54 protein-coding genes, 1 pseudogene and 1 riboswitch (1 of these 56 running past the window's edge) are annotated in these 57,671 nt (G+C 48.4%); of the genes and pseudogenes, 10 read left to right on the top strand and 45 right to left on the bottom strand.

Annotated elements, in window-relative coordinates:
* On the top strand, positions 1–895 hold the 3' portion of the coding sequence (locus WMO65_RS06925; RefSeq protein WP_148392986.1) for an aldo/keto reductase. The gene continues 101 nt to the left of window position 1, outside the view; the window shows 895 of its 996 coding nt (coding positions 102–996); its start codon lies beyond the left edge, outside the window; the stop codon is at positions 893–895.
* A gap of 203 nt (positions 896–1,098) precedes the next feature.
* Here WMO65_RS06925 and WMO65_RS06920 read toward each other — a convergent pair whose 3' ends face one another.
* The 8 genes from WMO65_RS06920 to WMO65_RS06885 form a co-directional block, all read right to left on the bottom strand.
* Positions 1,099–1,695 (bottom strand): 4'-phosphopantetheinyl transferase family protein, encoded by a 597-nt coding sequence (locus WMO65_RS06920; RefSeq protein ID WP_187370625.1) that lies wholly within the window; start codon positions 1,693–1,695, stop codon positions 1,099–1,101.
* A 5-nt stretch (positions 1,696–1,700) separates the two neighbouring features.
* Entirely contained in the window at positions 1,701–3,560 is a 1,860-nt protein-coding gene (locus tag WMO65_RS06915) for an ATP-dependent helicase (RefSeq protein WP_148392988.1), read from the bottom strand.
* A 26-nt stretch (positions 3,561–3,586) separates the two neighbouring features.
* Positions 3,587–5,047 carry a glutamate--tRNA ligase gene (gene gltX, locus WMO65_RS06910; protein ID WP_148392989.1) on the bottom strand — a complete coding sequence of 487 codons (1,461 nt, stop codon included), beginning with the start codon at positions 5,045–5,047 and terminating at the stop codon, positions 3,587–3,589.
* Positions 5,048–5,160: 113 nt separating this feature from the next.
* Complete coding sequence (locus WMO65_RS06905) at positions 5,161–7,053, bottom strand: beta-L-arabinofuranosidase domain-containing protein (RefSeq protein WP_148392990.1); 1,893 nt, start codon at positions 7,051–7,053, stop codon at positions 5,161–5,163.
* 23 nt (positions 7,054–7,076) lie between these two features.
* Complete coding sequence (locus WMO65_RS06900; RefSeq protein WP_148392991.1) at positions 7,077–7,709, bottom strand: YesL family protein; 633 nt, start codon at positions 7,707–7,709, stop codon at positions 7,077–7,079.
* 25 nt (positions 7,710–7,734) lie between these two features.
* Positions 7,735–8,568: a carbohydrate ABC transporter permease gene (locus WMO65_RS06895; protein WP_148392992.1), complete on the bottom strand. Its 834-nt coding sequence runs from the start codon at positions 8,566–8,568 to the stop codon at positions 7,735–7,737.
* 15 nt (positions 8,569–8,583) lie between these two features.
* Positions 8,584–9,477 (bottom strand): carbohydrate ABC transporter permease, encoded by an 894-nt coding sequence (locus WMO65_RS06890; RefSeq protein WP_148392993.1) that lies wholly within the window; start codon positions 9,475–9,477, stop codon positions 8,584–8,586.
* Between the two features lie 91 nt (positions 9,478–9,568).
* Positions 9,569–10,927 carry an ABC transporter substrate-binding protein gene (locus WMO65_RS06885; RefSeq protein WP_148392994.1) on the bottom strand — a complete coding sequence of 453 codons (1,359 nt, stop codon included), beginning with the start codon at positions 10,925–10,927 and terminating at the stop codon, positions 9,569–9,571.
* A gap of 281 nt (positions 10,928–11,208) precedes the next feature.
* Between WMO65_RS06885 and WMO65_RS06880 the strand changes: the two genes are divergently transcribed.
* Positions 11,209–12,111: an AraC family transcriptional regulator gene (locus tag WMO65_RS06880; protein ID WP_187370626.1), complete on the top strand. Its 903-nt coding sequence runs from the start codon at positions 11,209–11,211 to the stop codon at positions 12,109–12,111.
* An 84-nt stretch (positions 12,112–12,195) separates the two neighbouring features.
* On the opposite strand, the gene xdhC is transcribed toward WMO65_RS06880, so the two are convergent.
* The 6 genes from xdhC to WMO65_RS06850 form a co-directional block, all read right to left on the bottom strand.
* Positions 12,196–12,684, bottom strand: coding sequence for a xanthine dehydrogenase subunit XdhC (xdhC, locus tag WMO65_RS06875; RefSeq protein WP_148392996.1), 489 nt, complete (start codon positions 12,682–12,684; stop codon positions 12,196–12,198).
* On the bottom strand, positions 12,677–13,570 hold the full coding sequence (gene xdhB, locus WMO65_RS06870) for a xanthine dehydrogenase subunit XdhB (RefSeq protein ID WP_033141214.1): 894 nt from the start codon (positions 13,568–13,570) through the stop codon (positions 12,677–12,679). The genes xdhC and xdhB overlap by 8 nt, the downstream gene beginning before the upstream one ends.
* The gene (gene xdhA, locus WMO65_RS06865; RefSeq protein WP_349063899.1) at positions 13,563–15,986 is read right to left on the bottom strand and encodes a xanthine dehydrogenase subunit XdhA; all 2,424 of its coding nucleotides are present in this window, start codon (positions 15,984–15,986) and stop codon (positions 13,563–13,565) included. Before xdhA ends, xdhB begins: the two co-directional genes overlap by 8 nt.
* Before the next feature lie 81 nt (positions 15,987–16,067).
* Positions 16,068–17,369 carry an amidohydrolase family protein gene (locus WMO65_RS06860; RefSeq protein ID WP_148392998.1) on the bottom strand — a complete coding sequence of 434 codons (1,302 nt, stop codon included), beginning with the start codon at positions 17,367–17,369 and terminating at the stop codon, positions 16,068–16,070.
* A gap of 103 nt (positions 17,370–17,472) precedes the next feature.
* A riboswitch (purine riboswitch) is annotated at positions 17,473–17,570 on the bottom strand.
* A 178-nt stretch (positions 17,571–17,748) separates the two neighbouring features.
* Positions 17,749–18,315: a chromate transporter gene (locus tag WMO65_RS06855; RefSeq protein WP_033141217.1), complete on the bottom strand. Its 567-nt coding sequence runs from the start codon at positions 18,313–18,315 to the stop codon at positions 17,749–17,751.
* Positions 18,312–18,884 (bottom strand): chromate transporter, encoded by a 573-nt coding sequence (locus WMO65_RS06850; protein WP_148392999.1) that lies wholly within the window; start codon positions 18,882–18,884, stop codon positions 18,312–18,314. Before WMO65_RS06850 ends, WMO65_RS06855 begins: the two co-directional genes overlap by 4 nt.
* 259 nt (positions 18,885–19,143) lie before the next feature.
* On the opposite strand from WMO65_RS06850, the gene WMO65_RS06845 reads away from it, so the two are divergent.
* Together WMO65_RS06845 and WMO65_RS06840 are read left to right on the top strand one after the other, a co-directional pair.
* On the top strand, positions 19,144–21,030 hold the full coding sequence (locus tag WMO65_RS06845; protein WP_148393000.1) for a beta-N-acetylhexosaminidase: 1,887 nt from the start codon (positions 19,144–19,146) through the stop codon (positions 21,028–21,030).
* A 130-nt stretch (positions 21,031–21,160) separates the two neighbouring features.
* Complete coding sequence (locus WMO65_RS06840) at positions 21,161–21,490, top strand: hypothetical protein (RefSeq protein WP_033141218.1); 330 nt, start codon at positions 21,161–21,163, stop codon at positions 21,488–21,490.
* Between the two features lie 149 nt (positions 21,491–21,639).
* On the opposite strand, the gene WMO65_RS06835 is transcribed toward WMO65_RS06840, so the two are convergent.
* The 11 genes from WMO65_RS06835 to WMO65_RS06785 all read right to left on the bottom strand — a co-directional run bounded on the left by WMO65_RS06835 (position 21,640) and on the right by WMO65_RS06785 (position 33,499).
* A complete protein-coding gene (locus tag WMO65_RS06835) occupies positions 21,640–22,689 on the bottom strand; it encodes an NAD(P)H-dependent flavin oxidoreductase (protein WP_148393001.1) in 1,050 nt (349 codons plus the stop codon).
* An 18-nt stretch (positions 22,690–22,707) separates the two neighbouring features.
* The gene (locus WMO65_RS06830; protein WP_187370627.1) at positions 22,708–24,465 is read right to left on the bottom strand and encodes an acetyl-CoA carboxylase carboxyltransferase subunit alpha; all 1,758 of its coding nucleotides are present in this window, start codon (positions 24,463–24,465) and stop codon (positions 22,708–22,710) included.
* A gap of 49 nt (positions 24,466–24,514) precedes the next feature.
* Positions 24,515–25,855, bottom strand: a complete 1,341-nt coding sequence (locus WMO65_RS06825; RefSeq protein WP_033142219.1) for an acetyl-CoA carboxylase biotin carboxylase subunit — start codon at positions 25,853–25,855, stop codon at positions 24,515–24,517.
* A 10-nt stretch (positions 25,856–25,865) separates the two neighbouring features.
* On the bottom strand, positions 25,866–26,294 hold the full coding sequence (fabZ, locus tag WMO65_RS06820) for a 3-hydroxyacyl-ACP dehydratase FabZ (protein ID WP_033142220.1): 429 nt from the start codon (positions 26,292–26,294) through the stop codon (positions 25,866–25,868).
* 11 nt (positions 26,295–26,305) lie between these two features.
* Positions 26,306–26,803 (bottom strand): acetyl-CoA carboxylase biotin carboxyl carrier protein, encoded by a 498-nt coding sequence (gene accB, locus WMO65_RS06815; RefSeq protein ID WP_033142221.1) that lies wholly within the window; start codon positions 26,801–26,803, stop codon positions 26,306–26,308.
* 10 nt (positions 26,804–26,813) lie between these two features.
* Entirely contained in the window at positions 26,814–28,049 is a 1,236-nt protein-coding gene (fabF, locus tag WMO65_RS06810) for a beta-ketoacyl-ACP synthase II (protein WP_148393002.1), read from the bottom strand.
* 9 nt (positions 28,050–28,058) lie between these two features.
* A complete protein-coding gene (gene fabG / locus WMO65_RS06805; RefSeq protein ID WP_148393003.1) occupies positions 28,059–28,799 on the bottom strand; it encodes a 3-oxoacyl-[acyl-carrier-protein] reductase in 741 nt (246 codons plus the stop codon).
* A gap of 38 nt (positions 28,800–28,837) precedes the next feature.
* Positions 28,838–29,776 (bottom strand): ACP S-malonyltransferase, encoded by a 939-nt coding sequence (fabD, locus tag WMO65_RS06800; RefSeq protein ID WP_148393004.1) that lies wholly within the window; start codon positions 29,774–29,776, stop codon positions 28,838–28,840.
* Between the two features lie 218 nt (positions 29,777–29,994).
* Complete coding sequence (gene acpP / locus WMO65_RS06795; protein WP_033142225.1) at positions 29,995–30,228, bottom strand: acyl carrier protein; 234 nt, start codon at positions 30,226–30,228, stop codon at positions 29,995–29,997.
* A 212-nt stretch (positions 30,229–30,440) separates the two neighbouring features.
* Entirely contained in the window at positions 30,441–31,655 is a 1,215-nt protein-coding gene (locus tag WMO65_RS06790) for an FtsW/RodA/SpoVE family cell cycle protein (RefSeq protein WP_181014481.1), read from the bottom strand.
* A 23-nt stretch (positions 31,656–31,678) separates the two neighbouring features.
* Entirely contained in the window at positions 31,679–33,499 is a 1,821-nt protein-coding gene (locus WMO65_RS06785; RefSeq protein ID WP_148393005.1) for a glycerophosphodiester phosphodiesterase, read from the bottom strand.
* Between the two features lie 182 nt (positions 33,500–33,681).
* On the opposite strand from WMO65_RS06785, the gene WMO65_RS06780 reads away from it, so the two are divergent.
* Positions 33,682–34,206 (top strand): hypothetical protein, encoded by a 525-nt coding sequence (locus WMO65_RS06780; protein ID WP_033142227.1) that lies wholly within the window; start codon positions 33,682–33,684, stop codon positions 34,204–34,206.
* 97 nt (positions 34,207–34,303) lie between these two features.
* Here WMO65_RS06780 and WMO65_RS06775 read toward each other — a convergent pair whose 3' ends face one another.
* Positions 34,304–34,741: an ACT domain-containing protein gene (locus tag WMO65_RS06775; protein ID WP_033142228.1), complete on the bottom strand. Its 438-nt coding sequence runs from the start codon at positions 34,739–34,741 to the stop codon at positions 34,304–34,306.
* A 17-nt stretch (positions 34,742–34,758) separates the two neighbouring features.
* Positions 34,759–36,060 (bottom strand): phenylacetate--CoA ligase family protein, encoded by a 1,302-nt coding sequence (locus tag WMO65_RS06770; protein ID WP_033142251.1) that lies wholly within the window; start codon positions 36,058–36,060, stop codon positions 34,759–34,761.
* Positions 36,061–36,273: 213 nt separating this feature from the next.
* Here WMO65_RS06770 and WMO65_RS06765 point away from each other — a divergent pair, with 213 nt between their 5' ends.
* From WMO65_RS06765 to WMO65_RS06755, 3 genes and pseudogenes are all read left to right on the top strand, one after another.
* Complete coding sequence (locus WMO65_RS06765; RefSeq protein ID WP_225305288.1) at positions 36,274–36,561, top strand: spore coat associated protein CotJA; 288 nt, start codon at positions 36,274–36,276, stop codon at positions 36,559–36,561.
* Positions 36,558–36,818, top strand: coding sequence for a spore coat protein CotJB (locus tag WMO65_RS06760; RefSeq protein ID WP_033142230.1), 261 nt, complete (start codon positions 36,558–36,560; stop codon positions 36,816–36,818). Before WMO65_RS06765 ends, WMO65_RS06760 begins: the two co-directional genes overlap by 4 nt.
* Positions 36,819–36,836: 18 nt before the next feature.
* Positions 36,837–37,022 (top strand): annotated as a pseudogene (locus tag WMO65_RS06755) (manganese catalase family protein); the annotation flags it as partial.
* A 59-nt stretch (positions 37,023–37,081) separates the two neighbouring features.
* Here the strand turns inward: WMO65_RS06755 and WMO65_RS06750 are convergent.
* From WMO65_RS06750 to WMO65_RS06695, 12 genes are all read right to left on the bottom strand, one after another.
* Complete coding sequence (locus WMO65_RS06750; protein ID WP_187370695.1) at positions 37,082–38,692, bottom strand: recombinase family protein; 1,611 nt, start codon at positions 38,690–38,692, stop codon at positions 37,082–37,084.
* A 111-nt stretch (positions 38,693–38,803) separates the two neighbouring features.
* Positions 38,804–38,989, bottom strand: coding sequence for a hypothetical protein (locus tag WMO65_RS06745; RefSeq protein ID WP_148393722.1), 186 nt, complete (start codon positions 38,987–38,989; stop codon positions 38,804–38,806).
* Between the two features lie 140 nt (positions 38,990–39,129).
* Positions 39,130–39,324, bottom strand: coding sequence for a hypothetical protein (locus WMO65_RS06740; RefSeq protein WP_033142252.1), 195 nt, complete (start codon positions 39,322–39,324; stop codon positions 39,130–39,132).
* 180 nt (positions 39,325–39,504) lie between these two features.
* Positions 39,505–40,275 carry an SDR family oxidoreductase gene (locus WMO65_RS06735; protein ID WP_103732174.1) on the bottom strand — a complete coding sequence of 257 codons (771 nt, stop codon included), beginning with the start codon at positions 40,273–40,275 and terminating at the stop codon, positions 39,505–39,507.
* Between the two features lie 60 nt (positions 40,276–40,335).
* Positions 40,336–41,370, bottom strand: coding sequence for an alcohol dehydrogenase catalytic domain-containing protein (locus WMO65_RS06730; RefSeq protein ID WP_148393723.1), 1,035 nt, complete (start codon positions 41,368–41,370; stop codon positions 40,336–40,338).
* A gap of 90 nt (positions 41,371–41,460) precedes the next feature.
* Positions 41,461–42,744 (bottom strand): TRAP transporter large permease, encoded by a 1,284-nt coding sequence (locus tag WMO65_RS06725; RefSeq protein ID WP_033142236.1) that lies wholly within the window; start codon positions 42,742–42,744, stop codon positions 41,461–41,463.
* Positions 42,744–43,244 (bottom strand): TRAP transporter small permease, encoded by a 501-nt coding sequence (locus tag WMO65_RS06720; protein WP_148393724.1) that lies wholly within the window; start codon positions 43,242–43,244, stop codon positions 42,744–42,746. Before WMO65_RS06720 ends, WMO65_RS06725 begins: the two co-directional genes overlap by 1 nt.
* Before the next feature lie 15 nt (positions 43,245–43,259).
* Positions 43,260–44,261, bottom strand: coding sequence for a TRAP transporter substrate-binding protein (locus tag WMO65_RS06715; protein WP_033142238.1), 1,002 nt, complete (start codon positions 44,259–44,261; stop codon positions 43,260–43,262).
* A gap of 12 nt (positions 44,262–44,273) precedes the next feature.
* Positions 44,274–45,521, bottom strand: a complete 1,248-nt coding sequence (locus WMO65_RS06710; protein ID WP_148393725.1) for an enolase C-terminal domain-like protein — start codon at positions 45,519–45,521, stop codon at positions 44,274–44,276.
* A 114-nt stretch (positions 45,522–45,635) separates the two neighbouring features.
* Positions 45,636–46,304, bottom strand: coding sequence for a FadR/GntR family transcriptional regulator (locus WMO65_RS06705; RefSeq protein WP_033142240.1), 669 nt, complete (start codon positions 46,302–46,304; stop codon positions 45,636–45,638).
* 151 nt (positions 46,305–46,455) lie between these two features.
* A complete protein-coding gene (locus tag WMO65_RS06700; RefSeq protein ID WP_148393726.1) occupies positions 46,456–48,351 on the bottom strand; it encodes a heavy metal translocating P-type ATPase in 1,896 nt (631 codons plus the stop codon).
* 56 nt (positions 48,352–48,407) lie between these two features.
* Entirely contained in the window at positions 48,408–48,629 is a 222-nt protein-coding gene (locus tag WMO65_RS06695) for a cation transporter (RefSeq protein ID WP_033142242.1), read from the bottom strand.
* A gap of 188 nt (positions 48,630–48,817) precedes the next feature.
* Here WMO65_RS06695 and WMO65_RS06690 point away from each other — a divergent pair, with 188 nt between their 5' ends.
* Positions 48,818–50,203 (top strand): MATE family efflux transporter, encoded by a 1,386-nt coding sequence (locus tag WMO65_RS06690; RefSeq protein WP_148393727.1) that lies wholly within the window; start codon positions 48,818–48,820, stop codon positions 50,201–50,203.
* A gap of 47 nt (positions 50,204–50,250) precedes the next feature.
* Here WMO65_RS06690 and WMO65_RS06685 read toward each other — a convergent pair whose 3' ends face one another.
* Positions 50,251–51,183: an AraC family transcriptional regulator gene (locus WMO65_RS06685; protein WP_033142244.1), complete on the bottom strand. Its 933-nt coding sequence runs from the start codon at positions 51,181–51,183 to the stop codon at positions 50,251–50,253.
* A 193-nt stretch (positions 51,184–51,376) separates the two neighbouring features.
* Between WMO65_RS06685 and WMO65_RS06680 the strand changes: the two genes are divergently transcribed.
* On the top strand, positions 51,377–53,386 hold the full coding sequence (locus WMO65_RS06680) for a right-handed parallel beta-helix repeat-containing protein (RefSeq protein ID WP_148393728.1): 2,010 nt from the start codon (positions 51,377–51,379) through the stop codon (positions 53,384–53,386).
* A 33-nt stretch (positions 53,387–53,419) separates the two neighbouring features.
* Here WMO65_RS06680 and WMO65_RS06675 read toward each other — a convergent pair whose 3' ends face one another.
* From WMO65_RS06675 to WMO65_RS06655, 5 genes are all read right to left on the bottom strand, one after another.
* Complete coding sequence (locus tag WMO65_RS06675; RefSeq protein ID WP_148393729.1) at positions 53,420–54,319, bottom strand: PHP domain-containing protein; 900 nt, start codon at positions 54,317–54,319, stop codon at positions 53,420–53,422.
* The gene (locus WMO65_RS06670) at positions 54,306–54,848 is read right to left on the bottom strand and encodes an MFS transporter (RefSeq protein WP_243128861.1); all 543 of its coding nucleotides are present in this window, start codon (positions 54,846–54,848) and stop codon (positions 54,306–54,308) included. The genes WMO65_RS06675 and WMO65_RS06670 overlap by 14 nt, the downstream gene beginning before the upstream one ends.
* Positions 54,849–54,893: 45 nt before the next feature.
* The gene (locus tag WMO65_RS06665; RefSeq protein WP_243128862.1) at positions 54,894–55,589 is read right to left on the bottom strand and encodes a hypothetical protein; all 696 of its coding nucleotides are present in this window, start codon (positions 55,587–55,589) and stop codon (positions 54,894–54,896) included.
* Positions 55,586–56,638 (bottom strand): ROK family protein, encoded by a 1,053-nt coding sequence (locus WMO65_RS06660; RefSeq protein WP_103732404.1) that lies wholly within the window; start codon positions 56,636–56,638, stop codon positions 55,586–55,588. Before WMO65_RS06660 ends, WMO65_RS06665 begins: the two co-directional genes overlap by 4 nt.
* A 104-nt stretch (positions 56,639–56,742) precedes the next feature.
* Positions 56,743–57,294, bottom strand: a complete 552-nt coding sequence (locus WMO65_RS06655; protein ID WP_033142249.1) for a DUF2284 domain-containing protein — start codon at positions 57,292–57,294, stop codon at positions 56,743–56,745.
* Positions 57,295–57,671: the final 377 nt, after the last annotated feature.

Raw genomic sequence — 57,671 nt, 5'->3', positions numbered from 1 at the left:
TTTTGGTGACACCGCAGTCTATGACAACATGAAAAAGCTGTGCTTTACTGCCTTTGACAACGGCATCACCCACTTTGACCTGGCAAACAATTACGGTCCCGAACCGGGAAGCGCGGAGAAAAATTTCGGCAGGATCGTAAAAGAAAATCTATCCGCCTACAGGGATGAGATAATCGTCAGCACCAAGGCCGGCTATGATATGTGGCCGGGTCCTTACGGGGACTGGGGCAGCAGAAAATATCTGACTGCCAGCCTGGACCAGAGTCTTATGCGCATGGGCCTTGCATATGTGGATATTTTCTACCATCACAGAATGGACCCTGAAACTCCCCTTGAGGAAACCATGGGTGCCCTGGATCAGGCAGTGAGAAGCGGAAAAGCCCTGTATGTGGGACTGTCCAACTACGACGGGGAGACTATGAAGAGGGCGGCTGCTATTTTAAAGGAACTGAAATGCCCCTTTGTCATTAACCAGAACTCCTACAACATCTTCAACCGCACCATAGAGAACAACGGTCTGAAGAAAGCCTGCGCGGAGGAGAAAAAAGGGATCATCTCCTTCAGCCCGCTGGCCCAGGGCATGCTGACGGACCGCTATCTAAAAGAAATCCCTTCGGACAGCCGGGTAGTCACAGACGGACGTTTCCTAAACGCAGAACAGCTCACAGACAGCCGTCTTGACTGCATCCGGGGTCTGAACCGGATTGCATCCGAAAGAGGAGAAAGTCTTGCGCAGATGGCGCTGAAATGGGTATTGAAAGATGACGTAGTGACCAGTGTACTTGTAGGTGCCTCCAAGGCAGAACAGATTCTTGATAACCTGAAAGTACTCAAAAGTGCTCCGTTTACGGAAGAAGAGCTGAAAAAGATCGACGAGCTTTCTATGGCACTTTAAGCTGTTTCAATCCATCCCCTGTACTTTCACAAAGTATGGCCATATTTGAAAAAAGTCCTGCCGGCCGGGGTTCTGCGTCGAAACGCAGCCGTCTTCTGCCCGCAGGACTTTTTCATACAGTAATTCAGGATTCCACGCCGCAGTCTTCCTGCACCGAAGCGTGCCGCCTGCTGCTGTCTTTTGCTGAACGGACTTTCCTTTCTTCAAAGCTGTAACGGTAATTCTATTTTTTCAAAGGAAAACGGAACTGCCGTACATACCTGACAGACGTATCCCTCTTCCACCGGAATTTCCTCCATGACAGCATCTTCCATGGACAGTTTTGAAAGGTCCCTGGTGATTCCCTCCCCGCTCCATTTGAGATAACTCTCCTTCCTGGCCCAGAAAAACGCAAATGCCATTTCCGGGTCTTTGGCGTTTTGGATCACTTCCTGTTCCAGGGCATTCATAGTCCGCTCCAGAAGCCTTTTTCCTCTCACCGGCTGACGGATCTGAATGTCAATCCCTACCGGAATCCCTGCCAGAGCGCAGACCGCATATGCGCCGGAATGGCTGATATTAAAATGGATCTCAGGATATCCGTGGAGATATGGCTTTCCGTTTTCTCCTTTTGCAAGCATCTTTTCAAGCTGGGCTGCCCCTTCCTCTCCATCCGGAACGGACAGTCCGTACAGCTTTTTTAAGGCATGGGCAAGAAGAACACGTCCGGCCCGTGTTTCCAGCCTTCCTTTTTCACCTTTTTCTTCTGCTCTGCCTGTCAGTCTCTCTGTTTTTCCGTAAAAAACCCAAACCTTTTCCACAGCCGTTACTCCTTCTTTTCCGGTATAAGCCCGCTTTCCTTGAGAAATCTTGACACTTCCAAATCCTTGTCGTGCCTGCATTTTGCATAAAGTATGTAAAGCTCTTTTCTGGCCCTTGTCATGCCCACATAGAAGAGCCGCCGCTCCTCCTCTATGCTGCTGTCTGAAACAGCTTTATGGTAGGGAATAGTCCCTTCATTCACATCCATGAGAAACACCCGGTCAAATTCCAGGCCTTTGATGCTGTGCAGAGTGGACACTGTGACGCCTTTCTTCTCAATATCCTGTTTCTTTGCCTGTTCCTTTAACTTGTCCGTGTAGTCGGAAATATGCGCAAACCATTCACCGAAGCTTTTATATCCTTTGGCACTCTCTGCCAGCTCCTCCATGACTTCGTACAGGTCATCCACTTTGATCTTCCGGTAAGAGGCGTAATCCTTCAGATACTCTTCATACCCGATGCCATACCGGATATAATTGATTGCCCCATAGGGTGTCATGCGCTTCAGTGTTGTCAGGTCTTCCTCCAGCTTGTCGATTCTGTCGCACATCCAGTCCTTTCCCTCATAAAACCAGCGCAGCCCCTCAAAGGACACTGTGGCATCGTCCAGCGCGTCCCTGGATATATAACGGTTTGGACGGTTCATAACCTGCAGAAATTCCCGGCGGCTTCTGTCGCCCTGGGCCAACTTTATATAGGAAATGATATTTCTGGATATCCAGTGCTCATACAGATTCGGCAGGGCATCCCGCATCTGAAAGGGAATCTGGTATTCCATCAATGTCTCCACCAGGAACCTGGCCCCCAGATTCGTGCGGTAGAGAATAGCTGTCTCCTCGTAGGCTTCCCCCTCCTGCACTGCCTTTTTTATACATTCCTTTACGAAAAGCTCCTCCTCCTTGCCATCCTCAAACGAACGCACCACCACCGGTTTTCCCTCTCCGTTTTCTGTAAAAAACTCCTTGGGATAGCGGTTCTTGTTTCTCCCGATCACACGTTTGGAGGCCTCCACGATCTGCTTTGTGGAGCGGTAATTACAGGCCAGCAGTTCTGTCTCTGCATCCGGAAAATCCTTTGGGAAATGGAGCATGATCTCCGGCTTTGCACCTCTGAACGCATAGATGGACTGGTCATCATCCCCCACGATAAAGAGGTTATTCTGGGGCGCTGCCAGCAGCTTTATAATGTCATACTGAAGCTGATTGATGTCCTGGAACTCATCCACAAGCACATACCGGAACTTATTCTGCCAACCGGCCAGGATATCTTTTCTTCCTGTCAGAAGGTCATAACAGTACAGCAGCATGTCATCGAAATCCAGAAGCCTGGACTGTCTGCAGGCGTCCACATAGGAGCGGTAAATCTTTCTGAATGTGTCATCCGGGCAGTTGGCGGAATAATAATGCTCTATGGGCATCCTGCCATTTTTTACAATGGAGATTTCCTGTACCAGCCCCTCAAAAAACTCCTTCTCGTCGTCAATCCGCATTCTCTGGCGGTAGACGATTTCCTTTAAAATATCGTATTTCCGCTCTTCCCCAAGAATGTTCTTTGCGGACAGACGATAGGCATGGCGCAGGATTCCGTAAAAAATGCCATGAAACGTACCAAAGGTCACCTCCCTGTAAGGGCCTGTCATACCTTCCTTATCACACAGGCGTAAAAAACGCTCCTTCATCTCCCTGGCAGCCGCTTTTGTAAACGTCACCACCAGAATGGATGAAGGAGTTACCTGGTATTCCTTTATTAAGTTAGCCACCCTCATGGTGATGGTGGTTGTTTTCCCGGAACCGGGGCCTGCAAGAAGCATCATGGGGCCCCGGTTGTGGGATACTGCTCGTTCCTGTGAGGAATTTTTCTGCATATATGGGTTACTCCAATAGTATTTGTTTATGCTTGCTCCAGTTTTTCCACTGCAGCATGCAGACGTTTCATGGACTCTTCTTTTCCCAGCACTTCCAGAATCTCCGTAGCACCGGCAGGTGTCATCTGCTTGCCGGAAAGGGCGGTGCGTACAGGCCAGAGGATCTGTCCGTTTTTATAGCCGTTTTCCTTTGCAAAACCGCAGAGCAGTTCATACAGCGCATCGTTTGTATAATTGTCAAAACCTTCCAGAACCGGTATGACCTTATTCAGAACCTCCAGTGAGATTTCCGGGTTGGTTTTCATTTTCTTGTGTGTGTACATGGACACATCATACTCCGGTACTGCCTCAAAGAAGTCAATGAGAGCCGGGATATCCGGGAAAACTTCAATCCTTGTCTTTACCATGCCCGCTATTTTCTCAAGGTTCAGATCTTTTTTGACTGCCTCTTTCACAAACGGAAGCGCCATGTCATAGAATTTGTCAAAATCCATCGCTTTGATGTATTCTCCGTTCATCCATTTCAGCTTTGTCATATCAAACACAGCCGGGGATTTACTCATATGATGATAGTCAAATTCTTTCACCAGCTCTTCCAGGCTGAAGATCTCACGGTTGTCCTCCGGGCACCATCCAAGCAGCGCCACGTAATTTACAATTGCCTCTGTGAGAAATCCCTGGTCCAGCAAATCCTCATAGGAGGAGTGGCCGGAGCGTTTGCTCAGCTTTTTGTGCTCCTCATTGGTGATCAGCGGACAGTGTATATACGTGGGAATCTCCCAGCCAAATGCCTCGTAGATCCTGTTATATTTCGGTGAGGAGGACAGGTATTCATTTCCGCGCACCACATGGGTGATCCCCATGAGATGATCATCGATCACGTTTGCAAAGTTATAGGTGGGATAGCCGTCTGATTTGATCAGGATCAGGTCATCCAGTTCATTGTTCGGCACAGTGATGTCACCGTAAATATCATCATGGAAGGTTGTGGTTCCCTCTGCCGGCATATTGAAGCGGATCACATGGGGTTCTCCTGCAGCAAGCTTTGCCTCCACTTCCTCTTTGCTTAGATGCAGACAGTGCTTGTCATAGACCGCAATTTCCTTGCCGTCCTCTCCCACGCTGGCTTTCAGGGAATCCAGACGCTCTTTTGTACAGAAACAGTAATATGCATCTCCCTGTTCGATCAGTTGTTTGGCGTATTTCAGATAAATGCCCTGTGCGTTTCTCTCACTCTGGACATAAGGGCCGTAGCCGCCGTCCTTATCCGGGCCTTCGTCGTGAACCAGTCCCGTCTTTGCCAGTGTGCGGTAAATGATCTCCAGCGCGCCGTCCACAAAACGTTCCTGGTCTGTATCCTCAATACGGAGCATAAAGCTTCCGTTCTCATGCTTTGCGATCAGATACGCGTATAAAGCAGTTCTCAAATTTCCCACATGCATTTTTCCTGTGGGGCTTGGGGCAAATCTTGTTCTTACGGTACTCATATTATCAATCTCCTTATCGGTTCCTTTTTTCTCCTGGTTTTTCCACGAAAAAGGGGTACATGGACATTGTCGGCCAAATACCCCATATCATTGAAATTATACCGTAAGGTTTTCTACTTTTCAAGTGGGAGATCATGATTTTTCCCCTTCAGCGGAAAATAAACCTGATATTCCTCATATCCCACCTGATAGAGCGGAACAAAACGAATTCCCCTGTCCTGCCCGATGGTCTTATATGTATTCTGCCAGTAAGCCCATTCTCTCTCGTTGTCGGATACCAGAATCTTCTCCGGCTCCTGGAGATCTCCATACAGGGTGCGCTCCTCCCCGCACAGTCCGGCCAGCACTACAGGCCCATCCAGATAGGCCGCCATATCGGGCCTGCCCGGCAGATACTCCACATGGATTCCCCTTGGAAGCTCAATATGAATGATGTTTCTGCTCCAGACCCTTTTTATCCTGGCAAAACTGCTCTTTTCTGCCTCCACATCTGCAGTCTGCCCGTCCACAAGGATAACAGGATTTCCCTGTATCCACCAGGGTATCCGGATACAAATGGAAAATTCTTTTTCTCCCTCCGCCTCAATCTCCAGATCAAATACCAGTCTGTCAGGGTGAAACGGCTGCCTGGCTGTGACATCTGTGATCTTCTGCCGGCCGGGCGAATCGCTGGAGAGATGTTCACTTCCGCTCAGCGAATTGATCTTTTCCTGTACAATAACCGCTGTATTCCCAATCTTCCCTCTGTATTCCGAATCAAAATACTGGCATACATACAGACTGTCTTCCCCTGCGTAGTACATCCCTGTATTATGCGCGGCATTTGCCTGGACCAGGGAACCATGACAGCAGAAGAAATCCTGGGTTCTGCTGCTCCACCCCTTCTGTCCTCCTGCCCGCAGAGGAAGGAAATACGTCAACAGCCCTTCTTCCGGATACATGGATTTCCTGCCGTGGGTAAAGCTTCCCCTCCAGTATCCCTGAGCCATTATGCCATTGTATAGATTTCTTTCCCAGTAATCCATATAGGCAGCATCTCCTGTGCGGCGGAATAAAAAGTCAGCCAGCCGCATCATATTATAAACCGTACAGTGCTCCTGGTTCTTATCCCCCAGCCTGTTGGCCAGATGCATCTTGGGACTCCAGATCTCCCCGCAGGTCTGTCCTCCGGTAGCATATGTGCCCCGCTTGGTGACTGCCATATTCCAGTAGGCGTTTACAATTTCCAGCCACTTTTCTTCCCCTGTCACTTCATAAGCAGCGGCCGCTCCCAGAACTTCCGGTATAGTCGTATTGGCATGCATATTGGTCAGCACATCCCTGCCTTCCAGAAGACCGTCAAACAGATCACAGCGGTAATACCTGTCCATCAGTTCCCGAAACATGCGCTTCCCTGTGATCTTATACAGCAAAACCCAGATTTCCAGCATACCGCCAGTCTCCACGTCCAGGATTCCCTGAAACTGTTCCTTTGTATAACGGCCGCTCCAGTCATAGAACCATTCCCCAAAACGTACGGCGATCTCTAAAGCCTTTTCATTATTTGCCAGCTCGTACATATCAATAAGACCCATAAAGGTCTTGTGAACCGTATACTGCGGCGCCCAGATCCGCTTTTTGTTTCCAATCCAGTAAAAGTATTTTTCCGGTATGGAAGCTGCCCATCTGCCTCCGTTCTCCTTCTGGCATCTCTCCAGGATGTCCACAATTTCATCCGCCTTTGCCTTTACCATCCGGTTCCCGGAAGCCTCGTAATGCATTGCCGCTGCCGAAAGCCAATGTCCCAGGAAATGCCCGCGCAGTTCACAAAGGGGGGATTCCCATCCTCCGTGGATGCCTGTGGGCAGCTCTGACGTTTTATAAAGGCCGGCCTCCAGCGTGTATGGAAGGAGCAGATTTTCATTTTCCAGCTCCAGCAGATATTTTTTATTTTCTTCCCGTCGGCGTATCAGCTCCGGGTCCAGGATTTTAACCTGCCGGCCTTTTGCCATTTTTAAGTTACTCATACTTCATCTCCCATCTTATTTTTTTATTTTTCTGCATACCATCCACATTTTTCCGTTTCCGGCGTGTAGCGTATCAGCACTTTTTCCATAAAAACGGAGAAAAACAATGTTCCGACAACAGGCAGGCAAAATGTAAACAAAGGAACATACCACATAGCCGCTGCACATAATACTACCGTCAGAACCATGAGAAACGTATAGGGAAAATGCTTCACCATCAATCCCGCTGAAAACCTCAGAATTTCAAAACATTTCATACTGCATCTTGACAGAACGGGATATGCATAGCATCCAACAGACAGAACAACAAATGCCAGGCATCCATAGACAGCTACGGTAAAAAACCGGAAACTGTCATCCTTGAGTGCTGCCGCGAAAACAAAGTTTATATAAAACAATACTATCCCTGCCATGTACAGAATCCATATTCCCAATGCCGGGAAAAAATTCATCCTCAAAGCGTGAAAAAAGGTCTTTGTCACATATCCCCGGTTCCTGCGGATCGCCTTCACCGACGTATAATAAAGTGCCGTGGTGGATGCACCTATGGTCACTACAGGCAGGCAGCATAGAAACCACAGTGTGCTGAGCCACAGAATATCCATCACTTTCCCTATTCCGCACATGATCGGTGAATCATATTCCATAAAACGCATTCCATCATCTCCGTTTCCATATAAATCAGTCTTTCATGCCTGACATCATAACACCCTTTACAAAAGCATCCTGAGCACATAAAAATGCGATCAGCACCGGAAGTACCGCAATTACGGAAGAAGCCATAAGTACCGGCCAGTCCGTAGAATACATCCCTTTCATACTGGCAAGCCCCAGAGGGAGGGTATACTTTCTCGCATCATTAATATAAATGAGAGGTGTGAAATAATCATTCCAGACATTCATAAAGCAGAAAATACACAGTGTTGCAATCGTTGACTTTGCCATGGGAAATGCAATCCTTAAAAAGGTCACGATCGGATTACAGCCATCAATTTTGGCTGCCTCCACCAGCTCATTGGGAACGGTAATGAAAAACTGTCTCATAAGAAATGTTCCAAATGCGGATACAGAAGCAGGGAGCATCAGGGACCACAGGGTATTTACCAGCCCGTACATGGACATCTGCAGGAAGTTTGTGATAACCGTCACATGGAAGGGAATCATCATAGTCGCCAGATACAGGGTAAATATTTTATCCCTGCCCTTAAAATTCATTTTCGCAAACACATAACCTGCCGTAGCAGAGGTAAACACCTGAAAAAATACAACCCAGGCGGAAACCTTTACACTGTTCAGGAAATATGCGAAATAATCAAATCTGCTGGAGATCTGTGTGTAGTTCTCCCACACAAGCCGCTCTCCAAACAAAGTCGGCGGAAACACAAACACTTCTCCCAGACTTTTAAAAGAGGAAGACAGCATCCAGAAAAAGGGAACCAGCATGATCACTGATCCCAGAATCAGAATCACATGGGCTATTATCTTACCAATCAACTTTTTTCTCTTATTGCTCATTGCCCGTTTCCCCCTTTAATAAATTTCACGCATGTTCTTTTCCATGCGCATATTGAACACTGTTATGATCATAACAATGAAGAACAGCAGATACGCGATCGCACAGGCATACCCCAATTTAAAATACTGGAATGCATTCTGATAGAGGTAATGCACCAGAACAGAGGAAGAACGCCCCGGGCCGCCTTTTGTCATCAGCATGACCTGGTCAAATACCTGGAAGGAGCTGATGATGGACATGACAAAAATAAAGAAGGTTGTGGGACGCAACATGGGGATTGTGATATATCTGAATTGCTGCCATTTATTTGCCCCATCCAGCTCAGAAGCTTCATAATAACTGGTGGAAATTCCCTGAAGCCCTGACAGGAAAATTATCATATTATAACCTGCATTTTTCCAGATACCTACAATTGCCAGGGATACCAGGGACGTAGATGTGTTTAACAGCCACTTTGGCCCCTGAATTCCAAACAGAGAGAGCACATAATTCAAAATACCGTAATCCGGATTATAAATCCACTGCCATACAATCGCAACCACAACCATAGATGTTATGGCCGGCAGGAAAAACGCTGCCCTGTAAAATCTCCTAAATCCGATCTCCTGATCCAGCATAACCGCTAAAAGCAGAGAAAAACACATACCAATCGGAACCGTGATAACCGTATAAATGATGGTGTTCTTCGTAACCTCCCAGATAATAGGGTCTTTTGCCATATTGATGTAATTCTGAAGACCTATAAACTTTGGGGTTGTCAGCATATCATATTTGGTAAAGCTGAGAACCAGGGTTGCCACCACCGGTATCAGCATAAATAACAAAAATCCAATGACATTGGGAGCCAGCATGAGCCAGGCCCATTTGCTGTCATCCTTTAACTTGCTTATCTTCTTTTTATTTCCCACTCTTACCCTCCTGTCCCAGACCGGATACCTGTCTGCATGGAAATGCACCCTGCACAGCTCGCGCAGTGCAGGGTGCATCGTTTTCTACCACTTACTGCTGTAATGCGTCTTGAATTGCCTCATCGATTCTGGTATCCATATTCTGTAATGTTGTATCAATATCCTGATCCTGTTTAAAATACATGTCCGTCTCCTCAGCAATTATGTCTCTTGCCTGTGAGGTAAGCTGTAAAGCTGTAGGATCAACAACTGCGTCCTTAAAATATGTAAGCATCTGTTTGTAGCTGTCTCCGTGCACCTTTTCATCATACCACTGTGCCACTGCATCATCTTCATACATGGAATAGCGGTTCGGCATCCACAGTCCGCTCTTTACAAGAGCACCCTGGTAATCCATTCCTGACAGGAACTGGAGGAATTTCCATGCCTCATCCTTGTGTTTGCTGGTATCGGAAATACAGTGCAGATGTGCCTGTCCTGTGGTAAGCACTTTTCCGTAAGACGGAAGCGGAGCCATCCCGATATTCATTCCGGAAGCAGCCAGTTCCTGAAGCGACCAGGAGCCGTCCACCAGCATAGCAACTTTTCCTGTCTGCAGCATCTGTTTTGCGGACATTCCCACCGCGTCTAATGTGGAGGCATCCGGTGCGGAACCATCCTCTGTACGGATTGCCTTGATCGTCTCAAATACTTCTTTGTTCTCCGGGGAATTCATTGTACTCTTTGTGTAGTCTTCGTTGTATCTTGTTCCGCCGTTGGAGAGTAACTGTGCATTTAAGGTATCTGCCACAGTTTCCAGTCCGTACACGCCATAAATATCATCTGATGTGAGCTGTTTTGCAATATCCCGAAACTCATCAATAGTCCAGCAGTTCTCCGGGTCCGCGCTTGGATACTCAATACCCTTTGCGTCAAATACGTCTTTATTGTAGTAAACGATTGGAGATACGGTACAGGATGAGATACCGTATACATGTCCGTCCACCTCCATGATCTGACGGGAGGAATCTATGAAATCATCCAACGGATAGCTCTCATCAAACTGATCCGTGATATCCCACAATGCTCCCTTTGAGACAATGGCACGATAGCTCTCCGCTGCCACGAACATTACATCGGGCAGAGACCCCGCCGCCGCGGATGAGAGTAATTTTGCGTTGTACTCAGAGCCGGCAAGTCCAGGTGTATAATTCACCTTTATATTTGGGTTTTCTTTTTCAAAAGCTGCAATTCCGTCCTTCACAGCCTGGGTTTCCAGAGGGGATGCCTCCCATCCCATAAAGGTCAATTCCACAACTCCGTCTTTTGATTCTTCCCCTGAACCGCCTGAAGAATCTGTATCCCCTGTCTCACCGGAACCGTCCGGCCTGGACGGCGCACCACAGCCTGTTACTGCGGCTGCAGCCATTGCTGCTGCCAGAGCCAACGCCAAAATCTGTCTCTTTTTCATGTTATAAACCCTCCTGATCTATCAATCTTTATTATCAGTTACTCTGCTTGCAAGCACTTTTATTTGATGACATTATGTTACCATACTGAAAATCTCAAACAACGTACAATACACAAGAAAAAGTGGTCATTTCCAATTATTTGCCATAATCGCTGTCCGGGGTTTCTGTTTTTGTGATACTATAGTAACTGTTCATCAGACGTTACTATTCCGCCTTACGGCTTCACAGCAACTCAGACTGCATCGTTATATACCATAGAATTAAGATGGGAGGGAATGCCATGCTCTATTTTATTTCCGATGCCAGCAAGCCGGTAGAGTATATATCCTGCGGCAACCTGGCAAGCAAAGATGGCTTTGTACATCCGAAACGAAATATTGATTCTTTTGTTTTGATCATTGTAATTAAAGGAACTTTACACATTACACAAAACATGACCAATTACGATGTCAGGGAGAATGAATTTATTCTTCTTTTTCCCAATACCCTTCATTACGGATATCACCAGACAGACGGGGAGCTGTCTTATTACTGGGTGCATTTCTATGTAAAAGACCCGGATTATTCCATCTATAATCGGGGAAGTCTTCTGCGAAACCGGCCCATCCTCAAAGAATCTGCTGATATCACTTCTACCCCCCCCCCCAGGGAAAATTTTCTGCTCCCCGAATACGGGGAGTTATCTGTGGAAAGACGTTCAAGACTTCTCTTTGTGCAGCTTCTTGATATTGCCAAAAGGGAAAATTATGTGCCGACCTGGAGATGTCACTATGCTTTAAATCTGCTGCTTATGGAAGTGACAGACGAGTCTTTCCAGATCAACCGTTTTCTGGATTCCGGTGTGCCGATCCATGTTCTTGATGTCATAGAATGGATCCGGACCCATTATGACCAGCCGCTCAGTGTGGCATCCATAGCGGCGCAATTCGGATACCACCCTACTTATCTGACCAATATCTTTAAAAAATATACCGGATATCCTATTCTTACATACGTGAACCGCACCAGAATTTCTGTTGCCAAAAATCTTCTTACCAACCGGACTCTGTCTATCTACCGGATTGCGGATATGTGCGGATTTTCGGACGAGAAATATTTTATGAAGCTTTTCAAGCGTTATGAAGGAATCACGCCTACCCAGTACCGAAAAGCATTCCATCAGAAAAAAATCAATCTTACCTGATTTATATTTCTTATAGATACAAAAAGCGGGATACGCTGCCTGTGAGCAAACGTATCCCGCTGACTGATTCTTATTTTATTGTGTTTATTCCCGGTTTACCGTCCGGTAAGTCTCCTCCACAATCCTTTCCATGGCATTCAGAATATTCTCATACCCTGTACAGCGGCACAGATGTCCGGAGATCAATTTTTTCAGTTCTTCTCTGCTGTATCTCTTCCCTGTGCCCACAATCTCCACTGCGCTCATAATAAGACCCGGTGTGCAGAAGCCGCACTGGACTGCAGCCTCCTCCACAAAAGCTGTCTGGATAGGGGAAAGTTCCCCGTTTCTGCCCTTTAAGCCCTCCACGGTCATGATGTGTTTTCCCTCCGCCCACATGGTCAGATAGATACACGAATCAATGGCTTCGCCGTCCACAAGGACCGTACAGGCGCCGCATTCCCCTACCTCACAGCCGCGTTTCACACTGGTAAGTCCCAGGCGGTTTCTTAAAGTATCAAGCAGGGCTTCCCTGTCATCCACTGCCAGTTCTGTCTCTTTTCCATTGACGGTCACGGTTATGATCTTAAGCATCTGCCTCACCTCCTGAAGCTTTTTCTATGGCTTCTTTTGCAGTCCGCACGGACAGCTCCCGCACCAGCTGAAGACGGAATTCCCTGGATGCACGCCAACTGGAACGGGGTGTCACTTCAGAGACTGCTCCCTCTTGTATCTTCTCATACAGTTCCGGGTCTGTAACCGCCATTCCTTTTACCGTTTCCTCTGTTTTAAAACAGCGTATGGGGGTAGGCGCAGCCACGCCGAATCCCAGCCGGAACTCCGAAATCCGCATGTTGTCAGCACTTAATTTCACATGTACCGCACAGCCGAGAGTGGCAATCTCCATAGCGTTTCTTTTCCCGTATTTTGTATAATGTCCGTAAAATCCCTGGTAATTCTCCCTGGTGATCTTTATGGCAGTCAGAATCTCTGCATGTTCCCGCAGGGTCCGGCCCGGACCTGTGTAAAACTCAGCAACAGGTATCTCTCTTGTGCCTTTGGGACCTGTCAGCTCCAGCACCGCATTCAGAGTAAAAAGCAGAGCCGCGCTGTCTGCACTCGTCACGCCATTACAGACATTTCCCCCGATGGTTCCTATGTTGCGGATCTGGGGGCCTCCCACCTGATCCACTGCCCATCCCAGTGCAGGGATATATTTTTGTATCACAGGGTCATAGGTGATGTGTGAAAATGTAGTGGCAGGACCTATGACAATGGTGCCGTCCGCCTCCATCCTGACTCCTTCAAGAGCCGGTATCCCATGTATGCTTACCAGGGAACAGCCGGCAAGCTTCCCTTCCCTGATCTTGATCAGCACATCACTTCCTCCGGAGATCACCACCGCATCCGCGTCTTCCTCCAGTGCTCTCACAGCGTCTTCCACATCTTTGGCCTGATAATATTTTTCAATGTCATACATGTGTTTCACCCCCTTTTAACTTCCCGCTTTTGGCTCCGATCATTCCCTCTTTCATAAAACGCTCCACCAGTTTCTGCGGTGACAGCGGAAGGGAATCAAAAGCAATTCCGGTGGCGTGCAGCACGGCATTTCTGATAGCCGGAGCCACAGGAATAGTGGGAGGTTCTCCCAGCGCTTTGTTGCCGAAAGGACCTGTGGGGTCATCCATCTCCACAAAATCCGTATGCAGATCCGGTGTGTCCATAGCTGTGGGGATCTTATAGTCAAGGAGGTTGGCATTCAGCGGCCTTCCTGTCTTTTCATCCACCAGCAGTTCTTCACTCAGCGCATAACCAATGCCCATGCTCATGCCCCCGTGCACCTGCGCTTTGGCAAGGCTGGGATTAATCAGTTTTCCGCTGTCATGGACATTGATGATATCCAGTATGCGGATTTTACCCACCGGCATATCCACCTCCACTTCTGCAAAGCAGACACCTGAGGCAAAGGAGTTTTCCTTACAGTGGCTGGTCGTCTCAGCAGTGATATGCACAGATTTTTCCAGGCTGTACAATGCCTCCTCCGCAAGGGCTGCCAGGGAAAGAAGCACCTCCCCTGAGGCCTTGTCGATCACCTGATTCTCTTTGATATCCAGCCTCTTCCACGCTGACGATTCAGCACATGCTTCCGCAGCTTCAGAAACACCTGCGCCTGCCTCTGCATTTTTTTCCGCTCCCAAAGGCATATCACCGCAGGGCAGCTTCAGCTTAAATGCCGCATACTCCAGAATCCTCTGCTTAAACAATTCTCCTGTCTTTTTCACAGCTTTTCCGCTCACATAAGTCTGCCTGGAAGCATAGGCTCCTGTGTCAAAAGGCGTGGTATCTGTATCCTGTACGGTCTCTATATGTATCCTGTCCTCCGTTATGCCTGTGATCTCTGCTGCCATCTGGGTAAACACCGTGTCAGCTCCCTGGCCGATCTCAGTTGCCCCCATAAAGAGCTGCATGGAGCCGTCCTGATTCAGAACCATACGGCAGGATGACGTCTCAAGAGAAATGGAATAAACCCCTGTCTTATAGTTGAAGATTGCCATACCCACGCCTCTTCTCACGGGCCCGGACTGGTTCTCATATGCCTTTCGTTTTTCCTCCCAGCGGATATATTCCCTCCCTTTTTCTATACAGGCTTTCAGCCCGTAAGAGTGGAAGGCAATGCCCAGATGCGGATCTTTATACCCTTCCTTCACACAGTTTTTCAACCGGAACTCAAGGGGGTCCATACCCACAGCGCGGGCCAGATCGTCAGCCACGCACTCTGTCACAAAATCCCCCTGGGGAATCCCATATCCGCGCATGGCACCGCCTGTCATCAGGTTCGTATAAACCGTATAGCTGTCCGACTCCAGAACCTTCTCATCCTGGTAAAGCTGTTTGAAAATATTGGCTGCGTTGGCTGCAATGGCGTGAGCATGGGAAGCATAAGCGCCCTGGTTGGAGTAGGCTTCATATTTCCTCGCCACCAGTGTGCCGTCCTCCCTGACTGCCCCTTTGATCTTCCAGGTAAACGCATGGCGCACACGGGTACAGCCAAGAGTCTCCTCCCTGGACAGCTCCAGCCTGACGCCGTGACCGCCTGCCTGGGTACATAAAAACGCGTTTAACGGCTCATACAGCACATCCTGCTTGTTGCCGAATCCGCCGCCGATATACGGCTTGATCACCCGAATCTGCCCAATGGGAATCCCCAGAGCCTGGCTGACCACACGCCTCACAATATGGGGGATCTGGGTGGAGGTCACTATGACGATCCTTCCCTTCTCCATATAGGCATAGGAAACCGGCACCTCAATGTGACAGTGCTGGACCGGCTGTGTCCTGTACTCCTTCTCGATCACGGCCAGCCCTTCCTCACAGGCCGCCTCCTCAAAACTTCCGTCCCCCAGCACAAAACTGGTGTGCGCGATCACATTTCCCGGCTTTTCCTCATGCAGAAGAGGTGCTCCCTCCTTCATGGATGCCTCCGGGTCCAGTATCACCGGGTATTCCTCATATTCCACTTTAATCTTATCTGCCGCACGTCTGGCTGCGATATCATCCTCCGCGATCACAGCTGCAATGTCATCCCCATACATGCGTACCCGCCGGTTCAGAAGCTTTCTGTCCTTAATATCCTGATGTGCCTTTTCCACTGACCAGGGGTGCCCCGGTGTCGGAAACTGAATATCAGGCACATCAAAACAGGTGACGATCTTCACCACGCCGGGAACCTTTAATGCCTCTTCCAGATCAAAACTTTTTACCCATCCGTTTGCTATGGTGCTGTGTACCACTTTTGCCGTATACAGATTCTGCGGCATCAGATCCGCCGTGTATTTTGCCTGCCCCGTTACTTTTTCCCAGGCATCCACACGATTCTTTGAACTGCCAACTCCCATAAATCATCCCTCTTTTCCATCTGTGAACAGCCGCTGCTGCCACTCTTGTGCACAGTCTGTGCAGCAAATGCGCAGACCTGACTAAATAGCTGCAAAGATTTTTCTGCCTGCCACATATTTTCCTATCACATCCCTGTCATCTGACAGGTATACCACACGTTCCAGACGTTCTTTCAATGTCAGCTTTCTGGGTGTTTTCAGTCTGGAGTCATCCATGATCACCGCGTCAAATTCATACCCTTTTTCAAAGCTGCCCACCTGCCCGAAGAAGGCGCCGCCTCCCTTTGTGCCCAGGTAGAACACCTCATCCACAGTGAGCGGCTTCTGCGTATCATCCTCCAGACGCCAGCGAAGTTTGGATGCCTGCACAGCGCCCACCATCACCTGAAACAGGGAGAGTACATGGCCTCCTGCAATATCACTTCCCAGGCCCACATGGATACCCTCATCCAGATATCTCCTTATCGGTGCCACCCCTGAGGATAAATCGGTGTTAGAGTGAGGACAGTGGGCTGCAAAGACCCCGTTTTTCCTCATCAATACAATCTCTTCCTCTGTGGGATGTACGCAGTGCGCCATAACTGCCGGATAATTTCCCCCGAACATACCGAACTGCTCATAGGCATCCCCGTAAAAAGAGGACCAGGGGCACAGTTCCTTCACCCAGGCAATCTCCCCTTTATTCTCAGAGAGATGAGACTGGATGGGAAGATCATACTTCTTTCGGATTTCACTGAGCATTTTCATAAGATCATCCGAACAGCTTGGGATAAACCGCGGTGTGAGGATGGGCCTGACATTTTTGTATCTTCCGTTTACCTCCTTCAGCCACAGGCGGGTGTCCAGAGCTGATTTTTCCGCACTTTCCTCACAGAGATAATCCGGCGCGTTCCGGTCCATATTTACTTTTCCCACCATAGTTTTAAGGCCCGATCCTTCCAGCATATCCATCAGGAGAATGGTTGCCGGCACATGGCGTGTGGCAAAGATGCACGCCCTGGTGGTTGCGCTGTTTTTCAGGTCTTCTGTAAATATGCCATATGCCTTTTCCGCGTATGCCATATCCCCGTACTTTCCCTCCTCGGGAAATGTCCGTGTATCCAGCCACTCCAGAAGCTCCATATCCATGCCAAGGCCCGTAAATGCGTACTGAGGCGCGTGCAGATGCAGATCCACCAATCCCGGCAGGATCAGGGCATTCCCACAGTCTGTCAACGGGAAGTCCCTCCATTCTTCCGGAAGTTCCTCAAACACCCCCTGGCAGATGCCCTCCCGGCATACCAGGTAAGCATTCGGAACGGTCCGGACCGTCTCTGCCGTCTCACTGTAGCAGATATTTCCCTTCAATATAAAAGTATCTGCCCTGTTTTCTTCTTTTCTCATGTTTTACCTCCTATACAAGGAGCGATTGCTGAATCCGGCCGCCGTACTTTTCAGAATCCTTCTGAAAATAAAAAACCAGCCACCGGAACCAGACTGCAAAGCCCCCAATTATCAGGGGACTTATAGTCAGCTATTTCGGTAGCTGGTAGAAACGTTCAACCCGCATTATGAACATATATAAGTCCTGTTTTTCACCGTATTACTACAGCGAATTACTATTCTTAGTATAGTATACACAGGTCGAAAAGTCAATATTCACGGAACTGGAAACACAATATAGATTTTGTACTGTTACTGCCCACATGCCAGTTTCCTGCCAGGTGTTTTTAAACTGAGGGCATGAAAATCCCGAGGCAGAATACTTCAGACAGTCTCTTGTTTAATGGCCGCCGACTGCTTTCCAGGCCAGTTCCAGAACACCGGCCAGCACCATGACAAGGATGGGATTCCATTTCTTCAGCCTCAGCGCCGCCACGGCCAGAATAAAGATGATTATCGCATCCCAGCGCATAGCTGACAATTTCACGACTCCCTCTTCACCAAAGAAGGCAGTAATCAGAATTGCCATGCCGGCAGTGGCAATCATGGAGACCACGGCAGGCCGCAGAGTGTTCAGGATACCCTGCATCATGTCCAGTTTTCTGTACTTCATATACATATAAGCCAGCAGGGACACGATAATACAGGAAGGCAGGATACAGCCTATAGTAGCTGCCAAAGAGCCTCCCGTTCCTGCAATTTTAGAGCCTACAAAAGTAGCGGAATTAATGGCGATCGGTCCGGGTGTCATCTGGGAAATGGTGACCAGGTCGGTAAACTCTCTCTGGGTCAGCCAGCCATGGACAGCCACTACCTGATTCTGAATCAGGGGCATAGCCGCATAGCCGCCTCCAAAACTAAATAATCCTATCTGGAGAAAACTCCAGAATAACTGCAGATAAATCATGACTTCTCACCTCTTCTTCCCCACAGGACCCTCAACACCCCAAGTCCGATACATATGAGCACTACATAGACCACATTCATCTGAAAGAAAAAAGTGACAGTAAAGGCAGCCGCCATGATCAGATTGGACACCAGACTCTTCCCCTCTATCACACCTTTTCCCATGTCATAAACTACAGAGGCGATGACTGCAGCCACCCCGCACTGCATGCCGTCCAGTGTGGTTTTCACGTAGAAATTAGACTGGAAAGCTTCATAAAAGAAAGAAACAACCGTGAGAATCACAAATGGAGGCAGTACCGTTCCCAGAATGGAGACCAGAACGCCCGCCATGCCCGCCAGCTTATACCCCACTACAATGGCTCCGTTTACTGCAATGGGTCCGGGTGAAGACTGGGCGATAGCCACCAGATCCAGCATCTCCTCCTCTTCAATCCAGCGGTACTCATCTACAAATTTTTTCTTCATCAGGGTAATGATCACATATCCTCCCCCAAAGGTAAAAGCACTCAGGTACAATGTAGAATAAAACAACTTCCACAAAATCCGCATCTTTTCTTTTCTCTCCATAAAAACACCAGCTTTCATTCTATGATTTTATCATAGTATAGTCCCTTTTCTCATGGCTGTAAAATAGTTTTATCATAACAATGATCATAGTCTTTTGCCTATGATTTTTACATTATTATTCTTGTACATCTTTATTGTTTTATCCGTGCTGCTGAAGTTTCTTTCGTGCTGAAGTTTCTTTCGTTGACTCCTCCCTAAAACTCCTTTACAATAAAAGGACACCGGAATAAGTTTGAAGAGTAAGAAAAGGAGATCACTTATGGAAATTTTTAATCTTGCACATATAGACCCGTCTCTGATGACCGGAGCCTTATCCGCTGCGGAATATCTGGAAAGAGATATGACCGGGGACCGCTGCATAGAAATCACTTCGAAAAAAAGCGGCAGCGGCCTGTCTGTCCGTCTGGACGGGGATAGAGCCTGCATTACATACAGCAGAACCTCTGAATTTTTCCGCGGCCTCGGGATCATCAAGGAATGGATCACCCAAAACTGCCAAAGCGCTGCCAAAGAAGAACAGGCAGTCTTTGAGCATCTCACCTACATGGCTGACTGTTCCCGCAACGCTGTGTGCAGCCCTGATTTTGTGAGGAGGCTTATTATCAAACTCTCCCTCATGGGATATGACCGGCTCATGCTCTACACAGAGGACACGTATGAAGTGGAGGGATACCCTTATTTCGGACATTTCAGGGGCCGGTACAGCAAACAGGAGCTGCAGGAGCTGGACAGATTCGCGGCAGCCCTCGGTATAGAGATGGTGCCCTGCATCCAGACCCTGGCCCATTTAAACGCGATTTTCCGCTGGCCTGCCTTTGAGCCGGTACATGACACGGGAGATATTCTGTTTTGCGGAAGCGAGGATACTTACAGTCTGATAGAAGCCATGGTACGCACCTGGTCAGAGACCTTTCAAAGCCGCACCATCAACATCGGAATGGATGAAGCGGAGATGATCGGCCGTGGCGCTTACCTGAACCGTTTCGGCTATGAGGAACGCATTGATATTATGGAACGCCATCTGCACCGCGTCCTGGAAATCTGTGAAAAATACGGATACACCGCTATGATGTGGAGTGATATGTTTTTCAAAATGATCTCCGGAGGCGAATACTACGGCAGAGAATTCCATATCACAGAGGATATCAAGAAGAAGATTCCGGCAAATGTAGAGCTTCTCTACTGGGATTACTATTCCCGAGATGAAGAGACCTATGACCAGATGATGAAATACCACAGGGAACTGGCCGGAAATGTGGGGTTTGCCGGAGGTGCCTGGAAATGGAACGGGTATGCCCCTCTTATCAGCCACAGCATGCAGGTATCCCGTCTTGCCCTGAGACAATGTGAAAAACATGGCATCACCAATGTACTTGTGACCGGATGGGGGGATGACGGCGGTGAAGCTTCCCAGTCCGCCGTACTTCCCGTACTCTCACTCTTCGCAGAATTTAACTATACCCGGGCCGCCGGCGACCGGGATCTGGCGCCCCGTCTTCTGGCCTGCACCGGCGCTGTGCTGGAAGATTTTCTGAAGCTGGACAACCCGAACCTGACACCTGATAATCCTATGCCCGGTAAAATGAGTGCCGCCCCCGCCAGATATCTGCTGTATCAGGATGTCCTCATGGGCATCTATGACTGCCATGTGGATGCGCAGACCTATCCGGAGCATTACAGACGCTGTGCAAAAGAGCTTCGGGCCATTGCCGAAAAGGGCGGGGAGTATGCCCCTGTTTTTGGCACGCTTGCGCTTCTGAGTGAAGTGCTCGCCAGAAAAGTGACCCTGGGCCTTGATGCGAAAGCTGCCTACGACGCGGAAGACAGAGCCGCTCTTCTGGCGACTGCCGAATCCTGCATCAAAACCGCAGGGCTTGTGGAACAGTTTAAACATGCCCTGAAGGAACAGTGGTTTGCGGAAAATAAATGTTTCGGATATGAAGTCCTGGATATCCGGCTGGGCGGTCTGATGGAACGCCTTAAAAGCTGTGCTGCCCGCATGACAGACTACGCGGAGGGAAAGATTGCCTGCCTGGAAGAGCTGGAAGAGACACGCCTGCCGGTTCTCACAGATAAGGACGGTCATCCTATCTCTCCGGTCTGTGACAATATCTGGCGTCAAATGGTATCTGCCTCTGTAGTATAAAATCAAACGAATCCTGTTATACCATTAAATTTTTAGAAAATATGATTTTTCTTCCATTTAATCATTGACTATTTTTATCAAAAGAATTAATATAAAGATAACAAGTAAAACGTGGAAAGGGGTGTTCATAATGTTGGAAAGATTGATAGTCACTTTAATTTTTGCCGCTGGATTCCTGTTAGTCTGCTGGACTTTGATGGAATACTGGCTTCGTTCTTCCAGACGCACAACAGAAACGGGGTTACGGGATAAAACCATTTTTGTGATCGGCAGATTCTGCCAGGCTATTCAGCAGAAAAAGAACTTCCGCCACATCTGGATGGAAGAAGAATTCGGCAGTGCACATCTGAATGATTTCCACAGTGTCCAAAACACCGGGACTGTAAATGAGCACACCGAAGGCAGAGAACAGGGAAGCAGATATCAGGAGAAAAAATATAAAATGAAGGTCAACATGTAAAGCCTTCATAAAATAAATCCTCTTTTAGGGAGGCCCGGTCGAATCATTCGGCCGGGCCTCTTAAAACACAAAAAAGCTGCCCTCTCCGCGGTTTCCCGCAGATATCAGCAGCTTTCCTTTTTCATTTCTTATCCCGGCACCTTCTCATTTCAGCCAAGCTCTTTCATGATATCTTCCACTTTTTCAATCTTATGGGAGCGGCAGGCATTGGAGCCGCAGAACAGAAGCGCGTCCTCCACTCTTCCCTCCGCTGCATTCACCAGTGCCTGTGTGATACAATACGGTATCTCTGCGGGCCTGCAGGTGACGATGCAGTGATAGCAGTGTTCGATTCTGCACTTTTCCGTCTTCACCCTGTCCATAAAAGCATTTTTGATCGCTCTTCCCGGCATTCCCACAGGACTCTGCACAATACAGATATCCTCTTTTTCAGCCCGGATGTATGCCTGTTTGTATTCCGGCGCGGCGTCGCACTCCTCTGTCGTCACGAACCGGGTCCCCATCTGTACTCCGTCTGCGCCCAGCGAAAGCGCATGGTCCATATCGGCTCTGTCATAAATGCCGCCTGCCACTACCACAGGAATCTTTTTGCTGAACTTTTCCCCGTATTCCTTTACCGTTTCAATAATGGAGCGAATCACGCCGTCATAAGACTCATCTGTAAAGGTATCCAGCTCTTCCCTGGAAAATCCCAGATGGCCTCCTGCCTTTGGTCCTTCAATGACCACCAGATCCGGTGCCTTCTTATACTTTCTCTCCCACATACGGCAGATGACGTTCAGGGACTTCAGGGAGGATACAATAGGGGCGATCTTTGTCTTCGTGCCCTCCACATATTTCGGAAGGTCAATGGGCAGTCCGGCGCCTGAGATGATCAGATCCACGCCTGCCTTCACCGCAGTTTTCACATATTCCTCATATCTCTGGGTAGCTACCATAATGTTCACGCCGATAATGCCGCCCTCTGCGATCTCCCTGGCCTTTTGGAGCTCTTTCCCTATGGCTCTGTAGTTGGCCTCAAAGGGATGTTCCCGAAAATCCGGCTCCCGCCAGCCGATCTGCGCGGTGGATATGACGCCTACACCGCCGCAGGCAGCCACACTGCCCGCCAGACGGGAAAGGCTGATCCCCACTCCCATGCCGCCCTGTATCACAGGTATCTTAGCTGTCAAATCACCTATCATCAATGGTTTTCTCATACTCTAACTCTTTCTGGCTCACATTTTTCTGAATCGCTTATACCGGAGGGCCGCCAGCTCTTCCGGTGTCTTTCCTTCCATCTCTGAAAGGAACTGGTGCATACGGTTTTTCATATCCTCGGCAATCTCCGGCAGGTTCTGGGCACAGGCAGGAATATCCTCCGGTATCACATGTTCGATGATTCCCAGATTCTTCAAATCCCTGGCTGTGATCTTCATGACCTCTGCCGCTTCTTTTGCCCTCTTGCTGTCCTTCCAGAGAATGGAGGCAAATCCCTCCGGTGAGAGCACAGAATATGTGGCATTTTCCATCATCCAGACCTCATTGCCCACACCCAGGGCCAGCGCACCGCCGCTTCCGCCTTCGCCGATAACGATACTCAGCACAGGCACCTTCAGGTCAGACATTTCCAGCAGGTTTCTGGCTATAGCCTCCCCCTGCCCTCTCTCCTCTGCCTCGATGCCGCAGAATGCACCCGGGGTGTCAATGAAATTGATGACAGGCCGGTTGAATTTTTCTGCCTGCTTCATAAGGCGCAGGGCTTTTCGGTAGCCTTCCGGGGAGGGCATGCCGAAGTTTCTTAAAATGTTATCCTTGGTATTTCTCCCCTTCTGCACACCGATCACGGTCACCGGCTGCCCGTCCAGCACAGCCAGACCTCCCACAATGGCACCGTCATCCCGAAATGCCCGGTCTCCGTGCAGTTCCATAAATTCTTCAAAAACAGTCTCTATATAGTCAAGGCTGGTGGGGCGTTTGGAATCCCTTGCCGTCTCCACACGCTCCCAGGCAGTCATGTTCTTATCCCGGTTTCTGCGTCTGCGTTTCTTCTCCCCTTCCTCCGCCATTTCCGGCAGAGTAATCCTGGTGAACTGGCAGTAGCCGTTCTTTCTTTCATGAAACTTCACAAGCCCTGATAAGGTTTTTTTCAACAGGTTCCTTGTGACGATTCCGTCAATAATGCCGTGCTCTACCAGAAATTCCGCTTTCTGGAACCCTTCCGGCAGCTTCTGTCCAATGGTCTGCGCAATAACTCTCGGGCCGGCAAAACCGATCAGCGCTCCCGGCTCGGCCAGGATAATATCTCCCAGCATGGCAAAGCTGGCTGTCACCCCGCCTGTGGTGGGGTCTGTGAGCACAGGAATATAGAGAAGCCCTGCCTCACTGTGCCTTTTAATGGCTGCGGAAGTCTTTGCCATCTGCATCAGGGATACCATGCCCTCCTGCATTCTGGCACCGCCGGAACAGCAGAACAGGATAACCGGCAGTTTTTCCTCTGTGGCCCGCTCAAAGGAGCGGGTGATCTTCTCCCCCACCACGTATCCCATGCTCCCCATGAGAAAACGGGCGTCGCAGACACCCAGCACCACCCTGGTGCCGTCAATCCTGGCCTCACCAATGCGGATAGCCTCTTCCAGGTGTGTCTTTTCCTGCTGTTTTGCGATCTTCTCCTCATACTCCGGATAGTCCAGGGGATTAAAGGTATGAAGCCCTGTACACCATTCCTGGAAAGATCCCTTGTCCGCGACCATACGGATTCTGGTCTTGGCCTTGATCCGGAAATATCCCTTGCATTTCGGACATACATAATCATTTTTTACAACGTCTTCCTTGTAGAGGAGTTCCCCGCATTTGGGACATTTGACCCATAAACCTTCCGGGACGGAGGGGGTGTTTTCACTGCCTGGTGTCTCTTCCCCGGGCACTTTACTCTCCTCGGTCTCCGGCTCCTGTACATTGGTAGTCTTCTTGAATAAATCCTTTAATCTGGACATATCTGCCTGCTCCTTACTCGTAATGATAACTGTTCAGATGCCTAAACGGTTACTCGTAATGCTCTTCTATAAAATGTGTAGTCACATTCCCATCCAGAAAATCCTTCTGGTTCAATATATCATATTGGAAATCCAGGTTTGTCTGCACCCCTTCAATGATCACTTCACCCAGCGTACTCCTCATTTTCGCAATGGCAGACGCTCTGTCCTTGTCGTGGACAATGACCTTCATGATCATGGAATCATAGTTTGGCGGTATCTGATAGCCGTTATACACCGCTGTGTCAATGCGGACACCGTTTCCGCCTGGGACATGCAGATTCTCAATCACGCCGGGACAGGGCATGAAATTCTTTGCCGGGTTCTCCGCGTTGATCCTGCACTCAATGGCATGGCCTCTCATGCAGATATCTTCCTGCTTCACAGACAGGGGAAGTCCCGCCGCCACCCGGATCTGCTCCTTCACCAGGTCCACGCCGGAGACAAATTCCGTTACCGGATGCTCCACCTGAATTCTGGTATTCATTTCCATGAAGAAAAATTCACCGCTTTTGTCAAGCAGAAACTCTATGGTCCCGGCACTCTCGTAACCTACTGCTTTTGCGGCACGCACCGCTGTCTCCCCCATTTTCCTGCGAAGCTCTTCTGAGATGGCACAGGAAGGGGACTCCTCGATCATTTTCTGATGGCGGCGCTGGATGGAGCAGTCACGCTCCCCTAACTGTACCACCTGACCGAACCGGTCTGCGATGATCTGTACTTCGATGTGGCGCGGCCTGCCCACGTAACGTTCCAGATACATGGTATTGTCAGCAAATGCATTGACAGACTCCCTCTGGGCCGTACTGAAATTTTCTTCAAAGTCTTCTCTGCTCTCAGATATGCGCATGCCTTTACCGCCGCCGCCTGAGGATGCCTTGATCATTATGGGAAAGCCTATCTTTTCTGCTTCCTTCAGTGCTTCCTCCACAGTGTACACCGGCTCTTTGGTGCCGGGGACCACAGGGACGCCTGCCTCCATCATAGTCCTTCTGGCCTCTGATTTATTCCCCATCTTGTTGATGACTGCTGCGGAGGGGCCGATAAAGGTCACATTGCATTTTTCACACATCTCCACAAACTTGCTGTTCTCAGACAAAAAGCCGAATCCCGGATGGATGGCTTCCGCCTTTGTGGCGATGGTGGCGCTTAAGATGCGCTCCATGTTCAGATAGCTCTCCTGTGCAGCCGCCGGGCCAATGCAGACCGCCTCATCCGCAAGCTGCGCGTGAAGGGCATCCCTGTCCGCCTCTGAATAGACTGCCACCGTCTTAATTCCCATCTCTCTGCAGGCACGGATGATGCGGACTGCAATTTCTCCTCTGTTTGCGATTAATATCTTCTGAAACATATCCGATCTCCTATCCGATTGCAAATGTCATCTCAGCGGATGTGGTTATTTTGCCGTCCTGATTCCTGGCAACTGCTTTTCCCACGCCGATAGGCCCTTTTTCCCTGATGATCTCCAGCTCCAGGGTCAGTACATCACCCGGCACTACTTTTGTCTTGAATTTTGCGGAGCTGATGCCTCCGAAATACGCTGTCTTTCCCTTATTCTCCGGTTTGCTCAGAATTGCCACTGCACCTACCTGAGCCAGGGCCTCAAGCTGAAGCACGCCGGGCATGACCGGTTCCTTCGGGAAATGTCCTGCAAAGTACGGTTCATTGTAGCTCACACACTTTTTCCCTACCGCGCGGACACCGGGTTCCAGCTCCTCAATAGTGTCAATCAGCAGAAACGGCTGTCTGTGAGGGATAATCTCCATAATTTCCTTTGTGTTCAGTTTCATATCTACGCCTCCTAACGGATTACGAACAGGGGCTGTCCGTACTCTACAACTTCTTCATTCTCCACCAGAATCTGTTCCACGGTTCCGTCAAATTCAGACTCAATCTCATTCATCAGCTTCATGGCTTCCACGATTCCAAGAACCTGGCCTTTTTTTACAGTATCTCCGACTTTTACAAATGCCTCCGCATCCGGTGAGGACGCATTATAAAAAGTGCCTACCAGCGGGGATTTCACCACATTTCCGGAGAGGATGGTCTCCTCAGCTTCCTGGAATGTAACCTCTGTCTGGGCCGGGCCTGCCTGTGCCTGGAAGTTCTGCATTGCAGGGCTGCCTGCTGCCGGGCCCATATCCGGTCCGGGAGCAGGTGCCATCATGGGTGCTGCAATGATCTTGGTCTGTTTGTTGGTCTTCATGGAGATTTTCAGACTGCCCTCCTCCATAGAAAACTGGGTCAGGTTTGAGTCACTGACTGTCTTGATTAACTGAATGATCTTATCAAATTCCATATGCGGCCTCCTAGTCTTCGTACTTTTTGATCAACAGGCTGGCATTGTGTCCGCCAAAGCCCAGTGAGTTGGTAAGTGCATAGGGGATTTCCATCTCCACACCGTTTCCTGTCACATAATCCAGGTCGCACTCCTCGTCCGGTACCTGGTATCCTGCGGTTACGTGTACGAAATTATGTTCCATCTCTTTCACACAGGCGATAAATTCCACGGCTCCTGCTGCTCCCAGCAGGTGTCCGATCATGGATTTTGTGGAATTCACTTTCATTTTATATGCATGTTCCCCGAACAGCTTCTTGATGGCTCTTGTCTCAAACAGGTCGTTGTGGTGTGTGCTGGTGCCGTGGGCATTGATGTAAGTCACATCTTCCAGGGAGATATCGGCCTCATCCACAGCATTCTTCATGGCTCTCGCCGCACCTTCCCCGTCCTCAGCCGGAGAGGTGATGTGGTAGGCATCACTGGTTGCGCCGTATCCCACAACCTCAGCCAGGATCTTTGCGCCGCGTTTCTTTGCGTGCTCCAGCTCCTCCAGAACAACAATACCTGCGCCTTCTCCCATGACAAATCCGTCTCTCTCTTTGTCAAAAGGAATGGAGCAGCGTTCCGGGTCTGTAGATTTTGAAAGGGCAGTCAGAGCCGCAAAACCGCTGACACCCACCGGGGTAATACAGGACTCCGCGCCGCCTGCCACCATAATATCCGCATCACCGAACTGAATGGTTCTGTAAGCTTCACCGATACAATGTGTGCCGGACGCGCAGGCTGTCACCACATTGATGCTCTTTCCCTTTAAACCGAACTGGATGGACACATTTCCTGCTGCCATATTGGAGATCATCATGGGAACCATAAGGGGATTCACACGGTTCGGTCCCTTTTCCAGCAGTTTCTTGTGCTCTCTCTCAACAGTCTGCAGACTTCCGATGCCGGAACCAATAGAGCATCCCACTCTGTACGGGTCCTCTTCTTCCAGGGAATATCCTGACTGGGCAATGGCCTCTTTTGCTGCAGCCACTGCGTACTGGCAGAACAGCTCCATACGTTTTGCCGCTTTCACATCCATGTAATCTTTGCCCACGAAGCCTTTTACTTCCCCTGCAAGGTGTGCCTTATATTCGGAAGCATCGAATTTGGTGATCTCCCCAAACCCGTGCTTTCCTTCCTTTATGCCATTCCAGAATTCATCCACATTTAATCCCAGCGGGGTAATGGCCCCCATCCCTGTCACTACTACTCTTTTCATGAAATCCTCCTATATGTTCATACCGCCGTCTACACTGATGACCTGGCCGGTAATGTAATCTGCTTTTTCTGATGCCAGAAATACCACCATCTCAGCAATATCTTCCGGCTTTCCGAATTTTCCAAGCGGAATCTGACTGCAGGCTGCCTCTTTGATCTCCTCGCTGAGTACATCTGTCATCTCCGTTGCCACAAAACCGGGTGCCACTGCGTTGACTGTGATCCCTCTGCTTGCCAGTTCTCTTGCCATGGTCTTTGTAAGCCCGATGACACCTGCCTTGCTGGCCGCGTAATTCGCCTGGCCCGCGTTCCCCAGGATTCCGGACACAGATGATATATTGATGATCTTTCCGCTTCTCTGCTTTAACATCTGGCGTGAAACATGGCGGATGGTATTGAAAGCGCCTTTCAGGTTCGTCTCAATGACCGCGTCAAAATCCTCTTCCTTCATTTTCATGATCAGGCTGTCTCTTGTGATCCCCGCATTGTTTACGAGTATGTCCAGATGCCCGTATTCTTTGATCACGTGCTGGATCATCTCCTGGCAGGCCTGAAAGTCTCCGACGCTGCACCGGTACAGAGATGCCCGGCCGCCCCGGCTCTTGATGGCGTCGGCTGTTTCCCGGGCGCGTTCTTCTGAACCGTTATAATTGATCACCACGGCGGCTCCCTGCGCCGCAAGGGCAATGGCAATGGCTCTGCCGATGCCGCGGCTCGCTCCGGTGACTAAGGCTACTTTATTTTCCAACATACTATATTCCCTCACTTTTCCGGTTATTTACATCTCGCTTATGCTTCTGTACTCTGTTTTTTCAGTGTTTCCACTGCTTTTGTGAAATCTTCCGTTGTCTGGATGTTCAGCATCTTCACATCGCGGCAGATCTTCCGCATGAATCCGCTCAGTGTCTTTCCGGGTCCGATTTCCACGAAAGTGTCCACTCCGTCCGCGATCATTGTCTCCACACACTGCTGCCATTTCACGGAGGAGGATACCTGTCTGATCAGCAAATCCTTTGCCTGGGAGGCCTCTGTCACATACTGAGCAGTCACGTTGGCAGCGTAGGGAATCTTTGGCTCCCCGACTGTCACATGTTCCAGAACTTCTGCCAGCTTTTCCCCGGCTCCTGTCAGCATGGCAGAATGAAACGGCCCTGACACGTTCAGGGGAACGATTCTTCTGGCACCCAGCTCTTTTAGTTTTTCGGAAGCCTCTGCCACTGCCCTCTCCTCCCCGGTAATGACGATCTGTCCCGGGCAGTTATAGTTGGCTATGGAGACAATGCCTTCTGTCTCCTGACAGGCCTGTTCGATCACTGTCGCATCTGTTCCCATGACTGCGGACATGGCGCCGCCTGACGGAACAGCCTCCTGCATGAAAATTCCGCGCTTGCGCACAACAAAGAATGCATCCTCCAAAGAGAGCACCCCCGAAGCGATGCAGGCTCCGTACTCGCCCAGGCTCAGACCCGCGCTCACGTCAGGCACAAGACCCTCCTGCTCAAGCGCCTTTAATATGGCTGCCTCCACACTCAGCATGGCAATCTGTGTATACTCAGTAATATGGATCTCCTCATTTTCTGTAAAACATATTTTCGGAATATCCAGACCGGTAATTTCACCGGCTTTATCCATCACCTGTCTGCAGACAGGCATTGTATCGTAAAAATCCTGGCCCATTCCCACATACTGTGCTCCCTGGCCCGGAAATATAAATGCTGTTTTTCCCATATCGTCCCAAACTCCTTTGGCTGTAGAATATTTTGTATTTCAAAGTAATTATTTTAAAAAATAGAACCTGCCATGGCAGTGGCAACCGCCGCGGCAGATTCCATTCATCTGCACTTTCTTTGTTTCCATCCACACTCGAAACTTCTCAGAGTGTGGACCTATCTGATGTAACTGTCCAATCTCTTCGCAGTTACATGCACAGACCGGCTGAACAGTTATTATTCTTCAACGCCTTTATTTTTCAGATAATCCATAACAGCGCCCACAGTTGTCAGCTCCTGTAATTCCTCAGCAGGAATTTCTACAGAATACTCATCCTCAAGTGCCATAACCAGTTCGAATAAATCCAGAGAATCTGCTCCTAAATCATCCTTGAAATTTGTTTCCGGATTGATTTCGCTTTCTTCACAATTTAACTGCTCTGCAATGATTTCTCTCATTTTTTCTAACATGATTTCTTATTCTCCTTTAAAATACATCTTATTCAAATCCATCTTGTGAATTTGTTTTTCTGATTTGATTTTTTTGAAATACTTTGATGACCAAAGTATATCTTCTTTACCACCATTTGTCAACCCTTTTCTATGTGCAGCCGTTCATGTCTTGCGATCAAAGTCAAAATCCATGTGTCCTCACCTTTGCGATAGGATTTTGCCGGGTACTCCTAGGTTTCAAACTTTATCTGTTTTGATACGCTCAGAGCAATTCCCATTTCTATCATAAGAAAGAGAATGGATGTACCTCCGTAACTGACAAACGGCAGTGTGATTCCGGTGGTGGGAATCAGGTTGATGACTACGCAGATATTCAAGATGACCTGAAGGGCAATGTGGAAGAAGATTCCGCTCACAATCATGGAACCGTACAGGTCCGGCGCATTCTGCGCAATAAAAAACAGCCTGTATAAAAGATATCCGAACAATGCCAGTACGATCATCCCCCCAAACACTCCCAGCTCCTCACAGATGATCGAGAAGATCATATCATTCTGTGCCTCCGGAACAGGCCCCAGCTTCTGCACACTGTTGCCCAGCCCTTTTCCGAAAAATCCTCCGGAACCGATGGCATACAGTGCCTGCATAATTTGATAGCCGCCGTCCTTGGAATAATGCTCAGGCTGCAGCCACACCATAATACGGCGGAGACGGAAATCCTCAATGTTTCCCACACCGCTTCCCAGCGTCATATGCAGGATGACGATCACAGTCACCAGCACACCGCCCAGTATGGCTCCTCCGATGAGAAACGGTTTCATTTTGGGATGCGCCATAAAGATCAGCAGTACAGTGATAGCTCCGATTATAATACCTGTACTCAGGTTATCTGTCAAGAGGAAAGCGCCCAGGGCCAGCACGCCGCCCACCGCCAGAAGCAGTACCATGGACTGCCACTGCTTTATCTTCCGCCCTATCTTGATGATCAGACAGGGAATGAAGGTGATAACAGCTATCTTCGCAATCTCAGAAGGCTGGAACTGTGTCCACGACGGGCCGAACTTCAGCCACCGCTTCGCACCGTTGACCGTAACACCCAGAGGTGTAGGCACCAGACACATTAAAAACATGGCCGCCACATAGATAAAGGGTGACAGGTGAAACAGCACATGATAGTCAAACCTTGACAGCCACAGCGCGAATCCTATGCTGACTGCGCTGATGAGTGCCTGTTTCCCAAAGTAAGCCATGTCACTGCCCCTCTTTACCTGTGCCAGATAGGAACTGGTACTGTAAAGCATTACCAGACCGAAGCAGGTGAGAAGCAGTACCACTGCCACCAGATTAAAATCATAGTAGCGCACTCTGTTTGCAAACCTGCCTACAGGCTGGCCTCTTTTTCTCTTTTTCGCTGTTCCGGCTTTTTTAGCCATATTTAATGCCATCTGTTTCCTCCGCTTGAGCTGTCTTATATTCTCAGGGCATACTTCATAAGCTCCCAGAAGCCAGTCTCCGTCTCACTTTCCCGGTTCATTACCTTACGCACCAGCACCGGATTATCAGTGATGATATTGTCTGCTCCCACATCGATCATCCGCTTGATGTCACCGCGGTAATTGACGGTCCAGGCATGGACTTCTTTACCTAAGGAATGGGCCTCCCTGACAAATTCTTCATCAATGTATGTGTATTTCACACTGAAAAAATCTGCCGCTGTGATCCGTGAAATACTTCCGTAAGTCATTGTCATGATGTAGCCGGTACGGATATTGGGGTTTGCCTTTTTCACCTGCTGCAGAAATCCGTAATTCATGGAAGTTATGACACAGTGGTCCTCAAATCCATTCTGTTCAATGACCCTGACCACTTTTTTTACAATGCCCTTATTTTTACCATTATACTTAATCTCTATATTTAAGTCCAGTCTTCCTTTACAAAATTTTAAAACCTCGTCCAGTGTGGGGATTTTTTCACCCCGGAACTTTTTGTGGAAACTGGAACCGGCATCCAGTTTCTCTATCTCCGCATAGTCCATCTCCCACACATTTTTATTGACACCGGCTGTCCGCTTCAGGGAATTGTCATGAAGCAGCACCAATTCCCCGTCCTTTGTCTCCTGCACGTCAATCTCCGCGAAGTCTGCGCCGCTGTCTATGGTGTATCCCAGAGAACTTATGGTATTCTCCGGTGCCATCAGCGCGCCTCCCCGGTGAGCCGTGACGCCCATGGTGGTGAGGAGGCTGTTCACCGCGCTGTCGTGCGAGGAGGCCAGGACTACAAGATACGTCCCCTCTCCCAGAAGCAGCAGCAGGGTAAGGGCTGCTGCAATCTTCCGCCTGCCCACTTTTGAAAACCAGATATGGTTACGGATAATGGCTTCCATGGCAGCCTCTGTCCGGGGCTGCACATGAAATCTGGCATATACCACGTACACAAATGCCAGGCTGCAGATCAACTGCACCGCACCGGCAAAGATTCCAAGCCCCATGTCGATCCAACTGCTGTATATGAGCACTGAGCTGACTACCGAAGAACCGGATTTTGTCAGCATGGCGATGCCCGTCATGCCTGCCAGCACCAACACATAGACCAGGGCAATAAACACCAGCATTCCAATATGAAGCAGGACAAATCCCAGAAGCGTCTTTTTCCACTGCCTTTTCAGCAGTTTCAGGCCGTCTTTCATTCCCTTCCGACTCTTCTGCTCTTCCAAAAGGCAATAGGGCAGAGAAAAGATGAATAAGAAGGAGAAGAGAAGTATAATTCCTATAAGACCGTATAAAATCCAGTGGGGACTGACTATTTTATAAATCTGTCTGGCCGTAAATTCCAGGACTCTGATATAGGAAATTTCCCGGATAAGAAAATATATGGACAAAAAGGGGGCGGCCAGAATAATACACCAGAACCAGGATACATGGCTGTTTTTCAGAAAATCCCAGGACCGTTTCACACCCTCAATGAGCATGTCGCTGGTATAAATTTTCCGTCCCTGGTAGGAATGCCTGAAACAGGATAAAAGGGCGGAAATCTCTATAAGAAACAGCAGTAAGATAAGTATCAGAATCCCCAGAAGCAGCACAACAGACAGGGGGCTTGCAAGAAATTTCAGATAGTTTTCAGCCGTCAGATAACTGAAGTTCTGCGCTTTCAAAGAGTAATCGACCGCAGCGGAGACAGCATGCATTACCAGCAGAAAGGAAGCCGTTCTGTAACCTGTCTCAAAAAGCAAAAGACTGACCATATTCTTTTTTACTGCTCTCCACATACTTCTGAAAATCTGTTTCATGCCTGTCACTTCCCGCCTCTGATTCTGTCAGCCCACAGATGCCGCGCTGGCTGTTTCTTTTATTTTAACAAATATTATACCCATAACACAAGTATACAAATAATTCTTTTCACCTTGACTTTCTCAACCTCTATATTATAATAAATTTAGGTAGTTAAAAACATGTAGTGGAGGGTAACGTTATGACACCAGATGAATTGTATACACAGGCCAAGGAATCTCCTGTCCTGTCAAAGGAAGTAACCGATACTTTGTTGGAATCACTGGAGTACAGCAGTATTTCTTTTTTAAACCAGGCCGTTGAAATTCTGGGGATTTTCCGTGCGCGTCTGGAACGGGGCGACAGAATTACTGTGGAGGCTTCCGGAGATGTTTTAAATCTCAAAAGTTTCCGAAAATTTGTAGAAAATACATTTTCCGATTATATTTACGGCCATGTATTTACAGAGGACAGTGAACAGAAGAGGAGCTATTTCCATCTGGATGCCTGTGAGGGCGGTTACTCCCTTGTACTGGCTGAGGATGGGAAACAGAATCTCTTTGAATGGATTTCCTCACCTAACGAAAGATTTTCCTTTGTCTATATGAAAGCCACCAAGATCGTGTACATAAAGAATATCCGCACCGGGGATTATTTTCCGTTCATATCAGAAAACGGAAAATACTGCCGGTACGACAAGGTACAGGGAATGCTTGTGGAAGTATAGAAAGAATGCCGCTGATCACTTTTTCGGTGATTCAGCGGCATCTTTTTTTCGCAGAAGCATGTCCTATGCAGACAGTTTCCGGGTGCAGCAGACTTTTTTATCTGTACAGCTCATCCAGATCGTCCTGGCAGAGAGGTTTTACACCATTTTTCGTCAGGGCTTCAATGGCTTTTTCATTGTCCCCTACCCTTAAGATCATGCATGCCTTGTCTTTCACGCCTGCGGTGAAGGCATAAGTGTATTCCACATTGATCTGGTTGTCTCCCAGGATCTGCATGACTTTTCCAAGGCTTCCCGGTTGATTGGAAATGGCGATTGCCAGTACCTTTGTGATGGAGCATACATATCCGCAGTCTTTCAATACTCTGACTGCATTGAAGGGATCATCCAGGATCAGGCGGATAATACCGAAATCCTTTGTCTCGGCCAGAGACAATGCCCTCATATTGATCTTATTCTCATTCAGCGCATTTGCCAGCTCTGCCAGCATACCCGGTTTATTTTCCACAAATACGGAAATCTGTTTTACTGTCATAAAAATCCCCCCTTTTTCTAGTAAAGATTACGGTTATCGATCACGCGTTTTGCCTTGCCTTCGCTTCGTGCGATGGTCTTCGGCGCAACCAGTTTCACTACTGCATAAATGCCCAGCATGGACTTCAGAGCCTCAATCAGCTCGCGCTCTCTCACTTCAATCTCGCGGATGGAGTCAGAGAACATTTCCGGTGTCATCTCCACCTGAACCTCCAGCTTGTCACTGTTCTTCTCGCGGCTTACGATGATCTGGTAGTTAGCCGGGTAGCCCTTATTGAGAAGCACCGTTTCAATCTGGCTCGGGAATACATTGACGCCCTTGACGATGAGCATATCATCACTTCTGCCCATTGGTTTGGACATGCGCACATGCGTTCTGCCGCAGGAGCATTTTTCACGGTTCAGTACGCAGATATCTCTTGTCCTGTAACGGAGAAGCGGGAATGCCTCTTTTGTAATGCTGGTAAATACCAGTTCGCCCTTCTCTCCGTCCGGCAGCACTTCGCCTGTGGCCGGGTCAATGATCTCAGCTATAAAATGGTCCTCATTGATATGCATGCCGCCCTGGGCGCTGCACTCAAAGGAGACACCGGGACCGGAAATCTCGGTAAGGCCATAAATGTCATACGCGCGGATTCCAAGCTTCTCCTCCACATCACGGCGCATCTCTTCACTCCATGCCTCAGCGCCGAAGATACCTGCTTTCAGCTTAATCTTGTCCCTGAGACCTCTCTCGCAGATGGTCTCCGCCAGGTATGCCGCATAAGAAGGGGTACAGCAGAGAATCGTGGAGCCGAGGTCGCACATAAACTGGATCTGTCTGTCTGTATTACCGGAAGACATGGGAAGTGTCAGGGAACCCACTTTGTGGGAACCGCCGTTGAGTCCCGGACCTCCTGTAAACAGTCCGTATCCGTAACACACATGTACCACATCGTCCTTCGTTCCGCCTGCTGCCATGATAGCTCTGGCGCAGCAGTCATCCCACAGATCCAGATCGTGCTGTGTATAAAATGCCACCACTCTTCTGCCCGTGGTGCCGCTTGTAGACTGAATACGCACACAGTCAGAAAGGGGGACTGCCAGCAGTCCGTAGGGATACGCTTCACGCAGATCTTCTTTTGTCAAGAAGGGAAGCTTATGTAGGTCGTCCACGGATTTGATATCCTCAGGCACAATGCCCTTTTCCTCCATTTTTGCTCTGTAATAGGGCACGTTGTCATATACGTGCTTTACCTGTTTTGCCAGGCGCTCGTCCTGCCACTTGCGAATCTGCTCTCTTGAGGCACATTCGACTTCCGGCTGATAATAATTCTCCATTGCTGTAAATTCCTTTCCATCCATTTTACTCTAAAACGGCATTCCGGACCTTTCCATACCTTTGCCCCGAAACACCTGCCGCCGGGTTCTGCCCCGCATCGGCCCGTTTTTGTTATTATACCATTTTAGCGCTTCAGCGTAAAGAATATTTAACATTTTATGCAGTCTTTCATAAGATATTACTGTATAAGTAAATATAAAGGAAAACCAGATATGGAAAAATGTCGAATGAATTATCAGGGCGTCCGTCCGTATTCTCCGCCGAACAGGGAAATGCCGGCACGGAACAACTGCGGCCGCCGTACACCCTGCGGCTGTAACTGCGATATGGTAGACAACACCTCAATCTACGAACATGCCGACAAGCTGCCGCTTACCATGGCATATGTGCCAATGCAGAAATTTAAAACCACCTTTGAACTGTGTAAAGCACTGCAGATGGGAACCATCTTCCCTGAACTGTGCAAACCATTCTGTGGAAAGAGAGGTGGCTGTCGATGAAAGAATGCAGACGCAGCAAAGCGCAGTTAATGCAGCTGATCAATGAGGTCAGCTTCGCTGTCAACGATATGAACCTCTACCTCGACACCCATCCGGATGACAAATGTGCCATGGAATTTATGACAGATAAGATTCGCATCCGTGAAGAAGCACTGAAAGAATACGCCATGTATTATGGCCCGCTTACCATTGCAACTGCTGATGATGACTGCAGTACCTCATGGGACTGGGTGATGCAGCCGTGGCCTTGGGAATAGAAAGGAGGGAGTCAGAGTATGTGGAATTATGAGAAGAGATTACAGTATCCGATAAATATTAAAACGCCGAATGCCAAGGCTGCTTTGTTTATTATGAGTCAGTATGGTGGACCGGATGGCGAAATCGCCGCTTCCATGCGTTACCTGTCACAGCGTTTTGCCATGCCGAACCGCATTGCCATGGGTACCCTGAATGATATAGGTATATCGTAACCGCTATTACCCCCTCCGTTTTCTGTCCTCATCTTCTCATATCCCTGCTCTCACTTCCCCACCAAAACCGACTCTAAAATTTCCGTTTGATAACGGTCACGTCTTCCACAGCTATGAATCCTCATCTGTATCCCAAACGGTATGTATTTCAGCCATACACACACGATCTGACCGGGATATACAATAATCTCATCCACTAATTCCCGGTAAAGAGACTCTTCCTCCACATTAAAATGCAATATCTTATCAACCGCCCCCACATATCTCTCAAAGCAGGACCTTCTCTTCTTCTCTGTCTCTTCTTCCTTTCTGGCTCTCAGAAGTTTTCTCTCCAGTCTCTCCTTCTGCCCGTCATACCATTCCTTCTGCTCTGTCAGTTCATCGGCACTTAAAATCCCCTCCAAAGCCAGATCAACACATTTTTTCTTTTTTGTCTGAATTTCCTCTATTTTTTTCTCAATCACGGCAGTATCCTCTGCATATGTATCTGCCTGCTTCAAATTTTTAATGCGCCAGAGAATTTCTGTTTCCACGGCATCCCAGTCAAAGTCCACCTGTTTTACTGCATAACGCACACAGGTGCGCAGCGCCAGATCACTGACCGCAGTGTTGTCACATCCGTATTCTGCCCCTTCCCCAACTTCCTTCCTCTTTCCATAGTTCGCATGATGATAACATCTCCATGCCCTGTAGATACTTCCGTCCCTTCGTTTTTTTGTGCGGACCACAAAGCCGGTCCCGCATTCACCACACTTCACCATTCCACTGCACCAATAACGGCTGCACTGTGAAGCCTTGTGATAGGATAAAGACCTTCTTTCCAGCTCCTTCTGGGTTCTTTCCCACAGCACTCTGTCAATTATAGGGGTATGATGGTTTTTCAGGTAAACCATTTCCTCCTCACCCTCATTCTTCTTTTTCCTGTGGGACAGGTAATCCGGAGTGATCGTCTTTTTCTGACACAAGTCACCTGCGTATTTTTCATTTTTCAACACTTTCAGGATCATAGTATTTGACCACATAGTGCCCCGTTTCGGCTGTATTCCTTCTTCCTGCAGTTCCCTTGCAATGATATGGGTACCTTTTTGCTCATTTGTATATTTATGAAATATGCTTCTGACAATCTCTGCCTCCTCCTCATTCACAAACATCCTGCCCTGCTTCACCGAATATCCGAGAAGGTCCCTTCCGAATACCACACCCTGCTCCATTCTGCGTTTCTGTCCCCACTTTACACGTTCGGAAGTCTTCCTGCTTTCATCCTGGGCAAGGGTAGCCATGATGGACAGACGCAGTTCCCCATCTCCGTCCATTGTATCAATATTATCTATCGTAAAAATAACCCGGACGCCTTTTGCCTTCAACTTTCTGACAAAAGACAGGGTATCCACCGTATTTCTGGCAAACCTGGACACTTCTTTTGTGAGGATCAAATCTATCCTGCCTGCCATGGCATCCTGGATCATTTGATTGAACCCTTTTCGTTTTGCAGTCTGGGTTCCGCTGATTCCCTCATCATAATAAATACCTGTCAGCTCCCAGTCCTCATGCTGACTGATGTAATCGGAAAAATATTTTCGCTGGCTTTTAAGGGAATTTGCCTGATCATCCTTCTCCGTCGATACTCTTCCGTACGCAGCCGCCCTCACTTTATTTCCCACCTGTAAAGCCTCCAACTTCTATATTAAAATTCCTGTATGCCGGACTTATACGCCAAAACAGGAAATAAAAATATAAGGCCGCCGGAAACATATTCCAACAGCCATATACTCTCATTCTTCCAGCTCATTCAGCAATATGCCGAGCTGCTCATCTGTCAGCAGACTCTGCGCATGGAGTTCCCTGCAGATTCCCCGCTTCAGATGCCTGCTGAAATTCTTCTGCTGCTCCTTAGTCAACGCAATCCTATGTACATTTTCCTGCTGCAAAAAATTGCTCTTTTCCATACTGTTTCCCACATAACATCCCCTGATGACTCCTTATAATAGAGTATGCGGAAACAGAAATTTTGTTATGCCGGAAATAATTTTCCTTTATAAAAATACCCGGAAGCCACATTTATTCTGTCTGCCGCTTCCGGGTACTTCTAAACTTTCTATTACTTCTCTTCTTTTTCCGTCTTCAGAGGTTCCACTTCCTCCGCCTGAAATACATATCCGCAGGAACAACTGGTCTCCTCCACAACTCTGCCTCTTACAGTAAAAACTTCCACTTCCTCACCGCATTTTGGACATATCCGGTCTTCCGATACCGGGGTTCTGTATTTGCTTTCACATCCGTCTAAAACTGCCATATTTTTCACCTCCTGATACACATGCTTTCTGATATAAGTTTTCATCTTCTATTGTATCCCCTATTTTTCTTTAAAACAAGACATTCTTCCTTATCAGAAAATTTATCAGGACAATGTAATACAGCCGTTCATCCTTTTGCTCAACACCCCCCTGACATCACAGCATACTTCTCCTGTATTTTATTTTACAAGATATCCTCCGTCTACGGGAATAATGGCTCCGCCCAGATAATCACTGGCATGGGAGGCCAGGAAAATACAGGCTCCTTTCATATCATCCCCTGTTCCCCAGCGGTTTGCAGGAATCCTGTCTGTAATCTGCTGATATCTGGGATTTTCCTTGTCCAGAAGGGCAGCATTCATCTCTGTTGCCATATATCCCGGTGCAATGGCGTTTACGTTAATTCCTCTTGCGATCCAGTCATTGCTCAGTTCCTTTGTAAGCTGTGTCACTCCGCCTTTTGCCGCTGTATAGGCAGGAACGGTCTGTCCTCCAAACCAGGATACCATGGAGGCAATATTGATGATCTTCCCATATCCTTTTTCCAGCATGATTTTAGCTGCCTCCTGGCAGAGGATAAATACGGAATTCAGATTCACATTCAGGACCTCATCCCATTCCTCAACAGGGAACACTTCCGCGCTGTGGCGCCTCTGAATGCCATGGGCAGTCACAAGAATGTCCAGATCATTTCCCAGCTTTTCCACACATTCCTGAAAACAGCGGTACACTTCCTCACGCACTGCCAGATTGGCTTTTACACCATGACACTTGTAGCCTCTTTCCTGAAACTGTTTCGCTGTTTCATGGACCTTATGGGATGTTCCCACAATGACCACCTCACAGCCGGCCTCCATAAGGCCTTCTGCCATTCCGTATCCAAGACCTCTTGTTCCGCCTGTCACGATTGCTTTTTTTCCTTCTATGTTAAATAATTCATTTCCCTTCATGTCTGTGCTGCAGGATACCGGATCCTGCCCTCCTTTCAAAAACCTGAATGTATGCTGTAGCTAAAACATAATTACCATTTTCTTTACCGACGGTTCCGGATTATCCATATAATGAAATACTTTTTCAATCTCACTGAATTTTATAAATGTAGTAGCGATTCCTTCTGTGTTAAACTGCTTCTTCTCCATGCACGCAATGGTCGGTTCAAATTTATAACAGGACATCCTGGTTCCTATAATGTCCAGTTCCCTTTGATTGATCATGGCCTGTGTGATTTCCTCCGGTTTCGTACAAAATCCCAGCGGGACCACACGCCCTGCGTTGCAGACGATCCCCGGCTGCATGATCATTGTGAGGGAACCGGGAAAGCAGGCTGAATCAAACGCGATGGTGACTCCATGGCCGTCTGTAATGTTCCGGACTGCTTCCGCCAGATTTTCTTTCTTTGTATTGATCACATGGTCTGCGCCGTATCCCTTTGCACGTTCCAGGGAGCTGTCGCTGATGTCACAGCAGATCACTGTTTTGCACCCCTTTGCTTTACAGGTCTGAAGGATTATGGCACCGATGGTTCCTGTTCCCAGAATCAGGACAGTATCTTCCGGTACTACACGTCCTCTGGCTGTACAGTGCGCACCGATAGCGTAGGGCTCCACAAGAGCCGCGTCCTCCCATGACACGCTGTCATCAATCTTATAAACTTCATTTGCCGGTGCCGTAAAATATTCTCTCCAGCCGCCGTCCATCCCGGAGCCTCTGACCATTACCTTTTCACATACATTTTTTCTGCCGATCCTGCATTGATAACATTCTCCGCATGTGTGGATCAGGTCTACGATCACATGGTCTCCTTCTTTTACATTTGCTGCATTTTTTCCTGCCTTCACAACAATCCCCGCATTTTCATGGCCCGGGATACGAGGATATGTAGAACAGGGATTTGCGCCGTGATAAATGTGATGGTCACTTCCGCATACGCCTGCTGCCTTCATCTGAATCAAAACCTCATCATCACCGGGAACGGGAACCGGGACTTCACGCACTTCTACCTGATGCGGCCTTACAACCACTACTTCCTTCATTGTATTCTTCATTTTTCTTTCCTTTCCGGGTAATCCCCCTGCCCGAAATGAATTCCGGGCAGTATTTCATATTCTTAATTAAAATTCAGTATCATCTCTCTGTTAGGAAACCAGATTCGGCAGCAGTGTGGAGAGTGCCGGAACATAGGCAAAAATAATTGCACAAACTACTTCCACCGCCACAAAAGGAATCAGATTCTTTGCCACTTTGCTGACCGGCTGCTCCGAAAATCCACAGGCCACAAACATAGTCGTCCCAAATGGCGGTGTCGCCTGGCCAAGTGCCAGCAGAAATACGAACAGCATACCAAAATGAACCGGGTCCACGCCGAATGCCACTGCGATCGGTGCCAGAATCGGACCGAGGATCAGATTGGTGGCGCCCACCTCCAGAAACATACCGCAGATAAGAAGCAGCACAATGATCAGTGCCAGGAACACATATTTATTACTTGCCACTGCCATGAATGCATTGGTGACCGCAACCGGAATCTTATAATAAGTGATCAGATATCCGAACATCTGTGCCGTAACAACCAGGAACATTAGGTTTGCAGTGCTGACAGCAGTTCCTTTCAGAATCTCCCAGACATCTTTTCCGCTGATCTCCCTGTAGATGGCAATGCACACCAGAAATCCGTAGAACACTGCAACCACTGCGGATTCCGTCGGAGTAAAAATACCTGCGTAAATGCCGCCCAGAATCACGATGGGCATGATCAATGCCCAGATTGCATCCTTGAAGGAAAGAAGAAATCTCCTGAAGGAAAATCCCGCCTCTTTTGGAAAATTACATTTTTTTGCTTTATAAAAGGCATATACACAGAGCAGGATTCCGCACAGGATACCCGGCAGAACACCTGCCATCAGCAGTTTTGCCACAGATACACCGGTAATATTACCATAAATAACAAATACTGTGGACGGCGGAATGACGATTCCCAGTGTTCCGCCAATTGCCTGTACGGCTGCCGCATAATCCTTGGGATATCCTCTTTTTACCATTTCCGGGTACATCAGACCGCCGATAGCCGCTGTTGTCGCAACAGAGGAGCCGGAAATTGCCGCAAAAAAGGTACACGCCACAATAGATACAAGTGAAATTCCTCCTGAGATCCAGCCTACAAAGGAATCTGCAAAGGCCACCAGCCTTTTGGAAAGACCGCCCTTTGACATGATATCACCTGCCAGAAAGAACGCGGGCAGAGCCAGCATGGAAAAGTTATCACACCCCGTAAAAATCTTCTGGGTGATCATGGCCAGTGATAATGCCGGGTCTAAAAATATAGCACAGATGCATGCACCTCCCAGGGCCCAGGTAATCGGCAGGCCGAGAAGCATGAGAACAATCAGTACAACGATCAAAGCTGCTGCGGAAGCTGACATCAGTTATTTCCCCCTTTCTCTTCGGTTGTTTTCATTGTTACGGTTTCCTGCAGTTTAAAGATTACGGAAATCACTGCAAGTCCAAATCCGAGACACAGGATTCCGTACATAACATTCATGGGAATCCTCATGGCCGGACTCAACTGGTATCCTCCAATGCGCAGCATACCAAAAGTGCTGTAAAAAAACACAGCAGATATAGCCAGTGCCAGAACCTGCCTTCCTATCTCAAAGGCCTTTTTCACTCCGGACGGCAGAAAATTATCTATAATGTCAATGCGTACCATGAGATTCTGGGATATACCCATATTGATTCCCAGAAGGATCATTGCCACGAACAGATACCTGGATGCCTCCTCAGACCAGGGTATGCTGTAAAAAATAACGTATCTGGTAAAAGTCTGCACCAGTATGATCACCATAATTGCCACCAGTATAACCGCAGTCAATGCATTCACAGCACTCTGCAGCCTGCTAAAAACCTGCTTTGCTTTCTCCATCTTCCTTCTCCTTTGCTATTTTGCTGCAGCTATCCTGTCAAGAGTCTCTTTGTAGTCTGCACCGTAAGTATCCCTGACACTCTGTGTCTCTGCGATCAGTTCTGTCTTATCCGGATAAGTCACCTTCATTCCCTGTTCCTCCAGTGTGGAAACAGCCTCCGCATCCATCTTCCGGCTCAGTTCCCGCTCTGCAAGGTTGGCTTCCTCCATACACTCCGCAATGACCTGCTGGTCCTCATCTGTGAGGGAATTCCATGTTTTGGGCGCCATCAGAACATACACCGTGGAATACACATGTTCTGTAATGGCCATATGCTTATTTACTTCCACCACATTATTTTTGTCGATGACCGTAGCAGGATTTTCCTGTCCGTCAATGGCGCCCTGCTGCATTGCGGTATATGCCTCACTCCAGGCCATGGGCACCGGATCCGCCCCCAGCGCTTTCCAGAGCTTCTGATGGATTTCATTTTCCATAACACGGATTCTCAGTCCCTTCACATCCTCGGCACTGTTGATCTCTTTCTTGGAATTGGTCAGATTACGGAACCCGGATTCCCAGATTCCTAATCCTTTCAGCTCCACCTTATCCAGTCTTTTGAGAAAGTCCTGTCCGATTTCTCCCATAAACACCTTATCCGCATGCTCTGTACCCTCGATCACATAGGGCAGGTCAAACGCTGCGATCTCAGGAATGAAATTCGCCAGCACACTTTGATTTACCACTGCTATATCCAGATTGCCCAGTTCACATGCCTCGATATTATCTCTCTCTGAGCCGAGCTGTCCGTTGTGGAAAACAGATATCTCAATTCTGCCCTCTGATTTTTCTTTTACATTCTCGGCAAACTCCTCCATGGAGATTCCAATGGCTCCGTCTGCTGCTGATGTCTGTGCCATTCTCAGGCTCACTTTTCCGTTTTCATCATAAATACTGCTGTCTTTGCCGCATCCCGCCATAGCCAGTGCTGCGAGTATTCCCGCTATGGACAATGCTGCCAGTTTTCTTACCTTCATGTTACCCTCCCTTTACGGTGTCTGCAGAGAACCGTCTCTCAATCTCGTCTGCGTCCATGTGGTGACTGTCTTCTCACACGGATATTTTGCTGCTTCCTTCTCATCAATATCCACACCCAGACCCGGTTTATCATTGGCATACACATAACCCCTGCGAAATTCGGGAAGACCTTGAAAGACTTCCAGCAGCGCGCCATGCGGCCCCTTCAGATCCTGTATCACAAAATTAGGCGGTTCGATTCCTGACCACTCCTGCACTCCGAAATTAGGTGCCGCCAGATCAATATGGATATTTGCCGCGTGAGCCAGGGGTGACATATCACCCGGCCCATGCCATGCGGTGCGCACACCAAACTGCTCCGCGAAAATCTGAAGTTTTCTGGCTGGTGTGATGCCTCCTATCTGACTGATATGTACACGGATAAAATCAATCAGCTGCTCTGCTATGAGAGTTTTCCACTCTTTAGGATTGTTGAAAAGCTCTCCCTGGGCAATGGGGATGCTGGTCTGTTCCCGCAAGTTTCTCAGCCAGTTTGTCTGCTCCAGCGGAACCGGGTCCTCCAGGAAAAACAGATCAAAGGGTTCCAGCTCCTTTGCCAGTTTGATAGCTTCCACAGGAGCGATGCGCTCATGTACATCATGTACCAATTCCATATCATATCCGATTCTGTCACGGATTTCTCCAAAAAGTTTTACTGTGTCACGAATATACTTCCTGGAGTCCAGATACATCCCATCATGTGCCCCTTCCGGCGCTGTCTCAGGTGTCTGTCCGTAAGGTGCCCCGCCGTAGCCGCCGCACTGGCAGCGCAGATGCGTAATTCCTATCTCCTGGAATCTTTGAATATTTTCACAGATTTCCCCGATATCTTTTCCGTCCACATGGCGGTATACCGGAATCCCTTCCCTTACTTTTCCTCCGAACAGCTGATACACCGGCATATCTGCCATCTTGCCTTTGATATCCCACAACGCCATATCAATGCCGGAAATCGCATTATTTTCAATAGGGCCGTTTCTCCAGTAGCCGTTCTGGTGCATAAGCTGCCATAATTCCTCAATATTCTCAGCGTCCCGCCCCACAAGAAGCGGTTTTAAATATTCCTCGATCAGGTGCTTTACCGTCAGATGGCGGTAAGCAAATGTAGCACAGCCCAGGCCGTACAATCCCGGCTGATTTGTCTCCACTTTGACTACGACAAGGTTAATGCCCTCCGGCGCTGTACATATGACCCGTATGTCCTGAATTTTAACTGACATCTCTCTCCTCCTATTACTTGTTACTCATCATACAAGTTAGAATATAAAAACATTGTCATTTTCCATATAACTGCCCGTTCCCACGGGAAACAGGCAGTTCTGTAAGAATCTGATTCACAGCTTTTTCATAGCTGCGTCCAGATGTTCATACATAATATCATGAGCTGCATCCGCATCGCCATTCTTAAATGCATCCAGAATCTGCGCATGGTAATGGATCCCTGAATCATAGCCAAACAGTTCATTCATCTGTTCATGATTCTGCCTGGTCTCCTGGAAAACCTTGTGCAGGCTTTTTTCCAGCAGGGCGTTGCCTGTAGAACGGCAGATAACTTCATGGAATTTCAGGTCTGCATTTACAAACTTTTCCCGATTTCCCTGGAACATCTGCATTTGCTCCAGATATGTCTCCAGAGCAGTGATGATCTTGGGCGTACATTTTTCCACTGCCAGTCTGCAGGCATCTGGTTCCAGTATTTTTCTGAATTCCAATACCTTTTCAATATCCCTGCAGTCCTCGGATGTGATCTTGTTCTCCGTCTCATCCCAGTTCTCCACACGGCTGTTAATCAGATAAGTCCCTTTGCCATGCACACTTTCCAGGACACCAAGGCCAATCAGATACTGCAGCGCCGTTCTGATACTGGATCGGCTCACGCCCAGCTCCTCTGTCATCTGGTTTTCTGACGGTATCTTCTCACCAACTGTCCAGTTTCCGGATTCAATATTCTTCTTCAGATAATCCACCACCTGGCTGGTTACATTGACACGTTTTATTTTCATATATCTTCCCTTCGTCTCAACTTGTAGGACAAGTGATAAGTTCATTATATTCTTTTTTCTTTTTCTGTCAATACAATTATAGAATAATTCTACCACAGTGAATGGATTTCGTAAATAATTGCCGAAAATAAGCGGTTCAATTTAGTAAAATTCACCCTGCCGGCGCCTCCCGGAAATTTTCTTTTCTCAACACCTTCTCCTCCTTCGGCACTCGGAGCGCGCGGACTGCATTTAATATGGCAATGACAGCAACACCCACATCTGCAAAGACTGCTGCCCACATAGATGCAATTCCAAGTGCTCCCAGAAGCAGAACAACGGCCTTCACTCCCAGAGCAAAAACTATATTCTGGCGCACGATTGCCAGTGTCTTTCTGGAAATCCGCATAGCTGCCGCTATCTTTGACGGTTCATCTGTCATGATGACAATGTCTGCCGCCTCAATTGCCGCATCGGAACCAAGTCCACCCATAGCGATTCCTATATCTGCTCTTGCGAGCACCGGCGCATCATTGATCCCGTCTCCCACAAAAGCCAGCCTGCCTTTTTCACTTGTCCTGGCCAGCAGTTCTTCCATGTGTGCCACTTTATCCGCGGGAAGCAGTTCTGTATAGACCAGATCAAGCCCTAATTTCCCTGCTACCTTTTCGCCCACTGCCTTTGTGTCTCCGGTGAGCATAACCGTTTTCTGCACCCCTGCTTTTTTCAGTTCGCTGACAGCAAAGGCTGCGTCCTCCTTGATCTCATCCTCGATCAGGACAGCACCGCGGTATTTCCCGTCTTCCGCCACGTAGACAACGGTACCTGCTTCTTTCACTGGCTGAAACGTGATTTTTCTGCTTTTCATCAGCTTTGCATTTCCTGCCAGTACATTTTTTCCATTCAGAGTGACAGAGATACCGTGTCCCGGGATCTCCTGTACATCAGAAACTGTAAACTGTTCGGTATTCTTTCCGTATGCCCTCACAATAGACCTGGAAATGGGGTGATTGGAGTCTTTTTCTGCACAGGCTGCCAGTTCCAGTAATCTTTCACCGGTGATTCCCCGGGGATAGCATCGCGTCACTGCAAAGGCCCCTTTCGTCAGAGTACCTGTCTTGTCAAACACAACAGTCTCTGCTTTTGCCAGTGCCTCCAGGTAATTGCTTCCCTTGATCAGCACACCGCACTTTGAAGCTCCGCCGATGCCGCCGAAGAAACTCAGCGGAACAGAGATTACGAGCGCACACGGGCAGGAGATCACCAGGAATGTCAGCGCCCTGTGTATCCAGGGGGCAAACGCCTGCCCGGTAATAAGAGGCGGCAATATGGCAAGCAGTGCTGCTGCTGCCACAACCGAGGGTGTGTAGTATCTGGCAAAACGTGTGATAAATGCCTCGGACTTTGATTTTTTGCTGCTGGCGTTCTCCACCAGATCCAATATTTTAGAAACTGTGGATTCCCCGTAGGGCCTGGATACGCGGATTCTCAGGGTTCCTGTCTGATTAATGCATCCGCTGATGACCTCCGCCCCTGCCCCGGTTTCCCTTGGCATGGATTCCCCTGTCAGTGCAGAGGTGTCCAGAGTGGAGCTGCCCTCCAGAACGATTCCGTCAAGGGGTATGCGTTCTCCCGGTTTGACCAGAATCACCTCTCCAACAAGAACTTCATCCGGTTCCACCCTGGTCTCTTTTCCATCCCTCACAACGTTGGCATAGTCCGGGCGTATATCCATCAGTCCTGCAATGGAACGGCGTGATTTGCTGACAGCATAGGACTGAAACAGTTCTCCCACCTGATAAAACAGCATGACTGCCACACCTTCTTTATAGTCACCCAGACACATGGCTCCCACAGTGGCAACGGTCATCAGAAAATTTTCATCGAATACCTGACCATGCAGAATGTTGGTGACAGCTTTCCAGATAATATCCCACCCAATCACGGCATAACAGACAAGAAATCCTATGAATTTTCCTGTTTCATTCAGAGGCAGCCATAAGACCGGCAGAAAAATGAGAATGGATGTGAGTATGCGGTATAATTGTTTTTTCTGTTTTTTTGTCATAATTCTCTTCCTTTCATAAATTGCGGCGGCAGGCAGTTCCCCCTGCCGCAATGATCTTAAATTTTTTTCACTGTGACATCCGGCTCAATTTTCCGAATCCGTTTCACCACTTTGTCCGCAATCTCAGAAAAGTACTCCTCAGATGCCTCCAGAACCATCTTCTGGCTCAGAAAGTTCACTTCTACTCCGGTTACACCTTCCATCTTCCTTACAGAGTCCTCAATTTTTGCAGCACAGTGTGCACAGTCTAAATCTACCAGTTTAAATGTTTTTCTCATATTTACTTTCTCCTTTTCCGTTCATCTTATTTTCATATGAATGCATATTCATATGTTCATATATAATATACAAAGTATTATCCTGTCTGTCAATACTATTTTCTCTTTTTTTCAGATTCATCAAATTTCTGTATTGGATTTCTTCTTCAGATGGCTTAAAATAAAATCAGAAAGGATGGAGAACTCATATGGAGAATACGCAACAGATAAAAGAAAACCCGCTGGGCTTCAGCCCCATCGGTAAATTACTGCCCAAATTCGCGGTACCGGCTATCATCAGCATGCTGGTCAACGCGCTGTATAATATCGTGGACCAGATCTTCATCGGGCAGGGCGTGGGCATGTACGGAAATGCCGCGACAAACGTGGCTTTTCCCATTACCACCATAACTACAGCTATCGCTCTCCTCATAGGAATCGGAGGCGCCTCCAATTTTAATCTGGAACTTGGGCGTAAACATGAAGAAAAGGCAAAGCATATTGCAGGCACAGGATTCGGCAGCCTCATCCTGTGCGGCCTCATCCTGGTCATTTTGATCCGCCTGTTCCTGAAGCCGCTGATCCTGGCCTTCGGCGCTACCCCCAAGGTTCTGCCCTATTCCATGACCTATGTGGGGATCACCACCTGGGGCATTCCGTTTTTTATGCTGACAACAGGCGGCAACCATCTGATCCGGGCGGACGGCAGTCCTACCTATTCCATGATATCCATGGTCTCCGGCGCTCTGATCAATACTGTGCTGGACCCCCTGTTCATTTTTACCTTCGGCTGGGGTATTGCCGGAGCTGCATGGGCAACGGTGACCGGCCAGGTATTCTCCGCCTGTTTGGTCCTCTTCTATCTGCCCCGGTATAAAACCGTGGAGCTGAAGCTTAAAAATCTCATTCCCCGATCTCACTGTATCAAAGCTATCGCGTCCCTCGGAATGGCCTCCTGCTTCAATCAGCTGGCCCTTACCGTGGTCCAGATAACCATGAACAATGTGCTTCGCCACTATGGTTCCCACTCCGTCTACGGAAGCGACATTCCCCTTGCGGTGGTAGGGATCGTAGCCAAGGTGAATATGGTGTTCCTGTCCATTGTCATCGGGATTGCCCAGGGTTCACAGCCGATCGTGGGATTTAATTACGGCGCCAAAAACTATTCCCGGGTGAAAAAGACGTATCTGTGCGCAGCCGGAACAGCAACTATTCTGGCTGTGACTGCATTTATATGTTTCCAGAACTTCCCCAGGCAGATCGTCAGCCTTTTCGGTTCCGGAGACAAGCTTTATTATCAGTTTGCCCAGAAGTATTTCCGCATTTTTATGTTCTGTACCTTCCTGAACGGCCTGCAGCCGGTGACCGCTAACTTTTTCACTTCCATCGGCAAAGCCACCCGCGGTATTGTGCTTTCCATGACAAGACAGATTCTGTTCCTGATCCCCATGATCCTGATCTTCCCCCTCTTTATGGGAATTGACGGAGTCATGTATGCCGGTCCTATTGCGGACGCGGCTGCCGGTATCCTGGCAGTTCTTCTGGTCCGGAAAGAAATAAGGCGGATGCCCGCAGACGGAGAACTTCCGGCGTAAAGCAACGTGTGCGGCTGTTTGCGTTTCCGCAGACAGCCGCACACGTTTCAGGTCTCCTTTTCGGGATGTTCTTTCCTGTCAAAATTAAGCTTCTTATACTGTTTCGGTGTAATATGATGATATTGTTTAAAAATTTTTCCAAAATAGCTGCTGGTCCCGAATCCGGTCTCCACAGCCACCTCCAGAACACTTTTATCCGTATAACGCAGCAGCTCCTGTGCCTTCTGCAGACGCAGGGAGATCATGAACTCCACAGGTGTCTCCCCAAGACTCGTCTGAAACAGACGGTAGCACTCCCGCTCACTGATATGTATACTGGATGCAATATCCTGCACCGTGATCTTCTCACTGTAATGTTCCTGAATATAGGACAGCATCTGTTTGATCCGTTCATCCTCCAAGGCGTTGAACCCTGTCCCGCTTTTCTTCTCATCCATAGCCCAGGAATACACCATCTCCCAGAGCTTTGAGAAAAGATTCCGCAGACGAAGCTCAAAAAATGGCTCCCCCTTGCTGCTCAGTTCTGCCCCTTCCCTCATTTTTTCCAGAAACTCCGCGCTTCCCGTATCGGAACAGTAAAGGGGCACTGCGTCCAGTTGTTTCTGTTCCAGCACAGGAACAATATATTTGATATCCAGAATACTTCCCGATGCGCCTGCCAGAAAAGAACGGTCAAAGAACTGTGACTGCAGCCTTACCTCCTCCACAGGCTCCAGAGGATGCAGATAATGCAGAACCCCGGAATTGACAAATATTCCGTCCCCCTCATGCAGTATGAATTCATGATGATTGGTCTTATACTGCATACTTCCGCCCAAAATATGTCCGAACTCAAATTCATCATGCCAGTGCCACGGAATATCCCCGAAGAAATACGCCTCCGGTCTCGGCACATATAAGCCATAGTGAAGCATCTGGTTCTGATAAACGATTTTTTCCTTTTTTCTTCCGTCCATATCCAATTTTCTGAATTGTACCATAGCGACCTCCGTATATGGCAGGATTCTTATATTTTCAGGCAGTATGATTATTTATATATCCCTAAATCCACAGTATAATTATATTATCACAAGACCGGGAAGGTCAATAGAAAAGTTACTGTTCACAGAACTGCGCTTTTTGCAGGACTGTGAATAGTAACTAGTTTTAAACAGCCAAAGGAGGATAACATCTATGATTTATTATGTAGCCGCAAATGCTCCCAGAAACGGATGCGGTACTAAGGAAAAACCGTTTCAGACCATCAGTGAGGCAGCCGCTGCCGCCCGCGCAGGAGACGAAGTCCTGGTAGCTCCGGGTATTTACCGGGAATATGTAAATCCGAAAAACGGCGGTACAGACGAAAACAATCGTATTGTCTACCGCTCAGAGGAGCCGCTGGCCGCTGTCATTACCGGCGCGGAACCTGTAAAAAACTGGACACAGTATCAGGGCAATGTCTGGACAGCCCGTATTCCCAACGGTATCTTCGGCTGCTATAACCCCTACACCACAGTCATTGCAGGTGACTGGTACCGTGCTCCGGAACCGGTGCATACCGGTGAGGTATACATAAACGGCAAATCCATGTATGAGGCATTTTCACTGGAGGATGTCACAAACCCATCCATTTACAAAGGTTCCTGGGACCCGGATTTTACCCTCTATAAATGGTACACAAAACAGGAAGACGGCTTCACTGTCATCTACGCCAACTTCCAGGGTGCTGACCCCAACGAGGAAAATGTGGAGATCAATGTGCGGCGCAACTGCTTCTACCCGGATAAGACTGGCGTTAATTATATCACGCTGTCAGGCTTCACGGTAAAACAGGCAGCTACCACATGGGCACCGCCCACTGCTTACCAGGAAGGCATGATCGGCCCCCACTGGTCAAAGGGCTGGATCATTGAGGACTGTGAGGTTTCCGATTCCAAATGCTCCGGTATCTCCCTGGGAAAATATCTGCAGCCGAATAATGAAAACAAGTGGACCACCAGATTCTATAAAGACGGAACCCAAACAGAACGTGACGCCATCTGCCAGGCACAGATTGAGGGATGGACAAAAGAGAACATCGGTTCCCACATTGTCCGCCGCTGCAACATCCACGACTGCGGACAGACCGGTATTGTAGGACATTTAGGCGGCGTGTTCTCTGTGATCGAGGACAACCACATTCACCATATCAACAACAAACAGGACCTGGCAGGCGCAGAGATCGGCGGTATCAAAATGCATGCTGCCATTGACGTGATCATCCGCCGCAACCATTTCCACCACTGCACCCGCGGCCTGTGGCTGGATTGGCAGGCACAGGGGACCCGTGTCACACAGAATCTGTTCCACGACAATGTTCCGCCAAAAGGAACAGAGATTGCCAATGGTCTGGCTCTGGCTGAGGACATTTTTATCGAGGTTTCCCACGGTCCCACACTGGTTGACAACAATCTGCTTCTGTCCGACTGCGCATGCCGCATCAGCACACAGGGCACCGCTCTTGTACACAACCTGATCGCAGGTTCCTTTACCTGGGTAGGCGCCGGTGTAGATAACGGCGGACAATATCTGCCATCCCCGAGGTATACACCATATCACGTACCGCACCGCACAGAGGTTGCCGGATTTATGACGATTCTTCACGGTGATGCACGTTTCTACAACAATATCTTCGTGCAGAAGGAAATCCGCCGGGACCTGGCTGCCTATGCGGAATCTGAGGGCATGGGCACCATGGATAAATACCAGTTTATCTGCGGAACAAAACCGTACGACGGATATCCCACGGCAGAGACGTACTTTGGACGCTTCAACGCAGAGACTGCTGTGGACCATGACAACAAAGACATCTATTATGACCATCTTCCCATCTACACCGGAGGCAATGTATATTTTAACGGCGCCAAACCGTGTGATGCAGAGGAAAATTATAAAGTGGATGAGGAACACAAGATCACGCTGGAATTAAAAGAGGAAGGCGGAGAATACCGTCTGGAGACCAATCTGTATGATTACCTGCCAAAATTTGAGACTCCGTTTGTAAGCACAGAACTGCTGGGTGAGGCATTTGAGCCGGAACAGAAATTTGAAGCACCTGACGGAGCTCCTATTGTATTTGACCGGGATTACTTTGGAAGAAAGCGCGATATGATGCCGCTTGCAGGTCCTTTTGCCTGCGGATGTGAAATAGAGGATGTATTATAATTCTTACCGCTCCTTATGGGACCGCCTGTTCTGCTATAGAACAGGCAGTTTCCATAAGGAGCATTTTTTCAATTCTGATGTAAGTCTTTCATCGCTCCACAGGGCATTATGACCTCCCAGTACGATGTTCGGCTTATTTTTGCCATGGAAATCGCTGCCGCAGGTGACAAACAGGCCTTTTTGTTCCGCGGCTTCCAGATAATGCAGTGCCTGCTCCCTGCTGTGGTAGGAAGAAAATACTTCAATGCCGTCAATTTTCTCCTCCGTGATCTGATCCAGCAGTTCATCATCTCCGCCCAGATTCTGCCCCGGATGCGCAAGAACCGCCGCACCGCCCGCGCTGTGTATCAGGGCCGCAGCATCAGGAAGGGATAGATAGGATATCTCCACATAGGCCGGCTTTCCCTTTGCAAAAAAATCCCAGTAAAACCGCACATTTGGCATATCACTTTTCTCCCCGTCCGAAAGGTAGGGGGCCAGTATTTCATACCGGTCTGCATCCCCGCGTTTTAAGACATGTTCAGCAATCTGTTCCCCGGTCACAACGCCGTTATCTGCCCCGGCAAGAATTTCATCCGCATCCACCACAATACCTGCTGCCTGCCGGAAAAGCCGGATTTTTTCCTCTGCCGCCCTTCTCTCCTGTTGTAAAATATCTTGTTCCACGGCTGCAAATTCTTCACGGTTCACATCAATGCCATATCCCAACAGGTGAAAATTCTGTCCTCTATACACACAGTCCAGCTCCACACCCCGGATAACCCTGACTTTAACGGCTGCTTTTAAAGCCTCGGCCACGCCGCGGACACAATTGTGGTCTGTTACGGCAATCCACTCCATCCCGCATGCCTCACACTGCCTGATGATCTCTTCCGGAGAAAACTCCCCGTCATCACTGAACTTTGTATGGATATGAAAATCAACCCTTGACATGGACACACACCTCCCTTCTTCCCTGCACACGGTAATAAATGACCTGCAGCAGCAGAATGCCTGCCGTAGATATCAGATACAGGCAGTGAATTCCGTTTATGGCAACAGTAGATTTCACTGCTGCGCCCGCCTCCAGAAATCCTTTCACTGCCCCTCCGATCATGGGGCCTAAAATAAACCCGAGTCCAATGACTGCCGTATAAAAATTATCATACATGATCCTGTTGTCTTTCGGCATCAGCTCATACCGTCTGTTAAACACAGCGACTACAAAACCGGCATTTGCAACGGAAGATATAAGAAACGCAGCCGGAATAAACAACAGGCAGTTCTTCGGCGCCGCAAAAGACATAAACAATGTCTCACCTGCAAAAAGCCAGATGGAGGTTTTCAAAACAAATTCATGTCCCCGCTTATCGCTGATCCTCCCCCATAAGCCCAGAAGCACGATCTGGGGCAGGGATATGATCATATACATAGCCGTCACCGTTTTATAGGGAAGTGCCAGATATTTCATCATATACACCATGGTAAAGCTGTCTGAAATATTGAGAAGCAGATAAAAAGCCAGGATTTAAACCACAAATCCCACAAACTTCCTGTCTTTCAGAGGTATCTTCAGTGCATCCCCAAGTCCGCAATTTATTTTCAAAGGCCGGTACGGCGCGCTGTCAGGTGTCCGCATCAGAAGCATGACTTCACAGATACTCATCACCGCCGCTGCCCCGAACAGAACGGCAAATCCCAGGTATTCCCCCTGCATATGGTCCATCCAGAAACCGCCAGCCACAGATAACAGGACCGTAACGCCCAGTGTCAGCGTCTGTCTCAGTGATATGTAACGTCCGCTTTTCTTTTCATCCATAAACCCCATCATCCACTGGTTCAGCACTACCGTCGTCTGAGCCTGAAGCGTAAAAGCCATGACCACCGCCAGGACAAAGACGGCGATCTGCATCCGCTTCGGCACCACAGCCGGTATGAGTACAATGAAAAGCGTGGCGGTTCTGGAAAGTGCCGTAAATATAACAGTCAGCCGCTTACGGCTCTGAAACCGCTCCAGATATGCCGCAAATCCAAGGATCAGCACCCCGCAGATATTCACGATCACGCTCAGATAACTGACCAGCACATCCCCTGCTCCCATAAGAAGCGCATGGCCACTTAAAAATACACCGCTGGTCAGATACGAAAACGCCGTTCCAAATGCTGTCTGCACAAAAAAGCAAATCCGTGGCCCGGTATCCAGAATTTTCTCTCTCCGCTTCATAAACATGGCTGCTCCTTTATAAACTGTACCTCATCAAACATCTTTGCAGCGGTCAGACTTGCCATCCCGTCAAAATAATCATGCCACACATCCGGGGAGTAGAGAATCTCTGCCAGCAGGTGTTTAGGCAGGAAGGCGGAAAGCCCGTCACCGATAGGCCCGATACAGTCCTTTTGCAGACTCGGGCCGCCAAGGACCACATACTGCGGATTCAGAATCCCGCAGATAAAACTGATGACCCGGACCACCAGATCAACATATCTGACATCCTCCATGGGCTCTGCCATGCACGCATCCAGCGTCTTTCCGTCTTCCATGGGCAGCAGACCCAGCTCCCCTGCAAAATTATGATGTCCGCGTACAACTCTGCCCCCTGAGATAAAACCGGCGCTTACACAGCCCTTTTCAAAGTAGAGAAAAGCCATATTCGTGTTCTCCGGATTCTCACAAGGAAACTCCTTTGCGTAACACCGTCCGAATCCGATGGCAGTGGCATTCAGGTCATTTTCCAGCACCACAGGAATCTTGTACCGCTTTTCAAGGCTGTCGCCAATATCTATTTTATATAATTTCCCGTCCGCCTCATTTGTTCTCCAGTACCCTTTCCCTTCCACCGCGCCGGGCACGCCAATGCCTATGGACTTGATTTCTCTTTTTTTTATCTGTTCATCCATCCAAGCGGTGATGGCGCTTTCAAAATCTCCGTTTGCTGCCTCCAGCCTTGTTTTTTCCACGATCTCTCCGCAGACATTGATCAGCAGACCGTAGATCTGGTCTCCTGTGATGCAGAAAGCCGCACCGTAATACCGGTTGGGCCGGAACCCATAGCGCTCTGCTTTTCTTCCTCCGCTGGATTCATCGTATCCAACACTCTCGATCTCTCCGTTCTGCATCATTTCAGACAGCAGAGAACGGACTGTGGTGGAACTGATTTTCGTCTCATAGGCAATCTCTGCCCTGGTGGCAGTTCCTTTTGCTTTCAGGACTTTTCGTATGAGGGAAAGATTTGCCTGTTTCAATACTCTTGGTCTGGCAGTCAGAGTGTCCATATGCATTCTCCTTTTCACTTTTATCAGATACTTTTATAAGTTTATGATAAAAGTGTACAGCAAATATCTTTCTCTGTCAACTTCCTTTTTCTTCCATATATTGTTTACTTCAAAAGCCCGCATACCAGAACAAAATAATGGGGCAGCCTTCCCTCTTCCATCCATTCCAGTTCTATTCCCATCAGCTTGCTAAGTGTCAGTCCCACATTGCCTCCGATGGATTCTATGGAATAACGCATCTTTTCCGGAAATCGACACGCTTTTTTATCCGGTCTGGTACAGTTTCCTTCGCACAAAATACAGGAGCCTGCTGACAGGCTGATACTTCCCGGATATTGTTTTTCCTTCTCCCAGAGCATTTCCGACAGCTTTTCCTTCTCCACACGGAGGGACTGTCCAAGGATCTTATCCTGCTCCGCCTTTGTAAATGCTTTCCCTGCAAACTCCTCATCAAAGATTATTTTAACGGCTGTCAGTTCCAGGGTCTCGTATTTCCTCCAGTATGACAGAACATCAAAATCATAGGATGGGCAGGACCATACCTTTTCATAATTCGGACATGCCCTGCAGCACTCCAGAAATGTGTCCACATCCACATAACCTTCTATGTAGTCCTCCACCGGTACCACTGCTGTATAAGTTTCTGTTTTGTACATATTCTCTTTCCTCCTGTGTGTCTCTGTTTTTGGCAATGGGTAATTTTCTTTTTGTATTCTTCTTTCAGTATAACATCTCTCTGTGACTGCTGCTATCTTTATCTTCTCTCCATGGGTGTAAAACCGATGATGAGGCAGGTACTGAGGAATGGGCACATTGAGGTTATCAATGGTTTGGAACTGTCGAAAAACGTCTTGCTATTCATCTTGCGCAGCATATGCGCGAGTGATATAATAAAACCATAGAAGTGAGTGTAGAAATGCGCAGAACGGCCGGCACTGTAATGGTGTCGGCCGTTCTGCGTATAAGTATATGTCATGCTCCAGTAATATTTTCTTGATATTGGTTCCCAATCGTATTATAATGTATATATCAA

This window comes from Blautia caccae, from assembly GCF_040095955.1.
GTDB lineage: Bacteria > Bacillota > Clostridia > Lachnospirales > Lachnospiraceae > Blautia > Blautia celeris.
This window is presented reverse-complemented; position numbering and strand designations above follow the sequence as displayed.

Excerpts from the sequence above, each read along its gene's own strand:
- WMO65_RS06730 (WP_148393723.1), bottom strand. The coding sequence starts at position 41,370 with ATGAAGAATACAATGAAGGAAGTAGTGGTTGTAAGGCCGCATCAGGTA.
- WMO65_RS06855 (WP_033141217.1), bottom strand. The coding sequence starts at position 18,315 with ATGATTTATCTGCAGTTATTCTGGAGTTTTCTCCAGATAGGATTATTT.
- WMO65_RS06705 (WP_033142240.1), bottom strand. The coding sequence starts at position 46,304 with ATGAAAATAAAACGTGTCAATGTAACCAGCCAGGTGGTGGATTATCTG.
- WMO65_RS06740 (WP_033142252.1), bottom strand. The coding sequence starts at position 39,324 with ATGGCAGTTTTAGACGGATGTGAAAGCAAATACAGAACCCCGGTATCG.
- WMO65_RS06670 (WP_243128861.1), bottom strand. The coding sequence starts at position 54,848 with ATGGTGTATATGATGAAATATCTGGCACTTCCCTATAAAACGGTGACG.
- WMO65_RS06770 (WP_033142251.1), bottom strand. The coding sequence starts at position 36,060 with ATGGAGAATTATTATCAGCCGGAAGTCGAATGTGCCTCAAGAGAGCAG.
- WMO65_RS06680 (WP_148393728.1), top strand. The coding sequence starts at position 51,377 with ATGATTTATTATGTAGCCGCAAATGCTCCCAGAAACGGATGCGGTACT.
- WMO65_RS06760 (WP_033142230.1), top strand. The coding sequence starts at position 36,558 with ATGAAAGAATGCAGACGCAGCAAAGCGCAGTTAATGCAGCTGATCAAT.
- WMO65_RS06700 (WP_148393726.1), bottom strand. The coding sequence starts at position 48,351 with ATGACAAAAAAACAGAAAAAACAATTATACCGCATACTCACATCCATT.
- acpP (WP_033142225.1), bottom strand. The coding sequence starts at position 30,228 with ATGTTAGAAAAAATGAGAGAAATCATTGCAGAGCAGTTAAATTGTGAA.
- xdhA (WP_349063899.1), bottom strand. The coding sequence starts at position 15,986 with ATGGGAGTTGGCAGTTCAAAGAATCGTGTGGATGCCTGGGAAAAAGTA.
- accB (WP_033142221.1), bottom strand. The coding sequence starts at position 26,803 with ATGGAATTTGATAAGATCATTCAGTTAATCAAGACAGTCAGTGACTCA.
- fabG (WP_148393003.1), bottom strand. The coding sequence starts at position 28,799 with ATGTTGGAAAATAAAGTAGCCTTAGTCACCGGAGCGAGCCGCGGCATC.
- WMO65_RS06840 (WP_033141218.1), top strand. The coding sequence starts at position 21,161 with ATGTTGGAAAGATTGATAGTCACTTTAATTTTTGCCGCTGGATTCCTG.
- fabD (WP_148393004.1), bottom strand. The coding sequence starts at position 29,776 with ATGGGAAAAACAGCATTTATATTTCCGGGCCAGGGAGCACAGTATGTG.
- WMO65_RS06685 (WP_033142244.1), bottom strand. The coding sequence starts at position 51,183 with ATGGTACAATTCAGAAAATTGGATATGGACGGAAGAAAAAAGGAAAAA.
- WMO65_RS06830 (WP_187370627.1), bottom strand. The coding sequence starts at position 24,465 with ATGTCCAGATTAAAGGATTTATTCAAGAAGACTACCAATGTACAGGAG.
- WMO65_RS06790 (WP_181014481.1), bottom strand. The coding sequence starts at position 31,655 with ATGGCATTAAATATGGCTAAAAAAGCCGGAACAGCGAAAAAGAGAAAA.
- fabZ (WP_033142220.1), bottom strand. The coding sequence starts at position 26,294 with ATGAAACTGAACACAAAGGAAATTATGGAGATTATCCCTCACAGACAG.
- WMO65_RS06885 (WP_148392994.1), bottom strand. The coding sequence starts at position 10,927 with ATGAAAAAGAGACAGATTTTGGCGTTGGCTCTGGCAGCAGCAATGGCT.
- WMO65_RS06775 (WP_033142228.1), bottom strand. The coding sequence starts at position 34,741 with ATGACAGTAAAACAGATTTCCGTATTTGTGGAAAATAAACCGGGTATG.
- WMO65_RS06765 (WP_225305288.1), top strand. The coding sequence starts at position 36,274 with ATGGAAAAATGTCGAATGAATTATCAGGGCGTCCGTCCGTATTCTCCG.
- xdhB (WP_033141214.1), bottom strand. The coding sequence starts at position 13,570 with ATGTATGACATTGAAAAATATTATCAGGCCAAAGATGTGGAAGACGCT.
- WMO65_RS06715 (WP_033142238.1), bottom strand. The coding sequence starts at position 44,261 with ATGAAGGTAAGAAAACTGGCAGCATTGTCCATAGCGGGAATACTCGCA.
- WMO65_RS06780 (WP_033142227.1), top strand. The coding sequence starts at position 33,682 with ATGACACCAGATGAATTGTATACACAGGCCAAGGAATCTCCTGTCCTG.
- WMO65_RS06690 (WP_148393727.1), top strand. The coding sequence starts at position 48,818 with ATGGAGAATACGCAACAGATAAAAGAAAACCCGCTGGGCTTCAGCCCC.
- WMO65_RS06905 (WP_148392990.1), bottom strand. The coding sequence starts at position 7,053 with ATGAGTAACTTAAAAATGGCAAAAGGCCGGCAGGTTAAAATCCTGGAC.
- WMO65_RS06845 (WP_148393000.1), top strand. The coding sequence starts at position 19,144 with ATGGAAATTTTTAATCTTGCACATATAGACCCGTCTCTGATGACCGGA.
- WMO65_RS06695 (WP_033142242.1), bottom strand. The coding sequence starts at position 48,629 with ATGAGAAAAACATTTAAACTGGTAGATTTAGACTGTGCACACTGTGCT.
- WMO65_RS06720 (WP_148393724.1), bottom strand. The coding sequence starts at position 43,244 with ATGGAGAAAGCAAAGCAGGTTTTTAGCAGGCTGCAGAGTGCTGTGAAT.
- WMO65_RS06825 (WP_033142219.1), bottom strand. The coding sequence starts at position 25,855 with ATGTTTCAGAAGATATTAATCGCAAACAGAGGAGAAATTGCAGTCCGC.
- WMO65_RS06665 (WP_243128862.1), bottom strand. The coding sequence starts at position 55,589 with ATGAAGCGGAGAGAGAAAATTCTGGATACCGGGCCACGGATTTGCTTT.
- gltX (WP_148392989.1), bottom strand. The coding sequence starts at position 5,047 with ATGAGTACCGTAAGAACAAGATTTGCCCCAAGCCCCACAGGAAAAATG.
- WMO65_RS06660 (WP_103732404.1), bottom strand. The coding sequence starts at position 56,638 with ATGGACACTCTGACTGCCAGACCAAGAGTATTGAAACAGGCAAATCTT.
- WMO65_RS06850 (WP_148392999.1), bottom strand. The coding sequence starts at position 18,884 with ATGGAGAGAAAAGAAAAGATGCGGATTTTGTGGAAGTTGTTTTATTCT.
- WMO65_RS06880 (WP_187370626.1), top strand. The coding sequence starts at position 11,209 with ATGCTCTATTTTATTTCCGATGCCAGCAAGCCGGTAGAGTATATATCC.
- WMO65_RS06655 (WP_033142249.1), bottom strand. The coding sequence starts at position 57,294 with ATGTACAAAACAGAAACTTATACAGCAGTGGTACCGGTGGAGGACTAC.
- WMO65_RS06915 (WP_148392988.1), bottom strand. The coding sequence starts at position 3,560 with ATGCAGAAAAATTCCTCACAGGAACGAGCAGTATCCCACAACCGGGGC.
- WMO65_RS06735 (WP_103732174.1), bottom strand. The coding sequence starts at position 40,275 with ATGAAGGGAAATGAATTATTTAACATAGAAGGAAAAAAAGCAATCGTG.
- WMO65_RS06710 (WP_148393725.1), bottom strand. The coding sequence starts at position 45,521 with ATGTCAGTTAAAATTCAGGACATACGGGTCATATGTACAGCGCCGGAG.
- WMO65_RS06900 (WP_148392991.1), bottom strand. The coding sequence starts at position 7,709 with ATGCGTTTTATGGAATATGATTCACCGATCATGTGCGGAATAGGGAAA.
- WMO65_RS06725 (WP_033142236.1), bottom strand. The coding sequence starts at position 42,744 with ATGTCAGCTTCCGCAGCAGCTTTGATCGTTGTACTGATTGTTCTCATG.
- fabF (WP_148393002.1), bottom strand. The coding sequence starts at position 28,049 with ATGAAAAGAGTAGTAGTGACAGGGATGGGGGCCATTACCCCGCTGGGA.
- WMO65_RS06895 (WP_148392992.1), bottom strand. The coding sequence starts at position 8,568 with ATGAGCAATAAGAGAAAAAAGTTGATTGGTAAGATAATAGCCCATGTG.
- WMO65_RS06785 (WP_148393005.1), bottom strand. The coding sequence starts at position 33,499 with ATGAAACAGATTTTCAGAAGTATGTGGAGAGCAGTAAAAAAGAATATG.
- xdhC (WP_148392996.1), bottom strand. The coding sequence starts at position 12,684 with ATGCTTAAGATCATAACCGTGACCGTCAATGGAAAAGAGACAGAACTG.
- WMO65_RS06860 (WP_148392998.1), bottom strand. The coding sequence starts at position 17,369 with ATGAGAAAAGAAGAAAACAGGGCAGATACTTTTATATTGAAGGGAAAT.
- WMO65_RS06675 (WP_148393729.1), bottom strand. The coding sequence starts at position 54,319 with ATGTCAAGGGTTGATTTTCATATCCATACAAAGTTCAGTGATGACGGG.
- WMO65_RS06835 (WP_148393001.1), bottom strand. The coding sequence starts at position 22,689 with ATGAGAAAACCATTGATGATAGGTGATTTGACAGCTAAGATACCTGTG.